We start from the raw sequence: 57,671 nt of genomic DNA, 5'->3' as shown, positions 1-57,671 counted from the left end.
AGCCGAAGCGGAGCAGGCTGCGGCAAAAGCCGAAATTGCCGAGCAGCAGCCTAAAACGGATACAGGCGTATTTAAGCCGGAGTAAAAAATTTCAGACGGCCTTTTTAATAAAATGGAGAGTCGCATGTCTTCCAACTCTTTTTCTTTACAAGAAAACGATATTATTAAACGTTCAGAATTACATGACCAATACGGTGGCAATAGACAAAGTGGCATTGCTGCTTCGGCAAAAACGCCCAATATCTTCCTCTTTACTCACCCAGAAAAAGGCGAAGACCACGGCTATTATGATCGCTGGGATGAGAAGGGAACCACCCTGTTTTATTGTGGCGAAGGACAACGTGGTGATCAGCGTATGATCAATGGGAATAAAGCTCTCTTGGAACATAAACAGACAGGAAAAGCCATCCGTGTTTTTGCTAATGACACACTAAATGCTCATGTCCGATACATCGGTGAATTTACATTAGATGAGCATCAGCCTTATATAGTTAAAAAAGCACATGCAACTAATAATGGCCCAGAACGAAACGTATTTGAATTTTGCTTGCACAAAAAATCCAAATAATTTACCCCAGTTTATACAAATTTTGAAAATTCCATGACCACCATCTACAACACCCTTACCCGTCAAAAAGAACCCTTTGCCCCCATCGACCCTAAAAACGTGCGTATGTACGTTTGCGGCATGACCGTTTACGACTATTGCCACTTAGGCCATGCCCGTGTGATGGTTGTGTTCGACATGATTGCCCGCTGGCTGCGCAAGTGCGGTTATCCGCTCACTTATGTGCGCAATATTACCGACATCGACGACAAAATCATTGCCCGTGCGGCTGAAAACGGCGAAACCATCGGCGAGCTGACCGCGCGTTTCATTCAGGCCATGCATGAAGATGCAGATGCTTTGGGTGTGTTGCGTCCCGACATCGAGCCAAAGGCAACGGAAAATATCCCGCAAATGATTGCCATGATTGAAACCTTGATTCAAAACGGCAAGGCATATCCTGCCGCAAATGGCGACGTTTATTACGCCGTGCGAGAGTTTTCCGCTTACGGCCAATTATCGGGCAAATCGCTGGATGACCTGCGCGCAGGCGAACGTGTGGAAGTGGACGGTTTCAAACGCGATCCGCTTGATTTTGTATTGTGGAAAGCGGCCAAAGCAGGCGAACCTGCATGGGAAAGCCCTTGGGGTAACGGCCGTCCGGGTTGGCATATTGAATGCTCTGCCATGAGTGAAAACCTGTTCGGCGATACTTTCGATATCCACGGCGGCGGTGCGGACTTGCAGTTCCCGCACCACGAAAACGAAATCGCCCAAAGTGTCGGCGCGACAGGACATACCTGCGGCCACGACCACGCGCAAACCCACCACGGTCGAAGCATCTCCAGCCACGTCAAATACTGGCTGCACAACGGCTTTATCCGCGTGGACGGCGAAAAAATGTCCAAATCGCTGGGCAACTTCTTCACCATCCGCGAAGTGTTGAAACAATACGATCCCGAAGTCGTGCGTTTCTTCATCCTGCGCGCCCACTACCGCAGCCCGTTGAACTACTCCGACGCGCATTTAGACGACGCAAAAGGCGCGCTGACCCGTCTGTACACCACGTTGAAAAACACACCAGCGGCTGAGTTTGATTTATCTGAAAACGCCAATGACTACACCCGCCGCTTCTACGCCGCCATGAACGACGATTTCGGTACGGTCGAAGCGGTTGCCGTGTTGTTTGAGCTGGCAGGCGAAGTGAACAAAACCAATGATGCGCACCTCGCCGGCTGCCTGAAAGCTTTGGGTGGCATCATCGGCCTGCTGCAACGTGATCCGACCGAGTTTCTGCAAGGCGGCGCGGTTTCAGACGGCCTGTCCAACGAGGAAATCGACGATTTGATCGCCCGCCGCAAACAGGCACGTGCGGATAAAAACTGGGCGGAATCCGACCGTATCCGCGACCTTCTGAACGAACACAAAATCATTCTGGAAGACAACGCCGGCGGTACGACTTGGCGCCGCGGTTGATTTTATGGCATAGATAAAAGGCCGTCTGAAACTGTTTTCAGACGGCCTTTTTAATTTTGTTATTTCAAAAAGGGCGCAAACATCGCGCCCTTTGTTTAACACATCATTTCACTTATGCGCCAAATACTTTCAGACGGCCTTCGATTGGTTGGAAGGCTTTTTCACCGGCTGAAGCCGCGATACCGCCAATCACCATTTGCGCACGCAACAACCAGCTTTCCGGCAAGTTCCATTCTTTGGCAATGGCCGCATCAGGCAGTGGATTGTAGTGTTGTAGATTGGCGCCGATACCGGCAGCCGCCAATGTTGTCCACACAGCATATTGAACCATGGCATTTGCCTGATCCGCCCAGATCGGGAAGTTGGCCGCATAAGATGGGAACTGCTCTTGCAAGCCTTTGACAACATCTTGATCTTCAAAGAACAAAACTGTCGCCGCGCCTGCTTTAAACAAGTTCAGTTTTTGCGCAGTGGCTTCAAACTGCTCGGCAGGAACAATTGCACGCAAAGCTTCTTCAACAAAATGCCACACTTTGGCATGTTCTTCGCCAAACAATACGACCACTCGGGCAGATTGCGAATTGAAAGAAGACGGCGTATGCAAAACGGCGTGTTCGATGATTTTGGTTACTTCCTCATTGGACAGAGGCAGGGTGTTGCTCAATGCATAGATAGAACGACGGGTTTCAGCAGCTTGTTGCAAAACAGAATAAGTCATGATCTTTTCCTTAAATTAATCTTTATCTTTACCAAAAGCGTTATCCAAAGCCCACGCTCCGCCACCGACTACTGCCAGATACAGGAACACGAAGCAGAACAAAACGGCAGATTCGCCATGGTTGGCCAATGGGAACAAAACATTACCAGAAGACGCGTGGGCCATAAAGTAGGCGGCTGCCATCTGACCGGACAAAACAAACGCGGCCGGACGCGTAAACAGGCCCAATATCAATAAGATACCACCGACAATTTCCAAAACACCGGCCACCAGCATCAAGCCTTCGGGCGCACCGCCCATAGACATCGGAAAACTGAAAAACTTGGCCGTACCATGCAGCAAAAACAGATACGCCGCAACAATACGCAAGACAGACAATACAACAGGTTGGAATGATTTGAGGGCTGACATCTTAATAATCCTTATTTTAATGGCTACCTGAAGAGGTATGGAGCAATTTCAATAAGTGCAGTATAGATAATTCCCAGTAAGAGATATATACTCGAATTATTGATACAACGTTTCCTAATAAGAAATAATGGATACCCTATTTAGCCTAAAAGTTTTCCGCCAAGTTGTTCAAAGCGGCAGCTTTACCCGTGCCGCCGATCAGCTCGATATCTCCACCGCCATGGCCAGCAAACACGTCAGCCATCTGGAAAACACCATTCAAGCCAAGCTCTTACACCGCAACAGCCGCAACCTTCATCTGACCGAAGCAGGCGAAGAATACTACCGCCAGTGCAGCTACGCGCTGGATACCTTGGACACCGCTGCCCAAAAAGCGGCAGGCGGTACCGACACGCCGCAAGGTATGTTGCGCGTTACCATGCCCCTATGGTTTGCAGGTGGCAATATGAGCGCATGGCTAGCAGAATACCGCCAGCGTTATCCCAAAGTCACGCTTGACCTCGTCCTCGACAACCGCCATATCGACCTCATTGCCGAAGGTTTCGACCTCGCCTTACGCGTTTCCAAAACCCCCTCCCCTTCGCTGATCGTCAAACCGCTGGCCAAAATCGAGTTCGTCCTGCTTGCCGCTCCCGACTATCTGGCCCGACACGGCACACCCGATACGCCCGAAGCCGTCATGCAGCATCAAGCCATCCTGCCTTCCTATACCAGTCAACAAAACTGGGAGATTACCCACCGCATTACCGGAGAAAAAGCCATTCTCCATCTCTCCCCGGTTATCCGCAGCGACAACACACTGATGATACGCGAGCTGATTAAAGCAGGCGCAGGCATAGGCTATCAGCCCCTTTGGGCAGTTCAGCAGGAATTGAAGGATGGTACATTGATCCAACTTCTGCCCGATTACACCATCTGGACAGACCAACTGAACGCCACCTATGTCGACAGGGCATTTCTCAGTGCGAAAGTACGCAGCTTTATCGACTTTCTCAATGAAAAAATATCGGAAAGATAAACATCAAGGCCGTCTGAAACACTTTTCAGACGGCCTTTAATCAAAGCAACAATCCAATCAATAATTGGTCGAGCAGAACTGTTCGCGTTTGTCCGCATCGGCGGCATAGCATGTCAAACCCATGCCTGACGCATTACTGTTGTTCGCTTTCGCACCCGGTTTCTTGTTCACCAAAACCTTACCGTTTTTTCCGATTTCCACGGTTACGCCTTTGCCGTTTTTCAGCTTCCATTTCAACACTTGCGCATCGGCACTTTGGCACTTACTGACCGTACAGCCGCCTTCTGTCGCAACATTGCCGTTTTTATAAATCACGCACTGCTGCTGGCTGTCGGTACAGGCTGCATACGCAGCAACGGAGAAACAGGAAATCAGCACGGCAAACAAAACAGGTTTCATGGTTTGAACTCCTAAGGTTGTGATGATGGGTTTGTGATATTTGGAACTATACGCTTGTTTGCATGTGCCTACTACAAAATGTATCGTTAACATTCAATGGGCGCATCAGTATATCCATTCCACTAATTATCTAATTCGCCTCATACGATAAAGGCCGTCTGAACATCACTTTTCAGACGGCCTTCAATTGGTTTTCTACCTTACCGCTTCAACTTCGCAAACGCATCCGCCATTGCCGAATTGGTTGGGGCGCGGTCGTTGCGTTGGGGTTTGCGGTCGCGGCGTTCTTGATGTCGGGTTTCAGACGGCCTGTTGCCTTTGACTGTGCCGCCCGGTTCGTCATCCAAACGCATGGTGAGTGCAATGCGTTTACGCGCAGCATCGACTTCCAGCACTTTCACTTTCACCACATCTCCGGCTTTCACGACTTCGCGCGGGTCTTGAACAAATTTATTGGACAGGGCGGAGATGTGCACCAAACCGTCTTGATGGACGCCGATATCCACGAACGCGCCGAAGTTGGCGACGTTGGAGACCACGCCTTCAAGTATCATGCCGACTTGCAAGTCGCTGATTTCGTGGATGCCTTCGGCGAATGAGGCCGTCTGAAACTCGCCGCGCGGGTCGCGACCGGGTTTTTCAAGCTCGGACAGGATGTCCAGAATGGTCGGCAGGCCGAAGCGTTCGTCGGTGAAGTCGGAGGCTTTGATTTGCTTCACGCGCTCGCGGTTGCCGATGAGTTCGGCGGCGGTAATGCCTTGTTGCGCCAGCATTTTGGCGACAACAGGATAGGCTTCGGGGTGGACGGCGCTCGCGTCCAACGGCTCTTTGCCACCGTTAATCCGCAAAAAGCCTGCCGCCTGCTCGAAGGTTTTTTCGCCCAAACGCGGTACTTTCAGCAATTTTTTGCGGCTGTCGAACGCGCCGTTTTCATCGCGGTAGGCGACGATGTTTTGGGCAAGGGTTTGATTTAAGCCGGAAATTCGCGCCAAGAGCGGGGCGGAGGCGGTGTTCACGTCCACGCCGACGGCGTTCACGCAGTCTTCGACCACCGCGTCCAGCGATTTGGCGAGCTGGCTTTGGTTCACGTCGTGCTGATACTGCCCCACGCCGATGGATTTGGGGTCGATTTTGACCAACTCGGCGAGCGGGTCTTGCAGCCTGCGGGCGATGGACACCGCGCCGCGCAGGGAAACGTCCAAGTCGGGGAACTCGCGCGCCGCCAGTTCGGACGCGGAATAAATCGACGCGCCGGCTTCGGAAACGACGATTTTGTGCAGCCCCATTTCCGGCATTCCGCCCACCAGTTCGCCCGCGATTTTGTCGGTTTCGCGGCTGGCGGTGCCGTTGCCGATGGCGATAAGTTTCACGCCGTGTTGTTTAATCAGGCGCGACAACGTTGCCAACATATTGTTTTCTTGATGCAAATAGACGATGACGGTATCCAACAGCTTGCCCGTGTCGTCCACTACGGCGCATTTCACGCCGTTGCGGTAGCCGGGGTCGAGACCCAGCGTGGTCAGCCGTCCGGCGGGCGCGGCGAGCAGCAAGTCTTTGAGATTGCGGGCGAACACGGTAATCGCGTCGGTGTCGGCGGCTTCTTTCAGACGGCCTAGGGCTTCAAGTTCCAACGACAAAAAGATTTTTGCGCGCCAAGTCAGGCGCACGGTATCACGCAGCCATTTGTGGCCGTCTGAAACCTTGAAACGGCGGGCGATGATTTGCTCGTATTCGCTTCGCTGCGTAATCGGCGTGTCGTCGGGCTGGTATTTGAGCGCGATGTTCAAAATGCCTTCGTTGCGGCCGCGCAAAACCGCCAGCGCGCGGTGGCTGGGCATGGTGCGGACGGGTTCGCGGTGGTTGAAATAATCACTGAATTTTTCGCCTTCGGTTTCTTTGCCTTCAACGACTTGCGCGTGGATTTCGGCTTCGTTCCACAACTTATCGCGCAGCGTGCCGATGAGTTCTGCGTCTTCGGCAAACTGCTCCATCAGAATCGCGCGCGCGCCGTCCAACGCGGCTTTTACGTCAGGGACGTTTTCGTTCAGGTAGTCCTGTGCGGCGGCTTCAACATCCTGCGGCTGCTCAGCAAGCAACACGTCCGCCAGCGGCTGCAAACCGTGTTCGCGTGCGATTTGCGCTTTGGTGCGGCGTTTGGGTTTGTAGGGCAGATACAGGTCTTCCAGCGCGGTTTTGTTGTCGACGGCTTCAATTTGCGCCCTGAGGTCGTCTGAAAGCTTGCCTTGCTCTTCAATGCTTTTTAAAACAACGGTTTTGCGCTCTTCCAATTCGCGCAGATATTGCAACCGCTCGGCAAGCTGGCGCAGCTGCGTATCATCTAGCCCGCCTGTAGCTTCTTTACGGTAACGCGCGATAAAAGGTACGGTTGCGCCATCATCTAAAAGCTCAATCGCAGCATTGATTTGCGCGGCAGTGGCGGAGAGTTCTTGGGAGAGGATTTGAGTAATGTTCATCAATAGAATTCCAACGGACAGGCCGTCTGAAATTTCAGACGGCCTGATTTAAAAAACAATCGCTTTAAGGCAGCGAATTATAATATTCGTAGGCTTTGTCCATATCTTCAAACTGGTGCATATGCCCTTTTTCCAGCACCATCGCATTATCGCAATATTGCTTCATGGCGCTGTGGCTGTGCGACACCAAAATGATGGAACGGTCTTTGCGCTTTTCAAACAACTCGTACTTACATTTATCGGCAAAGCGCGAGTCGCCAACCGCAATCACTTCGTCAATCAGATAGCAATCAAACTCTACCGCCAACGACAAAGCAAATGCCAAACGCGCCTTCATACCTGAAGAATAACGCTTAACCGGCTCGTAAAGATATTGCCCTAGCTCGGAAAACTCTTCGGTAAAGTTCTTCACATAATCGATATCGACATTGTAAATCCGGCAGATGAAACGCAAATTGTCCATACCGGTCAGGCTGCCTTGAAACGCACCGGAGAATGCCAAAGGCCAAGAAATACTCATCGTCCGCTTGATTTCACCCGTGGTCGGCGGCTCAACGCCACTGATCAAACGGATGAGCGTCGATTTACCTGCACCGTTGCGGCCGAGAATACCGATTTTCTCGCCCTTCTCCATTTTGAAGTTGATATCGTGCAAGACTGTCCGCCAACCTTGGCGGGTCAGATAGCGTTTGGAAACGTGTTCAACTGAAATCATTGCGGCTCAACCCCTTTGCTGAATCTCGCCACCATCGCCAAACCAAGCAGCAGCAAAACTAAATTACACAACAAAATATACCAAGGATTTTCGTAAGTCGTAACGCTGTTACCAAAATATCCGGCACGGAACATTTCTGTACCATGCACCATCGGAAGCATCAGCACATAGTGTTGCAACTGCTGAGGCAGGTTGTGTACGAAGAAAAACACGCCGGACAAAGGCATCATCACAAAACTGATGGTACTCCAAACTTTGCCAAACGGCTCAAAGTGAAACGCCACCGAACAGATGACCAGCCCCAATCCAACGGCAAACATTGCCATCAAAAGCCAAGCCAACAACATATAGAAAATATCTGCCGGTACATCAATCCAGCCGATGACGACCAATGCAGCCATAATCACAACCTGCGCAATGGTGGCACCGGCAATCTCCAACAACATACGCGCAAAAATGGTATCTAAAACACGTACATTTCGGTGATACAGCAGGCTTGTGTTGGCCGCAATCGAACCGATGGCGCGATTAGAGGCATTACGCCACATCATCATCATCGGATAGCCTGTCAGCGTGAAAGCCACGATATTCAAAGCCGACACGTTGTGCATGCGGAAAAACTTCCACATCAACACCATAACCAAAGTCAGCAGCAAAGGTTCGACAAATAACCACAAAAAACCAATGTTATTACGACCGTAGCGAGTAATAATTTCACGCATTAAGAGCGCGCCGATTACCCTTTTTTGGATAAGCAGCGACTCCAAAAACGATGTTTTATGTAGCTCTTTCATCAGTTTTTATGCTCACGGATACTTGCAGACAGCAACACGGCAATGCCATAGACAATCAAACCGATGACAAACGTTGCCACAATGTTGTACAGACGGTTTGGTTCATGCGCCAAGTCAGGTTTGTTCGGCTGGGAAATCACTTCCAAATACAATTGCTGACGATCTGCTTCCGCTTTCGCACTTTCCAAAGAAGTCATCGCTGCAGCCAATTGTTTCTCAGCCAATTCGTTTTCCAAATACACGCGCTGATATTCCGCCGCCTGATTGGACAACGAACCCTCGCCACCGCCGGAAATCGCTTTCATTTGTTGCGAGATTTCTTTACGCAAGCTCTTTTCACGCGCAATCAAACCTGGAATTTGCGGGTTTTCAGGCGTAACGGCTTTTACCTGGTCAAGCTGAGTTTGAATGACAATCAACTCGTCCTGCAATTTGGATACCAAACCCATTTGCACATCGGATTGCGCCTTCAAGTCAAAAATACCGTTGGACACACGGAATTTTGTCAATTGAGCCGAAGCTTCTTTAACTTTCTCTTCAGCCGAATTGACCACTTCCTGAGCATAACGAATCGTATCCTGACGCGCACGTTCGTTCAGCTGGTTGATCAATACCTCACCCTGTTTGAGCAAAGCATCATTGATCTTTTGAGATTCACCGGCATTGAAAGATGTAACGCTCAAATTAGAAATGCCTGAGACAGAGTCAAAATGGATGGATACCTTATCGCGGTAGTATTGATAAAACGCTTCATCCTCGCCACGCAGGCCAAAACCATTAAAACGGCTGAAAATGTCGCCTTCTTTTTCATAAAAATCACGAACGGGCATTTTCTTACGCAACGCGTCCAAAGCCGAACGCGACTGCATATATTCCTGCACGGTATAAATATCGTCTTGCGCACGAGAGAAACCAGACCCCTGCAAAATAGCGCCCAAGCCGTTCAAAGACGATTGGCTTTTAGGAGAACGCACCACAAAGCTGGACTGGGATGTGAACTGATCAGAAGCAAATAGTCCGTAATACACACCGGAACACAAAGTCGGCACGATAACCGTTACCCAAAGCAACGGATTAATCTTACGCAACCAAGACTTTTTGGCCTTTTTCTTTTCGGGAGCCGGTTGTTCCGGTTTCACATCCACATTTGCAGAAACTTGCTCAGACATTATTTTCCCCATCAGTTCACTAAATTATTAATACTGTTCGCACCGCTAACCACAGGCGAGAACACAAATGACAAGAACTTGCGTACTTCGGCCATCGGTGCATTCGATACGTACACCACGTCCTTATCCTTCACAGGGAAACGCTGCATCCAAAACATAGAATTCGCATCTGCCAGGTTCAAACGGTAGACCACAGGAATCTCCGCACGATCGCCATAACCCTTTTCAACCCATTTAGATTGTTTCTCAGGAGGCAGCTCGGACAAAGGCGCATAACGGAATACAAATACGCCGCGCGCATCTGCACTATAATCCTGCAGACCGCCCATACGTCCCACAGCCTCAGCCAAAGATAAGCCCTTCACAGAGAAACCAATCTGCTGCGTATGACCGACCGCACCCATAGACGTAAACGTGCTTGGATTAGTAATCATTGTGACTACATCACCGCGGCGCAACAAAATATTTTGACGCGGATGCGCCACCAAGTCTTCCAAAGCAATCGTTCTGACAACATTGCCACGTGTCAGCTGTACGTTCGTATCCTGAACATTCGCAGTCGAACCGCCCACGGCAGCCACCGCATCCAACACACGCTCGCCTGCAGCCGTCAAAGGCATACGCACACTGTTACCCGCGCGGATAACCGATACATTCGCCGCATTGTTTTGCACCATGCGCACCATTACCTGCGGCTGGTTTGCCATTTTTTTCAGACGGCCTTTAATAATGTTTTGCACCTGAACCGGTGTTTTACCAAGGACAGACACATCGCCAATAAACGGCACAGAAATCGTACCTGCAGAGCTGACCATCTGTTCAGGCAGCTTCGTTTGCTGCGCATTACCCGAACCGGTAGACGACAGAGCCCCACCGAACAACACAGCCGGAGGAGCTTCCCAAATCGTAATGTCCAGCACATCGCCTATATTGATAGCCCCTATTGATGATGTACCATCGCCCAACTGAGCAAATGACTGATTAACTTGCGCTTGATATAGTGACTGAGCCACCGCACCATTCACATCAATCAATTCCACCTCCGGCACTTCGGCCGTAGCCGGCTGTTGCCCCAAAGCAACAACATTTCGCGTACTCGGACCAGAATTAGGAAGAGAAGAGCATGCGGCCAACAGGCTGACACACAACAATAACATGCCCCTGCGGGTAAGACATTCTGCTTTCAACATTGATTAAATCTCACTATACTTTTAATTAAGCACGACCATTATAACACCTGATGAAATATTAGGCCGTCTGAAAACCTGACATAAGTATCAAAAACATCACATTACAGTGAATACCGTCATGAGAAAACTTAAAAAACTGATTCGACAACCAGGTGTATTCTTCCGCGACTATCTCAACAAAAGATACCCTGTCCGCAACGCCGAACAGCGTACAACAGAGTCTGACGAACCGGTCATTATCGACAACACCCTGTATTTAGCCGAACTTGAAAATAGTATCAACCTTCCCCCTATTAAAGTTGATGTCGTTTTCACATGGGTAAATAACCAAGATTCCGAATGGCAGCAACGTCGGCGCCAATATAGCCCTACTGCCGAACAAAACGCACTCCACAATAATGACGAAGCCCGTTTCAGCAACCACAACGAACTTTACTATTCACTTCACAGCGTGCGCACCTTCCTGCCGTGGGTAAACCATATCTACATCATTACCGACAACCAACGCCCCGACTGGCTCAATCCTGCCGACTATCCCAACGTCAGCATAATAGATCACAGTCAAATCATTGACTCGCAATACCTGCCCACCTTCAATTCGCATGTAATCGAAGCACACCTGCACAACATTCCCAATCTAAATGAACACTTCATCTATTTTAACGATGATGTATTTGTTGCCCGACCATTACCGAAGGAACATTTTTTTCACGCCAACGGCATTGCCTCTCTTTTTATTGCAGACAAAAGCCTAAAACAAATGTCCGAAAGAGGAACTGACACACCCACTCTTTCCGCCTCAAAAAACTGCATCGCACTATTACAACAGCACTACGACTGCCACATCGACCGTCCGTTAGTACACACCTATATCCCACTAAATAAAAGCAGCTTTCAATTTGCTTGGCAGCACTACCGAACTGAGATTGAAGCCTTTTTATCCAACCGTTTCCGTTCTAACCACGATCTCAATCTTGCCACCTTCCTCGTACCTTGGCTGATGTTTTTAAACAGGAAATCTACAGTAGGTAATGAAATATGTTATTATTTTAATATCCGCTCCAACAAAGCGCCTGCCCAATATATCAAGCTCTTGGAAAATAAAAAAAATGGGCGGCAGCCACACTCTTTTTGTGCCAACGATTTTCACAGCCAGCAACAGATTGAAAACTACCAGGACAAACTGATTCAAATGCTGGAAAATTACTTCAAAACCAAATAAAAATAAAAGGTCAAAAAAATGAACAATAAAAAATTTCGGAAGCTCTTACGAGACCCTAAACTCTTTTTCCGCGACATGTACGCCAAACGCGTAATGAAACTCAAAAAATACCTTCCCTTAAAATACGAAGGTAATAATCAATTTACAATCGTTTCAGCTGTTTATAACGTCGAAAAATACCTTGATGAATACTTTGACAGTATTGTCAAACAAAGCTTGAATTTCAAAAAACACATTCAAATCATTCTAGTAGATGATGGGTCGACCGACCATTCGGCAGAAATCATCAAACGATGGCAAGCCAAGTTTCCCCAAAATATCCATTATTTTTACAAAGAAAATGGCGGCCAGGCCTCGGCACGCAATCTGGGTTTACAACATACACAAACTGAATGGGTAGTATTTACGGACCCTGACGATTATCTTCACCCTGACTACTTCAAATCAGTAGATACTCAAATTAGCCAACATCCGTCGGCAGTAACCGTAGCTACTAACATGAAGTTTTTCTTTGAAAATCAAAATATCATTAAAGACAGTCATCCTCTAAGATTCCGTTTTAACAAAACCCACGTTATTGATGTTGCTAAGCTCGATAAATTTATCAATATGTCTGCTGCCTCAACCTTTTTCAGAGTCAGCCATATTAAAAAACAGAATTTGGTGTTTAACCACAATGTTAAGCCAAACTTTGAAGATGGCAAATTTATTGCAGACTATTTATTAGATTTGCAGGACGCAAAAGCTGTGTTTGACAGAGATGCCGTCTATTTCTATCGCAAACGTGAAAGTGGCACATCCACTTTAGATACTTCTTGGCAAAAAGTAGAAAAGTTTTCTAATGTTTTTGAGTATGGCTTCTTGCCTATGCTTCAAAACTATAAAAACCGCTTAGGGCATGTACCCTCCTCAATACAAAAAACCGCATTATATGATATGGCTTGGTATATCCAACAATTGCTTAATAGACCTGAACGTCTAGATTTGTTGGATACCAAACAAAAATCACATTTTTATGATCTAATGCAGCAGGTTTTTAATTATATTGATCAAAAAAATATTATGGAATTTGGCTTAGCGGGAGTATGGCTATTCCATAAAGTTGGTATGCTTGGAATGTTCAAACAGAGCGAGCCTCCATTCCAAATCGCCTATATTGAAAACATCGATCGTGAACGCAAACAGTTCCTTATCAGCTATTTTACCTATTTTGACCAGCCATATTCTGTGCAAGCCGATGGGCGTGATCTTATTCCTGTCTATGCAAAAAGCGTGGTCAATAAGCTAAATGAACAATTATTTGTTTACGAAAAACGTTTATGGGTTCCCTATGGTGATGTTGTAGACAACGCCAAAATTAATATTCTACTTAACAAAAAAGCAATGCGAATTTCAATTAAAGGTAAAACCTTTATGCACGGCATCGCATTAAATGAACTTATCGGTTTATTTACGCCGTCTGAAAAATACCTTTCAGACGGCAGCTGGCTTTTAATGGATAGGGAAACTAAAGCTGACGACAACGCTGAGCATTTTTATCGTTATATGATGCAGAACCACCCTGAACAAACTTGCTATTTCGTACTCAACAAAACTGCCCCAGACTGGAGCCGTCTCGAACAAGAAGGCTTCAAACTTGTAGAATTCGGCGGTAGTGAATATGAACGACATTTGCGTAAAGCTGAAAAAATCATTTCCAGTCATTTGGAAAAACACATCAACAATTATTTTGGGGATTTATACGAACACAGCAAAAAATTTGTCTTTCTTCAGCACGGAGTAACCAAAGACAATCTTTCTGCATGGACAAATAGCAAACAAAACCTACACTGTTTCATTACCACTACTGAGCCAGAAAGTCGCTCGATTAAGGCTGACTTCAATACCTACAAGCTGACCGAAAAAGAAGTAGCACTAACTGGATTTCCACGCTACGACTCCTTACTATCAAAAAATAAGCCCGACAGTCGCAAGATCCTGATTATGCCAACTTGGCGCAATAACATTGTCGGTCAAAATATCGGTACAGGTAGCAATACTCGTACGCTCAACAGTGCTTTTATGGAAACTGACTATGCCCGTTACTGGCAGGCTCTGCTTCACGACCAGCGCCTGAAGGAAATGGTAGAAACCTACGGCTACGAAGTAATTTTTGCACCACACCCAAATATCGAGCCCTATTTGGAAGTAATGAATGTCCCTACCTATATAAAAATCTGGAGTGGACTGCGTGAAACTGAAAGTATTCAAAATCTTTTCGGACGTTGCGCCGTATTGATTACCGACTACTCATCAGTAGCATTTGACATGGCCTATCTGAATAAGGCAATTATTTACTATCAATTTGATAAAGAAGCCTTTTTCTCTGGTACACACACCTATCAAAAAGGCTATTTCTCTTACGAAACTGACGGATTTGGCCCTATTACCATCAATCAGCATGAAACGCTGACTGAATTAGAAAACATTTTAAAATCAGGACATGCCAAACCCGAATATCTTGCTCGCATCCGCGATACTTTCCCCTTCCAGGAAGGTGGCAACTGCGAACGTGTGTATCAAGCTATTACTGCTCTTGACCATGCCGAAACCGCTGACAATCTGCCGATTTTAATCAATATGATTGAGCAAGCAGACAATCATCAGGTATGGGACTTAGCTGCAAGCCGTATCCAAACTCTACTTGATACAGGCCGTCTGAATGCGGAAGAAACAGCTGATTATCGCCATCGTTATCTGAACGCTTTATTTGAGAGCAAACAGTTTGATACTTTGCAAAACCTGTTACCTAATTATCCCGATACCGCAGGTTACTGGCATGCAAAAATGGACTTATATATCGGTAATGCCGTTAAAGGGGCGGAATTTTTTGCTGAAAACGAGCATATAGGAACGCAAAATGATTTACTTATCGCATTACTTGCAGCCTCGTTTCATCAAGCAAAAAGGCCGTCTGAAAAACTGTTTGCCCGGATAGGTACAGACTTACCCGACTCATATCAACCTTTGTTAGCCGTAGCACAAAAACTATCGGAGCAGAATTATTTTGTAGCATTGGCTTTACTGAAAACGTATATTGATAGCTTGGACGATCGTGAAAAAGGCTATCTCAAACCCGAGCTATTGGCTTCTTACCTCTGCATGAAACTTGGTAACTTACAAGGCGCGCATCAGTTTTTGGTTGCTTTTGAAAACCATACTCAGAATGATCCAAGTTGCCGTATCGCGATTGCAAGACTGGCAAAATTACGCGGTGATTCTGAAAAACTATTTACCCAGCTTAACCGTGCCTTTGAAGAAAATCTGCTCTTAATTCCTGAAGATTTAACAGTCGATTATCTGAAAAAAATGTACGCTACCGGCAACACTGACGGCGAAGGATATCTATTGGCTCAACTGCGCCAAAAATATCCTGAGAATCCGTCTTTGGCCTTGTATGAAGCTGAAAAACTTGCCCAAAACCAAGATTGGGAGTCTGTCACCAAAATATTGGCTGATTTTGCACAAACCTCACCGGAAACGATGTATCTTTATACAACTGCTTTATGCCGTCTGAAAAACCATCAAGCAGCACAACGTTATTTTGACAGTCTCTCTCTACAAGACACAGCAGCATATTGGAAACTGGCAGCTGAAATAGCCGAAGCTAAAGGTGACAAGGTATTACAGGCTGAGTGTCTGAAAAAACAATTGGCTTGTTTAGAGTAATCTCTGTCTTATCTTAAAAAAGGCCGTCTGAAAACTTTTATGTTTTCAGACGGCCTTTACTAGTTAGATGTACTAATCAAGTTCTACTGTTGAATTGATATAGGTGACATGATTCATTTCTGCCAAATCCTTACCTTCATCTATATCTGTATATAAAACATTATTGCGTTCCCAAAATACATCTTTGCGTATGACTTTAGCCGGCACGCCTGCAATAACGCAGTTATTAGGAAAATGTTTTTTCACTACCGAAAATGCACCAACAATACTACCGCTACCAATCTTTGTACCACCCCAAATTGTTGCGCCATAGGCTACCCACACTCTGTCTCCAATGGTAACGTCTTTAGAAACATTTAAACGTTTGCCAGTATGAACATCATAAATCGGGTGTGCATCATCAGTACGGATTTGATTATTAGTGGCAAACATACAATCTTCACCAATGGACAAGGTTGTATGTTCGGCAACAGTAATATAAACCGGATTGGTACTGGTAGTTTTACTGCCGATGTTAATCGTACAGCCTACTCCCAAACACCATTGGCCTTGCATAGAAACATTTTCTCCAATATAGACTTTGCTGTCCTTGCCCAAAAATTCCAAAAATACATTACGCAAGTTTGCATTAGGGTGGATAACAACTTCATTCCCACCTCCTCCTAGAAATTGGAAATGACAGTTTCGCAGATTATCAGGTGCAGTAATTTTATTTCCGGAGGTGTCGATATAATTACCTGACATCACCTCTTTTTTGCGGCTGTTAACTACTGGCCGTTCAGAAAAATATTGTTCCGCACGCTCGGCCAATTTGATAAAGACCGCACAGGTTTGGGCAAAATCCAAAGTACTGACATCATAAATGTATACATTATCCCCATCCTGCTTAGATAAGCTGAAGTTTGGAAACATTTCTCCGATATTATCTATCTCACTTTTATTACGATAAAACAGGAAAATCTTCTGCCAATCTAAATTTAAGCTGACAGAAAATGGTGTTTCACGGTCAGATTTGAAATTGCAGTACACATTCTGCTGATAATAAATATCAACAGACGTATTTTTTAATTTGATATTTTTAAGAATTTCTTGCTGAAATTCTTCAGCCGTTTTATCTACCATTACATTCCCCAAACATGATAAATATGGTTCAAATATTAAAAAAATAGACAGTAAATTTTAAACTTACTGTCTATTTACTTCGCATTTAGTTCAGATTAATGTCCGAATCAGTAATATGGATGTCCAACAGCAAATTATTGATAATGGTATTGGACAAGAATACTGTGTTGCCTGAAAAATCTATGTGCTTTTGAATTTTTTCAAAGTCAAACTCACATAATACAACTGTAGGCAATGCTTCTTTCAGCTCTTTAATATCCGGATAAAACTCTGATACTTTAGCCGATGAAATGACCACTTGATTTTCAAGGTTATGATCAATTACATCTGGTAGCTTTTTGAAAGTCTCCAAAATCGGCGTACGGATAGAATGCAGATACAATGGATCTTTGCCACCATAGTATTTATGATTGCCCAAAAATGGGTCGATTGCAAAGGTTTTGTACCCACCAATTAAGCCGTGATATACCGCTCCTGTACCGCCTGATGATGCACCGCAAATGACTACGTTTTTCTTATCTACGCCATAAATATTCATCAGGCTCTTAATGAAACGCTGGATATTGTCTTCGATATTTTCATCAAACTTTGTATTCAACCCGTGACTGCCAAACGCGTCTGATACATCAGCCATACGGATGATGTAAGTATTTGGCATAATGCTGTTGCTGATAAATGGAAATGGGTGGCTATAATAACGGTCAACCATATTCTCATTACTCTTATTGGTATAAGAGAACAACACCAATAGGTTTTTCTTGTTGGCACTCAATACTTTCGGTGCTTCAACAGTATAAATGACATTTTCCAACTCATGGAAAGAGTCTGGGAAATAAGCCAAAAGATCTTTATAACTGTGCTTGTTCACGCGACGGAACACACTTACACCCATTTTGTGTTCAACAGCTAAAAAGCCTCTATTATTTAGCTCATAAACATAATCACTTAGACCATGATTCCGAGCATAGCTTAGGAAAAACTCATTACTGTCGCCTTTAACACCAATGTATTCAACTTCCGGCTTATCCAAGTACTCGGCTAAATTAATGCCCTTATTTTTTTCAACATTCAGGATGTAGCATAATTCGCTGCCAAGATAAATGGAAGTGACTTCTAAAATCTCACTAAATTTATCCTCGATTTTTGCCCAATCGGTTTCAGCAAATTTAAAAGACAATACTGTCTTTTCTTGATTAACCGATTGTGGGTAACTTCCATAAATTTCTGAAATATATTTCAGAAATTTATGGAAGCCGGAAATCTTAGAAATTTTGCTCTTATTACGCTCAATAAAGTTAAAGGTTTGTCCTACTGCCGTATAACTGACGCTGACAAAATAGTCGTTCAACAGAAAATCAAACACTATACTTTGATTGTTATAAATCCAAGCGTTAACCTTTTGAGGATCAATCTTGGCTTTTCGTAAGATGTTTTGCTGAATTTGATATAAATCCATTTTATAAACCCTGCTGATATTTTTCCAACAATGCTTTTTTGTCGGTTTTGTGGTTGGTGCTGACTGGAATTTCATCAATGTGAATAAATTCAGACGGCATCATGTAAGACGGTAAATTTTGTACTAATGCGTCTTTGATCGCCTGAGTATCTGCACTTTGCTTGGCTGTATAGAAACACACCAAACGCAATACTGCGCCTGTGTTGCGTTTCAAAGCCACTACTGCCACATTATCAAAGGCAAATTCCTTAAGGTTAAGGATTTTTTCTTCAATTTCTGAAAGTTCGATACGGTAGCCATTGAGCTTAATCTGCTCGTCTTTACGGCCTTGTACATAGAACAATCCATTTTTTTCAAAACCGTAGTCACCTGTTTTATAAGTACGGTTATCTGCACTGTGTACTACCAAGCGTTTAGCATTTTCAGTTTCGTTGTTCAGATAGCCACGCATCACATGGTTACCGCTAATCCAAATCTCTTCGTCAACAATCTCTAATTTGGAATTAAGCACGGCAACGCCTACAGGCAACTCTTCTTCTGCCGCCAGCATATCAGGTGTAATATCAACGTAAGTTGTTGCTACAGTAGCTTCAGTCGGACCATAGGTATTGATAACACGGACACCGGGAAATTTTTGAAAAATCATATTTACTACTGGTTTGCCAAGTTTTTCGCCGCAGAACAAAAATTCTTTCAAACTCGGTAAAGTAGCTTGACTACATTTAGGGTTAAGCAGCTGCTGCATGGCAAAAGAAGGCGTGGAAACCCAGGTAGTAATTTGTTGTTTGGCCAAAAAATCAATCCAGGTGGCAGGATTAGAAATAGCATCACGACTGTTCATGACAATGCAACCGCCGTAAGCCAAGTTGCCAAAGATTTCGTACATTGACAAATCAAACGCAAACGGAGCCTGATTCATGAATACATTAGGTGCGGCTAAATTAAGCTGCTCTTTCATCCATTTCATCAGGTTAAACACGGCTTCACGACCGATTTGCACACCCTTAGGTGCGCCGGTTGTTCCTGAAGTAAACATGATGTAAGCCAAATCTTTTTCAGCCAGCTCTACTTCTTCGTCAGTCTGCTTTTCAAAAGTTTGCGTTGCCGAACGGTATACAAAGCGTGCTTTCGACAGTTGGCAGATATTGTTCAGACGGCTTTCAGGATAAATACTATCCACCGGAATAAAAGGGATTTTGTTTAATAAGCAGGCATAAATTGCCACTGCAAAATCAATTTCTTTATGGCCGTGCAACACCAGAGGAATGTTTTTGGTAATATCTGCTATGCTTTTGTAAGCCTCGATAAATGCGGCTATTTTTACGCGCAACTCTTCCCAAGAACATTCTTGAGTATCATTAACTAACGCTTTTCCCGAAGTTTGGCTGAAACGGTATTCCAAAAAATCATCAAGATTTTGGAATTCATTTAATTGTTTCATGATTTAGCCTTTGTAATTATTTTCAACATATTGAATGATATTGGCTGAGTTTGCCAAAATATCAACCAGTTGCTCAAACGGCAAATCAACATCAAATTTTTGTTTGATGGCCATAACCAAATCCATTGCGCTCACAGAATCAATAAGTCCTGTAGACAACAATTCTTCATTTGCTGACACTTGTTTTTGTGCAACTTGTGAAATCAACGCCAAAACTTCGTTAGATACTGACATGGTAAGATCCTTTTATTAAAATTGAAATGATAACGCTTTGCACTCTGTGCATAACACTGTGATTATCCCATATTTTTTTACTTTTCAGGTAACTAAATATACAATATCCAAATAAAGCAATCCCTCTTTGACAACACTTACACCAGGCCATCTGAAAGCGTGTTTGTATTTTCAGCCAACCGATTTCACGACTTCCAAACACAATTTTAATTAAGGAAAACCAATGACTATTCTTATCACCGGCGGTACCGGTTTTATCGGTTCTCATACCGTTGTTTCCCTGTTGAAATCAGGCTTTAATGCCGTGATTTTGGACAATTTGTGCAATTCGTCTGCCAACATCCTCCCGCGCTTGGAAAAGATTACCGGCAAGTCTGTGCCTTTTTACCAAGGGGATATCCGTAATCGTGAAGTGTTGCGTCAAATCTTTGCGGAACACGATATTGATGCTGTCATCCATTTTGCCGGCTTGAAGGCAGTCGGTGAAAGCGTGGCCAAACCAATGAAATACTATGACAACAATGTGTCGGGCAGTTTGGTTTTGGCTGAAGAAATGGCGCGTGCCGGCGTATTTAAGATTGCGTTCAGCTCATCTGCTACGGTTTACGGCGATCCGGGTAAAGTACCTTATACGGAAGATATGCAACCGGGGGATACGACCAGCCCTTACGGCACGTCTAAGTCTATGGTGGAGCGCATTTTGACGGATATCCAAAAGGCCGATCCGCGTTGGAGCGTGATTTTGTTGCGCTATTTCAACCCTATCGGTGCGCATGAAAGCGGTTTGATCGGCGAGCAGCCAAACGGTATCCCAAACAATCTGCTGCCTTATATCTGCCAAGTGGCTTCAGGCAAGCTGCCGCAATTGTCGGTTTTCGGCGATGACTATCCTACCCCAGACGGTACGGGTATGCGCGACTATATCCATGTGATGGATTTGGCGGAAGGCCATGTGGCGGCAATGCAGGCGAAAAGCGATGTTTCGGGTGTACACCTGTTTAATTTGGGTTCGGGACGTGCTTATTCGGTATTGGAAATCATCCGTGCCTTTGAGGCAGCCTCCGGTTTGACCATTCCGTTCCAAATCAAACCGCGTCGTGATGGCGATTTGGCCTGTTTCTACGCCGATCCCGCCTACACCAAAGCGCAGACCGGTTGGGAAACCAAACGCGATTTGGCGCAGATGATGGAAGACTCATGGCGTTGGGTCAGCAACAATCCAAATGGCTACGACGATTAAGTTGACCTGATACAGGCCGTCTGAAAGAGATGTTTTCAGACGGCCTCTTTATCTGAAAAACACACTTTCTGTCTGCTATAATCCGTTTATATTATTTTGACTATCCTCTGAAACTTATGAAAAAAATCCTTGTTACCGGCGGCGCGGGCTTTATCGGTTCTGCCGTTGTCCGTCATATTATCCAAAACACCCAAGACTCTGTCGTCAATGTCGATAAGCTGACTTATGCCGGCAATTTGGAATCTTTGACTGAGGTAGCCAATAATCCTCGCTATGCTTTTGAACAAGTGGATATTTGCGACCGCGCCGAACTCGACCGCGTATTCGCACAACACCAGCCTGATGCCGTGATGCACTTGGCTGCGGAAAGCCATGTCGACCGCTCTATCGATTCGGCAGGCGAATTTATCCAAACCAATATCGTCGGTACATTCAATCTGCTTGAAGCAGCCCGCGCCTACTGGCAACAAATGCCGTCTGAAAAGCGCGAAGCCTTCCGTTTTCACCATATTTCTACCGATGAAGTCTATGGCGATTTGCACGGCACAGACGATTTGTTTACCGAGACCACGCCATACGCGCCGTCCAGCCCCTACTCTGCTTCTAAAGCGTCCAGCGACCACCTCGTCCGTGCATGGCTGCGTACTTACGGTTTGCCGACCATCGTAACCAACTGTTCCAACAACTACGGCCCTTACCATTTTCCGGAAAAACTCATTCCTTTGATGATTCTGAACGCGCTTGACGGCAAACCGCTGCCCGTTTACGGCGACGGTATGCAAATCCGCGACTGGCTGTTTGTCGAAGACCACGCGCGCGCGCTGTATCAGGTTGTTACCGAAGGTGTTGTCGGCGAGACCTACAATATCGGCGGCCACAATGAAAAAGCCAATATTGAAGTCGTCAAAACCATCTGTACCCTGCTGGAAGAGCTTGTTCCTGAAAAACCGGCCGGCGTGGCACGTTATGAAGATTTGATTACTTTCGTACAAGACCGTCCCGGCCATGACGTACGCTATGCCATCGACGCTGCCAAAATCGGCAGGGAGCTGGGCTGGAAACCTCAAGAAACATTCGAATCCGGCATCCGCAAAACAGTGCAATGGTATTTGGACAACAAAACCTGGTGGCAAAACGTATTGAACGGCAGCTACCGTTTAGAGCGTTTAGGCACCGGAAAATAAGTTTTCAGACGGCCTATTCCCATATTAGGCCGTCTGAAAATCATGCAAACACACACTACTCAGGAGAAAACCCATGAAAGGCATCATCCTCGCCGGAGGCAGCGGCACACGCCTCTATCCCATCACACGCGGCGTATCCAAACAACTGCTGCCCGTGTACGACAAGCCCATGATTTACTATCCCCTGTCCGTATTGATGCTGGCAGGAATCCGCGATATTTTGGTAATCACCACGCCCGAAGACAACGCCTCTTTCAAACGCCTGCTCGGCGACGGCAGCGATTTCGGCATTTCCATCAGCTATGCCGTGCAACCCAGTCCGGACGGCTTGGCACAGGCATTTATCATCGGCGAAGAATTTATCGGCAACGACAATGTTTGCTTGGTTTTGGGCGACAATATTTTCTACGGCCAATCGTTTACGCAAACATTGAAACAGGCCGCCGCCAAGACCCACGGCGCAACCGTATTCGGCTATCAAGTCAAAGACCCCGAGCGTTTCGGCGTGGTTGAATTTGACGAAAACTTCAACGCCCTGTCTATCGAAGAGAAACCGCAACAGCCCAAATCCGATTGGGCGGTAACCGGCTTGTACTTCTACGACCAACGCGTCGTCGAGTTCGCCAAACAAATCAAACCGTCCACCCGCGGCGAATTGGAAATTTCCGACCTCAACCAAATGTATTTGGAAGACGGTTCATTGTCGGTACAACTTTTGGGACGCGGTTTCGCATGGTTGGACACCGGCACCCACGAGAGCCTGCACGAAGCCGCTTCTTTCGTCCAAACCGTGCAAAACATCCAAGACCTGCAAATCGCCTGCCTGGAAGAAATTGCTTGGCGCAACGGTTGGCTTTCCGATGAAAAACTGGAAGAGCTGGCGCGCCCGATGGCGAAAAACCAATACGGCCAATATTTGCTGCGCCTGTTGAAAAAATAATGTTTGAGGCCGTCTGAAACTTTTCAGACGGCCTTTAGATGAAAGATAAAACGATGAACATCATTGATACCGCCATTCCTGACGTAAAACTGCTTGAGCCGCAAGTCTTCGGCGACGCGCGCGGCTTTTTTATGGAAACCTTCCGCGACGAGTGGTTCAAGACCCAAGTCTGCGACCGCACCTTCGTGCAGGAAAACCATTCCAAATCCAGCAAAGGCGTATTGCGCGGCCTGCACTATCAAACTGAAAACACACAAGGCAAACTCGTACGCGTGGTTGTCGGCGAAGTATTCGACGTAGCCGTCGATATGCGTAAAGGCTCCCCCACTTTCGGCAAATGGGTAGGCGAGATCCTGTCCGCAGAAAACAAACGCCAACTGTGGGTACCCGAAGGTTTCGCACACGGTTTCTATGTACTGAGCGACGAAGCCGAGTTCGTCTATAAATGCACGGATTATTACAATCCCAAAGCCGAACACTCGCTGATTTGGAATGATCCGACCGTCGGCATTGACTGGCCGTTGCAAGGCGAGCCGAACCTGTCGCCTAAAGACTTGGCAGGCAAAGTATTGGCCGAAGCCGTCACGTTTTAAAAAATAATTCGGGCCGTCTGAAAGAATGTTCCTCTTTTCAGACGGCCTACAATCCATTAATAACAATAATCGACGAAAACGCATTGTGAAAAACGCCTACATCCCCTCTCGCGGCATCCGCAAAATCCCCCATCTTTCCATCCTATTGCCTGAATTTCATATCTGCAAAGACGGAAAAGGAGCAGAGGCTGTTGTCGGCTGGGGTTTGCGCCCGACGACACATAAAGCGCGTGCTTTCGCCGCTGAACACCAGCTTCCCTTTATTGCATTGGAAGACGGTTTTTTACGTTCGCTCGGCCTGGGCGTCGCCGGCTATCCGCCCTACTCCATCGTCTATGACGACATCGGCATCTACTACGACACCACACGTCCTTCGCGTTTGGAACAACTGATTCTCGCTGCTGATACCATGCCGTCTGCAACCTTGGCTCAGGCGCAACAGGCGATGGATTTCATCCTGCAACACCATCTGTCCAAATACAACCACGCGCCCGAACTTTCAGACGATCATCCTTTGCGCTCCCCATCTAAGTCTGAAACCGTCCTCATCATTGATCAAACCTTCGGCGATATGGCCATCCAGTATGGCGGCGCAGACGCCTCTACGTTTGAACTGATGTTTCAGACGGCCTTAAATGAAAACCCACAAGCCGATATCTGGGTCAAAACCCATCCCGATGTTTTGTGCGGCAAAAAACAAGGCTATCTGACCCAACTGGCGCAGCAACACCGCGTCCATCTTTTGGCAGAAGACATCAATCCGATTTCTTTGTTGCAAAACATCGATAAAGTTTATTGCGTTACCTCGCAAATGGGTTTTGAGGCGCTTTTATGCGGCAAACCGCTGACCACTTTCGGCCTGCCGTGGTATGCCGGATGGGGTGTAAGCGACGACCGCCACCCACAAATCGACAGCCTTGTTCAAACCCAACGCCGCGCCCCCCGCAACTTGCTGCAGCTCTTTGCCGCAGCCTATCTGCAATACAGCCGCTACCTCAATCCCAATACCGGCGAAGCAGGCAGCCTCTTTGATGTTATCGACTATCTGGCGACGGTCAAACGCAAAAACGACAAATTGCGTGGTGAGTTATATTGCGTCGGCATGTCTTTGTGGAAACGCGCGGTTGCCAAACCTTTCTTTAACGTACCCTCATGCCGTCTGAAATTTATCGCCTCCACACAAAAACTGGCAGGGGTCAAACTATCCAACGATGCACGCATCCTTGCTTGGGGCAACGGCAAAGAGGCCATCGTCCGTTTTGCCGAACAACACAACATCCCCCTGCTGCGCATGGAAGACGGCTTTATCCGCTCGGTCGGGCTTGGTTCTAATTTAGTCCCACCACTGTCGCTCGTTACCGACGATATGGGCATTTATTTCAACGCCGAAACCCCGTCCCGTCTTGAACACATCCTGCAAAACCAAAACTTCGACGATCAAGACTTTCAGACAGCCTTGAAACTGCAAAAAATGCTGACCGAAAACCACATCAGCAAATACAACGTCGGCAACTCAGACTTTACCGCCCCATCAACCGACAAAACCGTGATCCTCGTTCCCGGCCAGGTTGAAGATGACGCGTCTATCCGCTATGGTTCACCCCAAATCTATCGCAATCTGGATCTGCTCCGTACCGTACGCGAACGCAATCCCGATGCCTATATCATCTACAAACCGCATCCCGATGTAGTCAGCTGTAACCGCATCGGCCATATTTCCCCTGAAGATGCTGCACAATATGCCGACCAAACCGCCGAACAAGCCGATATCCTGACCTGTCTCCAATACGCAGACGAAGTTCATACCATGACTTCGCTGACCGGTTTTGAAGCCTTGTTGCGCGGCAAAAAAGTCAGCTGCTACGGCCTTCCTTTCTATGCAGGTTGGGGGCTTACCCAAGATCTGCTCCCCATTCCGCGCCGCAACCGCAGGCTTGAGCTTTGGCAGCTGATTGCCGGCACGCTCATCCACTACCCCGACTACATCCACCCCGAAACCCATCAGGCCATCAATGCGGAAACTGCAGCCCAAATCCTGATACGACAAAAAAATATGCAAAAAAACAACAACGGATTACATCGCGGGTACTTTGCTAAAAAATTAGGTAAAATCAAACAACTATATCGATCTTTCAAATAAATACTATCTAAATTAACGATATATCATAAACTTACCTCTATTGAGGCATCATTGCTTTTGCATCGTTAATTCTCTTGGCGTATGCTTAAAAGTTCAACCTAAAACTATTACATAAAAAACAAAACCACATTGCGACATGAAACAGACCGTCCTCAAAAACAACCTGCAAAGCCTGCTTGAAAGCGCAGAAAACATCCTGCTGCTTCAAGGTCCTGTCGGCGATTTTTTTCTGCGCCTTGCCAATTGGCTGACTGAAAACGGCAAAACCGTACATAAATTCAACTTTAATGCAGGCGACGACTATTTTTATCCGCCTACTCAAGCGCATACCGTTGCTTTTAACGACAGCTACGATGCCTTTCCTGAATTTTTGCAAGAATACATCGTTCAACATCACATCCAGGCCGTTGTCTGCTTTGGCGACACACGTCCCTACCATCTCCTGGCCAAACGCATTGCAAACGAAAACCAAGCCAGTTTCTGGGCATTTGAAGAAGGCTATTTCCGTCCCTACTACATCACCTTAGAAAAAGACGGCGTCAACGCATTCTCCCCGTTGCCGCGCTGTGCCGACTTTTTTTTGGAACAATTTCCCAAGCTGGCCCAGCAAGAATACAAAGCGCCGACACCGGTACGCGGCGGGTTTACGCCCATGGCCAAAAACGCCGTCCGTTACTATATCGAATTGTTCCGCAATCCGAACAAGTACCCGAACTACATCCACCACCGCGCATCCAATGCCGGCCATTACCTCAAACTGTGGTCGATCTCCATCCTCAAGCGTTTGAACTACTATATTGAAGACATCCAAATCGCCAAACGCGTGGAGGCGGGCAAATACGGCAAGTTTTTTATTGTTCCCTTGCAGGTATTCAACGACAGCCAAGTCCGCATCCATTGCGACTTTTCCAGCGTCCGCAGCTTCCTGCTCCATGTTTTGGCCTCCTTTGCCGCACACGCGCCTGCCGATACCAACCTCATCATCAAGCATCATCCGATGGACCGCGGCTTTATCGACTACTGGCGCGACATTAAACGCTTTATCAAAAAACACCCCAAACTCAAAGGCCGTATCACTTACGTCCATGATGTCCCCCTGCCCGTTTTCCTGCGTCACGGCCTTGGTATGGTTACCATCAACAGCACCAGCGGCCTGTCCGGATTGATCCACAACATGCCTGTCAAAGTCCTCGGCCGCGCCCATTACGACATTCCCGGCATAACTGACCAAAATACCTTGGCAGAATTTTGGAATCATCCGACACCGCCTGACAAAGAGCTGTTCCATGCCTACCGTATGTACCACCTCAACGTGACCCAAATTAACGGTAATTTCTACAGTCAGGTGTTTTTCCCCAACAAAAACACCTCCGACTCTTCTACACCAGCAACCTGACTTAGTGAAGGAAAAGTTCAGGCCGTCTGAAAAATATTTCAGACGGCCTGAAACAATCAATACCTTTGCTACTGCCATGTAAATAAAACACAAAAACCTGCATTTATCATTAACAATAAATTACAAAAACAGTATAATGGCCGAGCTGTCATGAGCGCATACCGACTCAACCTGAGCCCTTTGTAACGCACAAAATATGGATGTCCCTAGGCAAAACAATATAACAAGCCAAGCATCCTAAAGATACGCCAGCAAGGCAATACACTCTGCAAAACTGCGCCGAGCAATATTTTTACAAAGCCCTCAACCGGTATCGCCGCCCATATGCCGCAGCATCCGTCTTCCACTTTATATCCGCCCGCAAACCATGACCGCCGCTCCTGATATCCTCTACCGGCAAGCCGCCGCCCTTTTGGAACAATCCAATACCGCCCAAGCCCTGCCCCTGCTGCAACAGGCGGCAGAGCAGGGTTATGCGGAAGCTGCTTTCGCATTGGGCAACCATCTGCTGCAAAACGGCCAACCGGAGCAGGCACTTTCATGGTTGGAAGCCGCCGCGGCCCAACGCCATCCCAAGGCACTCTTTACCCTGCTGCAACAACGCGAACACAACGGCACCCCGACCGGACAGCTTCTTAACGAATACGCCTGGCTGGGTGAGCAAGGTCACCCCGAAGCCCAATTAATCCTCATGCGTTACCACGCACAGCGCAATGATCCACAATCCCTCTACTGGGCGGAGCTTGCCGCTGCCCGATATGCTGCGCCTGCGTATTACCATCTGGCACGCCATCATCAACGCCAAGGCGACGTTGAAACAGCCATCGAACAATACGAAAAAGCGGCCGCACTCGGCGTAACTGCCGCCTGCTGGCAACTCGGTCAAATCTACTTTTACGGCACAGGCATCAGCCCTGACCACGCACAAGCCAAACAATATCTCGAACAAGCCGCTCAAGCCGGCCACATCGCCGCACAAACCCTGCTGGCCGACCTTCTTGCCGCCAAAGGCCGACCCGAAGCCTTGGAATGGTATCGTCGTGCCGCCGATAAGGAACACGCGGAAGCACAGGCCAAGCTGGCCCAATATGCCCTAACCGGCGAACTTTCCGAACGCGATCCGTTTCAAGCGGCGCGCTATGCCAAAGCCGCCGCCGAGAAAGACCATCCCGAAGCCCTAAAAATCATGGGCGACCTCTACCGCTACGGCCTCGGCATAAAAGCCGACAACCATATCGCTCATGATTACTACCACCGGGCTGCCGCGCTGGGTTCTGCCGCTGCCGCACAAAAACTCATCAGCGACGCCGCGCTGTACCATCCGCAACAATACGAACAAATCAAAACAGCCGCCCTGCAACAGCAACAAACCGAGACTATCTACCGTTTGGCAGAAGCACAAGCCCACGCCATTGGCCGTCCTGTCGACTATAATGCCGCGCGCAAAAATTACATGGAAGCGGCCGAGTTCCATCATAAAAATGCGGCGGCAGCCTTAGGCCGCATCTACCATTACGGCCTCGGTACGGCACAAGACCCTCGGGCGGCCGCCCACTGGTACGCCATCGCTGCCGAACAAAACCACCCTTCCGCCCAATACCACCTCGCCTGTTTTTACTATCACGGACAAGGTGTAAGCTGCCATGTTCCGACCGCCTGCTACTGGCTGCAGGCCGCCATCAGCAACGGCCACACTTCGGCCGAATCATTAACATCCCTATTAGAACAATGGCGCCACGAAGTGCACCATACCATCGGACAAAAGGCCGTCTGAAAATATTTACACTCGCATTTTTTGACAATCTTTAACTATTCCCCTAATATTTGCCAGTTATTTTTCACGGACACGTCATTGTTTTCATTTCTTTCTGAAAACGCCTTGTCCGCGCATCAATACCATGACACTCGGCGGATAACGCCAAGCGTTGAAACACACTACATCCGGAACAAAAACGGATGCTCGGAAAAACATTTCTAGGAGGTGAAACAACATGGAATGGGAATTCAACAGTTATTACACACTGATTGCCGCCACGCTCGTGTTGCTGGTTGGTAAATTTCTGGTTCAAAAAATCAAATTCTTACGAGACTTCAATATTCCCGAGCCGGTCGCCGGCGGTTTGGTTGCCGCTATCGTCCTGTTCGCCCTGCACGAAGCCTACGGCGTCAGCTTCAAATTTGAAAAACCGCTGCAAGATGCGTTCATGCTCATCTTCTTTACATCCATCGGTTTGAGCGCCGACTTCTCCCGTTTGAAAGCGGGCGGTTTGCCTTTGGTTATCTTTACCGCCGTGGTGGGCGCATTTATCATCGTCCAAAACTTTGTCGGTGTCGGCTTGGCGAGCGCATTGGGCTTGGATCCGCTGATTGGCCTGATTACCGGTTCGATTACCCTGACCGGTGGTCACGGTACCGCCGGTGCATGGGGTCCTGACTTTGAAAGCAAATTCGGCCTGACCGGCGCAACCGGCTTAGGTATGGCTTCTGCAACATTCGGCCTGGTATTCGGCGGTTTGATCGGTGGTCCTGTTGCACGCCGTCTGATCAACAAAATGGGCCGTAAACCTATCGTCAAAACTGCCAAATCCGACGACAACGATGCTACTGATGACATCTTCGAACAAGCACAGCGCACTCGCCTGATTACGGCTGACTCCGCTGTCGAAACGCTCGCGATGTTTGCCGCATGTTTGGCTTTTGCCGAAATCGTGGACAGCTACGACAAAGCCTTCTTCGACTTGCCTAAATTCGTATGGTGTCTGTTTGCAGGCGTGGTCATCCGCAACGTCCTGACTGCCGCCTTCAAAGTCAATATGTTTGACCGTGCCATCGACGTATTCGGTAACGCCTCCCTGTCACTCTTCCTGTCTATGGCTCTTCTGAACCTGAAACTGTGGGAATTGACCGGTCTGGCAGGCCCTGTGACCATCATCTTGGCCGTACAAACCGTCGTGATGATTCTGTACGCCACTTTCGTTACCTACGTCTTCATGGGTCGCGATTACGACGCTGCCGTATTGGCGGCCGGTCACTGCGGCTTCGGTTTGGGTGCCACCCCGACTGCCGTTGCCAACATGCAGTCCATTACCCAAACTTTCGGCCCGTCTCACAAAGCCTTCTTGATTGTACCTATGGTCGGTGCGTTCTTCGTTGACTTGCTCAACGCCGCCATCCTCTCCGGCTTTGTCAGCGTCATCAAAGGCTGATACATCTGACATAGAAAAGCACTTGCCGCATTTACTTGCTGCAAGTGCTTTTGTTATGATAGGCACGTCAGGCCGTCTGAAAGGCCGTCATCTTCAGGAGTACCCATGTACAAAAAAACTGCTTCCGTATTGATTTTAAGCACGATTCTTCTTGCCGCATGCAGCAAAGAAGAGCCGAAAGCCGCGCTTGATTGCGCCCAACCGGCCACACTGCAAAACATCCGTACCACCATCGAAGACACCCTCAAACAACAAGCGCGCTCCTTCGCCCGCAATGACAACCGCCAATTCATCGATGCCGACAAAATTATCGCCGCCGGCCTCGAATTAGAAACCCTGCTTGAAGACCCCAAAGAAACCGAAGACAACGGCAAAGCCATCTGCCGCGCCAACCTCAAAATCCGCATTCCCGACACCATCCTCAAAACGGCCATAGACAACAGCCCACTGATTTACGGCAATACCCCGTTGTCCGACATGCTCGAACAAAAACTGATGGGCAGCAACCTGACTTTTGAAAACAACACGTTCAGCACCACTCTGCTCTACACCCCTGACAAAGACGGCAAACTGGTTCTCGAAGACAACACCCTGAGCACCACAGCCCAAACCCTTTCCGCCACCCTGCTGCCCTACGGCGTGAAAAGCATCGTCATGATAGACGGCAAACCAGTATCCAAAGAGCAGGCCATCAAGCTGCTGCAAAACCAAAACACAGAAGAGCCGCCGACTGTCAATCCGCAAGACATCCTCGAAAACAACGCCGCCAGCCAAGCCGTCGGCTTGACCGATGATGACGATAATTCAGACTACGAAGTCCTGCGCCCTGACCGTGAAACTCCGCGCAACGAACCGCCCGGTCTCAGCCAAAGCGAACTCGACAACGCGCGTGCGCAAAACCGTCAGGCAGACGGCGAGATCAATGACCTATGGGGCGGCATGGACAGCGATGTCAAACAACAAATCCTCGGCGAACAACGCGCCTGGATTCAAAGTAAAAAACTCAACTGCCAACAAGCCGCCGCGTCCGCAGACAGCGCTGCGCAAGCAGAATACCTGCGCCTGCAGTGTGAAACCCGTATGACCCGCGAACGTACGCAATACCTGCGCGGCTATTCCATCAACTAAAACCGATAAGGCCGTCTGAACATTCAGACGGCCTACAAGAAAGCACATCACATCATGCAATACCGAATCCACCGTGAAGGCGACGCCCAAAACACACCATCTTCAGCCTCCACCCCTGTCGACAACTGGGAACGCAACACCCTGCGCGAAGTCCTCCTCGCCGCCTACCAAGAACAGCGCCGCGCCCGCATTTGGCGCAATATCTGGCGCGGCGTCGCCGTCCTCATCTTTCTCAGCCTGATCTTCGGCCTCGCAGAAGAAGAAGGAAAAACCACGAGCATCCAAGCCCGCAGCGAACACACCGCCGTTATCGACCTGACCGGCGAAATCGGCAACGACATCGACGACCAAGTCCAAATCCTGCGCGACAGCATGGAAGCCGCCTACGAAAACGGCAACGCCAAAGCCATCATCATCCGCGCCAACAGTCCTGGCGGTTCGCCTGTTGTGTCCAACACGGCCTTTAATGAAGTTCGCCGCCTCAAAGCCGAACACAAAGACATCCCTGTTTACCTCGTTGCCGAAGACATGTGCGCTTCCGGCTGCTACTACATTGCCGCCGCAGCCGACAAAATTTACGCCGACCCTTCCAGCATTGTCGGCAGCATCGGCGTGATCGGCGGCGGTTTCGACTTTACCGGCCTGATGGACAAAGCCGGTGTCAAACGCCGTCTGAAAACCGCCGGCAGCAACAAAGGCATGGGCGACCCTTTCACGCCTGAAACACCGGCACAAACCCAAATTTGGGAAACCATGTTGGGCGATATCCACCAAGAATTCATCAAAGCCGTCAAACTCGGCCGCGGCGCAAGGTTGAAAGACAAACAGTATCCCGACGTTTTCAGCGGACGCATCTACACCGGCAAAGAAGCCAAACAGGTCGGCCTGATTGACGACTTCGGCAGCATTTACAGCGTCGCCCGCGATGTTGTCAAAGCCCCCGAGCTGGTCAACTACACGCCGCAAGACGATTTCAGCAAAATGCTCAGCCGCCGCTTCGGAGCGGAAGTGAAGGCCAAAGTCAAAGAAACTTTGTCTGAAATTTGGTAAACCAAAAAACCAAAAGGCCGTCTGAAACCCAAATCATGGGGCTTCAGACGGCCTTTTTTATATCGTTTTTCAAATAAAACGCTGATTATTGTCCGAACATTTATCGGCTTCATAAACCAACAGGCAAATATCCCTGATGATGCTTTTATGGGAACACATTACGCCTGCAAACGATTAAACCTCCATATTTCAGACGGCCTGTTTCTGCATATTGTGCGCCATGTCCAGCGCGGCTTGAACGGCGGTAATCAGGCTGCCGGAATCGGCTTTGCCCGTGCCTGCCAAGTTCAAGGCCGTGCCGTGATCGACAGAAGTGCGGATAAAGGGCAGGCCGAGAGTGATATTCACGCCTTCGCCGAAACCGGCATATTTGAGCACCGGCAGCCCTTGGTCGTGATACATAGCGAGGACGGCATCGACATCTTTGAGCAGGAAGGGTTGGAACACGGTATCGGCCGGATAAGGGCCGCGCGCGTCTATGCCTTCGGCCTGCAGGGCATGAAGCGCCGGAATAATGGTGTCGATTTCTTCGTGTCCCAAATGGCCGCCTTCGCCCGCGTGGGGGTTGAGGCCGGTAACGAGGATGACCGGTTTGGCTATGCCGAACTTATGGCGCAGGTCGTGTTCAAGAATGCGGACAACCGACTCGATTAAAGGCTTCGTGATGGCGGCGGAAATATCTTTCAGCGGCAGATGAGTGGTCACCAATGCCACACGCAGGCCGCCGCCGGTCAACATCATGACGACTTGTTCGGTATGGCTTTTTTCGGCGAGGTATTCGGTATGGCCGCTGAAAAAGCCGTTGCCTGCGTGGGCATCGTTGATGATGCCTTTATGCAGCGGCGCGGTCACCATACCGGCAAACAGGCCGTCTGAAATGCCTTGATACGCCGTATCCAGCAGTCGGAGCACATACGCGGCATTGGCAGGATTGAGTTCGCCCGCCCGACACTCGGCATCTAAAGGAATATGCAGGACTTCGAGTTCGCCTTTGGGCAACAGATCAGCCGCTTGGGCTTGAAAGTCGCGCAAGATGACGGATTTGCCGAGCTGTTCGGCCCTTTGCGCCAACAGGTTTTTGTCGCACAAAACAACGGGGCGGCAAGGAAGGTCGGCGAAAGCCAAATCGAGGCAGATGTCGGGGCCGATGCCGGCCGGTTCGCCGGACGTGATAGCGAGAATGGGAGCAGTCATGGTGTTTCTCAGTACGGTTTACAGTATTTGGACAACAGCCAGGCAAAATGCCTGCCCTACTTTTGCAGATTAACACAAATACAAAAAGGCCGTCTGAAAACAGTTTTTGCTTGGTCAAACTGTTTTCAGACGGCCTTGGCTGTTTACCGTTTTACACTTAAGAACGGCGGCCAATCATGCGGTACAAAACATCGTGGCCTTGAATGCGATGGACGACAACCATGGCAATGTGGCCGGCGACCAGCGCGAAGAGCAGCCAGCCAAGTTTGCCGTGCGCCATATTGCCGAGGTTGGACATCCATTCGATTTTCTCAGGCGAACCCTGCATCACTTCGACACCAAATACTTTCAACGGGCCGCGGCCGCCGCCGTATTGGCGGATCATGCCGATAACGGGAACGGCAAGCATGAGGACGTAAAGGGCAAGGTGGCCTGCTTTGGCGGCAAAGCTGTCGGCGGCAGGACGTTTGGACGCATTGAGCAAAGCCCAAACAATGCGCACGGCAATCACCAGCAGCGTGATGAAACCGATGGATTTATGCACGCCGAAGAGCGATTTGACCCATTCTTCGCCATCGTAGATGGTCCAAACGGTAATGGTGGAGAGAATGCCGATGAAACCGAGTACGGTCAGCCAGTGCAACGCGCGCGCGACGGCATCGTAGGTTTGTGGGCGTGTTGTAGTGGTCATAATGTTTCCTTGTTTTTGATTTGTTTGGTTTTTTGAATCGGCGGCATTGCAACAAAAATGCCCAACCAATTATGTTGCCTTTTTGAAGAGATTTCGTAAATGTTTGGAAAATTTGAAGAAACGGCGGTTTTATCCGTCAGGCTGCCCGGGCCGTCTGAAAACAAGGGCAGGAATACCACCTTCTATGCCGAACTCGGGCTAAAATAGGCGTTTTTATTCTCGGGTACGCATCGATGCAGGTTTGGATTCGGCGGTTTGCGCTGTTGCTTCTGTCTTTGGGTTTCTTAGCGGTCATGGTGGCCGCGCCTTTGCTGTCGCTGGCGTTTTACGACGGCGAAGGCGCTTGGGCGGAAGTGGTGGCTGATGACTATATGCGCCTGCGCTTGGGCTGGACAGTGGCGCAGGCGGTTTTGACCTGCGTCTTAGTCACGGCTTTGGGCGTGCCTGCGGCGTGGGTGCTGGCGCGGATGGACTTTGCCGGACGACGCACGGTTTTGCGCCTACTGATGCTGCCTTTTGTGATGCCGACTTTGGTGGCGGGCATGGGCGTGCTGGCCTTGTTTGGCGCACACGGTATGCTGGCGGCAGGTTGGCAGGATACGCCGTGGCTGCTGATTTACGGCAATGTGTTTTTCAACCTGCCGGTTTTGGTGCGCTCGGCGTATCAGGGATTTGTGCGTGTGCCGCAGGCGCGGTTACTGTCGGCACAATCTTTGGGCGCGGACGCGTGGCGGCGGTTTGTCTGGGTCGAATGGCCGGTGGTGCGCGCGTGGGTTGCCGGTGGCGTGTGCCTGGTATTTTTATATTGTTTTTCAGGCTTCGGACTGGCCTTACTGCTCGGCGGCGAACGTTTTGCAACGGTGGAAGTGGAAATCTACCGGCTGGTGGCGTACGAGTTGGACATGGCGCGTGCGTCGGTGCTGGTGTGGCTGGTGCTGGCGGTTACGGCGGCGGCAGGAGGTTTGTATGCGTATTGGAGCAAGCGCGTGGCGGTGGATAAGTCGGTCTCGCCTTTGCCTCCGCGTGCGCCGATATGGGCTTGGGAAAAATGGCTGACAGCAACGGTATTGGCCATGTTGGCAGTATGCTGCCTGCTGCCTTTGGCGGCTGTGTGGCTCAAGGCGGTATCGGCAGGCTCTTCGTGGGCAGTCTTGCTGGAAGCGCAAACGTGGGCGGCAGTGTGGAACACCGTCCGTTTCTCGGCAGCAGCGGTGGCGGCGGCAACGATATTGGGCGTGCTGTATGCGGCGGCGGCACGGCAAATGGCGTGGTTGCGCGCGCTGATGTTTTTGCCGTTTATGGTGTCGCCCGTGTGCATCGCGTTCGGCGTATTGTTGCTCTATCCGCAGTGGACGGCTTCGCTGTGGCTGCTGACGGCGACTTACGCGCTGTTGGCGTATCCGTTTGTGGCCAAAGATGTATTGGCTGCGTGGGACAGTTTGCCCAAAGATTACGCGGCGGCGGCTCGTACTATGGGCGCAAACGGTTTTCAGACGGCCTGTTATGTCACCGCGCCTTTATTGAAACCGGCTTTGCGACGCGGTCTGACTTTGGCTTCGGCAACGTGTATCGGCGAATTTGCGGCCACATTGTTCCTATCGCGCCCCGAATGGCAGACGCTGACCACTTTGATTTACGATTATCTCGGACGCGCCGGTGCGGACAATTACGGACGGGCGATGGTGTTGACGGCGGTATTGACCGCTTTGGCTTTGACGGCATTTTTGCTGGTGGACGAAGCGGAAGGGCAAAAGGCCGTCTGAACGTGGTCGGCTCAAATTCCCTTCACTTTCACTACACTATTGCCGCGCCTTATATCGAAAATTGATTGAATCCGCTATATAATTTGTTTTTAACCGCACTCAACACGACCTATCATGACCGACTTAGAAACCAAACGCCTTGAAACCCAAGCCATGCTGGACAATGCCGACTTGCTGTTTGACCAAGAACAATGCCGCGCGGCCTTGCAAAAAGTTGCCGACGACATCACCCGCGACTTGGCTAACAAATACCCCATGCTGCTGCCTGTCATGGGTGGCGCAGTGGTGTTTACAGGACAGCTGCTGCCGCTGTTGCGCTTCCCTCTGGACTTTGACTACGTCCACGTTTCCCGCTACGGCGACAAACTCGCAGGCGGCGCGTTCAACTGGAAACGCATGCCCGACCCCGAGCAAATCAAAGGCCGTCATGTAGTCGTTTTGGACGACATTCTGGACGAAGGCCACACCATGGCCGCCATTCAGGAAAAACTGTTGGAAATGGGCGCAGCAAGCTGCCGTGCGGCCGTGTTTGCCAACAAACTGATCGACAAAGAAAAACCGACCAAAGCCGATTATGTCGGCTTGGACGTACCCAACCGCTACGTCTTCGGCTACGGCATGGATGCCGCCGGCTGCTGGCGCAACCTCGGCGAAATCTACGCCTTAAACAATAAATAAAACAAAGGCCGTCTGAAAAATCTTCAGACGGCCTCAACCCCAATAATAGGAACACATCATGATAGGTTTGTTAATCATTACACATGAAACCATAGGTGAAGCCTATCGCGGTTTGGCCGACCATTTCTTTCCCAACGGCTTCCCCGAAAATCTCCACATCCTCGGCGTACAGCCCGATGAGGATCAAAATGACATCATCAACAACGCCATCGCCGCGTTGCAGGAATTTCCCAACAACCGCGGCGTGCTGATCATGACCGACATCTTCGGCGCAACCCCATGCAACGCCGCACGTCGGCTGGTGCGCGAAAACAAATCCGCCATCCTGACCGGCCTCAACGCCCCGATGATGATTAAAGCCATCCAATACTCATCACAAGCCGAAAACCTCTCCGACTTCACCGAAACCGTCAAAGAAGCCGCCATCCGGGGCATTTTCGCCATTACATCCGCACCTGAAGACCTGATGTGCAAAGAACACGGCTAAGGCCGTCTGAAAACATTCACTTTACGAACATTACATTTAGGGGACATCCATGCTCAAACAAGAAATTGAAATCATCAACAAACTCGGCCTGCACGCGCGCGCTTCCAGCAAATTCACCCAAACCGCCTCCCAATTCCAAAGCGAAGTCTGGGTCACCAAAAACGGTAACCGCGTCAACGGCAAAAGTATCATGGGCCTGATGATGCTGGCCGCCGCCAAAGGCACCGTGATTGAGCTGGAAGCAGAAGGCGCAGACGAAGCCGCCGCCATGCAGGCGTTGACCGACCTCATCAACGACTACTTCGGCGAGGGCGAATAATGAGCATCGTCCTACACGGTGTAGCCGCGGGCAAAGGCATTGCCATCGGCCACGCCCACCTCATCACGCGCGGCACGGCGGAAGTCCCTCAATACGACATTGATCCCGACAAACTCGATGCCGAAGTTGCCCGTTTCGACAACGCCATCAAAGCCACGCGCAAAGAATTGGAACAGCTGCGCGGCGCAATTCCCGAAAACGCCCCGACCGAATTGGGCGCATTCATCTCCCTGCACCTGATGCTGCTGACCGACGTTACCCTCTCGCGCGAACCCATCGACATTTTGCGCGAGCAGAAAATCAACTCCGAATGGGCATTGAAACTGCAAAGCGACAAGCTCGCCGCCCAGTTCGACAGCATCGACGACGACTACCTGCGCGAACGCAAACAGGACATGCTTCAAGTCGTCCACCGCATCCACAACAACCTTGTCGGCCAAAGCAACGAAATCAACCTCGCCGGTAACCTGCTTGACGACACCGTCCTCATTGCGCACGACCTCTCGCCTGCCGATACCGTACTATTCAAAGAGCAGCACATTACCGCCTTCGTAACCGATGCCGGCGGTCCGACCAGCCACACCGCCATCTTGGGCCGCAGCCTCGACATCCCGTCCGTCATCGGCCTGCACAACGCCCGCAAACTCATTACCGAAAACGAAATCGTCATCGTCGACGGCATCAACGGCGTCCTCATCATCGATCCCGACGAAGTCGTCCTCAACGAATACCGCCGCCTCGCCCGCGAATACCGCAGCCACAAGCGCGAACTCAACAAAATCAAAAAAACCGCCGCCACCACGGCCGACGGCATCAACATTGAGTTGCTCGCCAACATCGAATCCGCAGAAGACATCAAAGCCCTGCACAACTTCGGCGCAGACGGCGTCGGCCTGTTCCGCAGCGAATTTCTTTATCTCAACCGCGACAGCATGCCGACCGAAGACGAACAATACGAAGTCTATGCCGGCATCGTCAAAAAACTCAAAGGCAAAAACATCACCATCCGCACCGTTGACTTGGGTGTAGATAAAAATCCGCGCTGGTTCGGCCAAAACAGCACGCCCAACGGCAGCCTCAACCCCGCGCTCGGCCTGACCGGCATCCGTTTGTGCCTCGCCGAGCCGGTCATGTTTCGCACCCAAATGCGCGCCATCCTCCGCGCCGCCGCCCACGGCCCCGTGCGCATGATGTGGCCGATGATTACGTCCATTTCCGAAGTGCGCCAATGCCTTATCCATCTGGACACGGCCCAACGCCAGCTGACCGAACGCGGTGAAACCTTCGGCCCGGTCAGCATCGGCTGCATGATCGAAATCCCGTCCGCCGCCATGACCGTCGGCAGCATCCTCAAGCTCGTCGACTTCGTTTCCATCGGCACCAACGACCTGATTCAATACCTCCTGTCGGTCGACCGCGGCGACGACAGCGTCAGCCACCTCTACCAACCCGGCCACCCTGCCGTCCTCAAAACGCTGCAACACATCATCCGCACCGCAAACCGCATGGAAAAAGGCGTGTCCATCTGCGGCGAAATGGCCGGCGATACCGTCTTCACCCGACTGTTGCTCGGCATGGGCCTGCGCCGCTTCTCCATGAACCCCAACAACCTGCTTTCGGTTAAAAACATCATCCTGCACAGCAACACCGGCCATCTCGAAAACGATGCCGCCAAAATCCTGCGCTGCGAAGACCCGGAAAAAACCGAGAAGCTGATTAAAATCCTCAACCAAAGCGAACAGGCGGAATCACAGGCCGTCTGAACCTCCGGCAAGGGCGTGTTTCGATACACGCCCTTTTTATTCGTCCCCATTTTGGGTTTACGCTCGATTCTCCCTCAAGCCCCTTCTTCCCTATTTCGCTATTTCAAAAACCAACCTTTTTCACTTTTCCCCAATACTGCTTACAGGCCGTCTGAAAAATAGATGGCGCAAGTAAAATAAAACTTTTATGGCCACACCAAAGGCCGTCTGAACCCCAATTACAAGGTTTCAGACGGCCTGCTGTATTCAACCGTATATCTTTTATTTTCTTTGCAATAAATGACCCTTTGCCTATTTCTTCCAACTACTGCCCACTATGGCTTTAGGCACCCATATCATTCCTTTTCACTAGGTCTTCAGTATACCCAAACATTATCCCTTTATTTTAATGATGCAACTTTTTACTCTAAAATATGTCTATTCTCATGTTTCACTTGAAAAAAGATTCAATACCTTGTAAATTTATAAAAGATAATAGTTATCATTATATTTTAAAGGAATAGTTCATGAGATTTACGCAACTTTCTGCTTTAATTGCCGCTGCAGCTTTATCAGTCGGCTCCGTATCCGCTTTTGCCAAACCGGTTCAGCTGACCGATACCATCGGCCGTAAGGTAACTGTCGACCTGCCTGCCAAGCGTGTGGTTTTGGGCTTCTACTACCAAGACTACATGGCCATCGGCGGTAAAACCGCGCTGGACAACGTTGTCGGTTTCTCCAAAGCAGTTTGGGCCGACTGGGCGCCGCCAAGCTGGGCGGCATTCAGCAAAGCCGTGCCTAAACTGAATCAGCTGACCGACGTGGGCGAAGTGGAAGTCGGCACTTTCTCGATTGAGAAAGTATTGGCGCTGAAACCCGATTTACTAGTTTTGGCCGAATGGCAATACAAGGCTTTGGGTTCCGATCTCGACCGCATCAACAAAGCCGGCATCCCCATCGTTGTGTTGGACTACAACGCGCAAACGGTCGCTAAACACGTTCAATCAACCAAGCTCATCGGCACGCTGACCGGTCAGCAGCAAAAAGCTGACAAACTGGCGGCAGACTACAAACGCGTCGCCGACACCATCCAAGCGCGCGTACAAAAAGCCAACCTGCCTAAGCCTAAAGTGTATGTCGAGTTCGGCAACAAAGGCCCTGCCGAACACAGCGTTACCTTCGGCAAGAGCATGTGGGGTTCGATGGCGACGCTGGTCGGCGGCAACAATATCGCCGCTTCTTCGGTCGAGTTCTACGGCCCAATCAATCCTGAAAAAGTCCTCGCCGCCAAACCCGACGTGATCGTGATTACCGGCCGCGAAACCGAATTGAAGAAAAACCCTGCCGCCATGGTGATGGGCTGGGGCATTCCAAAAGCCGAAGCGGAAAAACGCTTGGCAGGCTTTGCCAAACGCGCCGGCTGGGCAAACCTGCCTGCGATTAAAAACAACCGCCTCTACGCCGCCTACCACGCCAACTCGCGCACGCTGTCCGACAGCGCATCGATTCAGTTTATGGCCAAAGCGATTTATCCGCAGTTGTTTAAGGATTTCAACCCGGAGAAGACCTATCTGGACTTCTACCGCCAAAACCTGCCCGTCGTACCAAACGGCACGTTCTACCTCTATCCGAAAGGACAATAAGGTAGTTTAGATTTTCAGACGGCCTTTTAAATCGTAAGGCCGTCTGAAATTTTTGCGGAAGAAAAAGGCAAACCTGTTCTCCCCTTTCACAACACTCTTTTTTAAAGGTTTGAAACATGAATGATTCGGTTGTCGCCGAGATTGTGAAAAACCAGCGCAAGTTGGAAGGCAAGCGTTGGTTGATTGTGTTGATGTTTTTAGTCATCGCCGCGGTCAGTTTCCTATTCGACATCGCTACCGGCCCTGCGATGACGGACACGCTGCCCGTCGGCGAAGTGGTCAATGTTTTGCTGGGCAAACCCGATGTCGATGAAATGAACCGCCTGATTGTGATGGATCTGCGCCTGCCGATTGCGGTAATGGCCTTGGTGGTCGGAGCGGCTTTGGGTGTCGGCGGTGCGGAAATTCAAACGCTGTTGAACAACCCAATGGCCAGCCCTTATACGCTGGGCTTGGCGGCGGCGGCAGGTTTGGGCGCGTCGATGGTGATTGCGTTCGGCGGTTTCGGGCTGCCGGAAACGGTCGCCGTTCCCATCGGGGCGTTTGTGATGACCATGCTGGCTTCGGGCATCTTGTTTCTGTTTGCCTCGGCGCGCCGTTTCAATTCGGCGATGCTGGTGCTGGTGGGGATTGCACTGTTGTTTCTGTTTCAGTCGATTTTGTCGCTGATTCAGTTTATCGCCGCGCCTGAGATTTCGCAGCAGATTCTGTTTTGGCTGTTCGGCAGCCTGACCAAGGCGACTTGGGAGACGGTCATCGTTACGGCGGCGGTTACGGCGGTGTGCGTGCTGCTGCTTTCGCGCGATGTGTGGAAGCTGACCGCGCTACGCTTGGGCGAAGAACGCGCCGTCGGGCTGGGCATCAATCTGCAACTTTTGCGCCTGAAAACGCTGGTGCTGGTGGCGGTGATGACGGCGACGGCAATCAGTTTCGTCGGCGTCATCGGCTTTATCGGACTGGTCGCGCCGCATGTGGCGCGGATTCTTTTGGGCGAAGACCAACGTTTCTTCCTGCCCGGCGCGATGCTGGCGGGAGCGGCGTTTTTGTCGGTGGCGAGCGTGTTGTCCAAGGTAATTATCCCCGGCGCGCTGTTTCCGGTGGGGATTGTTACGTCGTTTGTCGGCGTGCCGTTCTTCTTCTGGATTGTATTAACGAAACGATAGGCCGTCTGAAATGTTGAAACTTGAAAACGTACACATCCGGCGCGGCGATTATGTGGTCGCCGACAGTATCGATTTGACGCTGGAACAAGGCAAAGTCTATTCCGTGCTCGGCCCCAACGGTACGGGCAAATCCTCGCTGATGAAAACGATTTTCGGCGAAGTGGCGCACAAAGGCACCATCCGCTACGGCGACGAAGCGTTGAGCAAAATCCACCTGCAAAGCTGGCGCAAACGCATAGGCTATATGCCGCAGGACACCGCCGCCGAAGCCTCGCTGACCGCGCTGGAAGTCGTGTTGCTCGGCCGCATGGACGCGCTGCACATGCACGTCGGCGACGAACTGCTGCACGAAGCTGCAAGTATCATGGCGGAGTTGGGCATCGGCCATCTGGCGCACCGCGACGTCATGCGGCTTTCCGGCGGACAGCGACAGCTTGTGATGTTTGCCCAAGTCATGCTGCGCCGTCCCGAAATCCTGATGCTGGACGAACCGGTCAGCGCGCTGGATATGCACCACCAACTCAATCTTTTAGAACGCGTGGTGCAATACACGCATGAACACAATCTGGTTACGCTGATGGTCTTGCACGATTTGAGCCTCGCCGCACAGTTTTCAGACGGCGTGATTCTGCTCGGCGAAGGCAAAGTACAGGCGCAGGGTGCACCGCAGGACGTATTGCAGGCGGACATGATCGGCAGGCTGTACAAAGTGGACATCGAACTTTTATACGACAGCAAAGGCCTGCCCGTTATCCGCCCGATGCGGCAATCCTAGCTGGGAAATCTGCCATCAAGAAACCAGCCCCAGCAATCATTTTATACTCTTCACAAAAAGGACTTTCCCATGAAAAAATCACTCTTCCTCCTGATGCTGACCGCCTCCCTCGGCGCCTACGCCGCCAATCATGAAATCAAAATGCTCGACAACGGCAAAGACGGTAGCATGGTGTTCGAGCCAGGCTACGTCAACGCCAAAGTCGGCGACACTGTTACCTTCAAAGCTACTAACAGCGGACACTGGGTGCAAAGCAAAGCCCTGCCCGACGGCGTTGCCGACTTCCTCTCCGAAGACGGTAAAGACTTCACGCTCAAGCTCGACAAAGAAGGCGTGTATGTCTATACCTGCCCGCCGCACCGCATGATGAACATGAGCGGCGTGATTCAGGTCGGCAAACCGGTGAACAAAGCCAAAGCGCAAGCCGTTGTCGATGAAATGGAAAACCGCGCCATGCAAAGCAAAGGCCGTCTGAAAAAATATATGGCCCAAGTGAAGTAAACGCGTTTATGCCTGTATTAAAGGCCGGCTGAAACCTTTCAGACGGCCTGTTTCCTTTGCGTAAAACACGCATCAAAGCTATATCTTCCGTTTCAGTTTCCGATAAAATAGGCCTATTCCGACACAAGACCCGTAAGCATGATACGCCGCCTTTACGCCACGCTGTGGCACCTCGCCCCCTTCCTGATCCGCCGCCACCTGCGCCGCCGCGCCCTCAAATCCCCAGCCTATCTCGAGCATTGGGACGAGCGTTTCGGGCAGGCGTATCCTAATCCCGTACAACGCCCGATTTGGATACACGCCGTATCCGTCGGCGAAACGCGTGCGGCCGAACCTTTGGTGCAGGCATTGCGCCGCCATTTTCCCGACTCGCCGTTTCTGATTACCCAAATGACGCCGACCGGCCGCGCCACCGCGCAATCCCTGTTCCCCGATGCGCAATGCCGTTACCTGCCCTACGACAAATCCGAATGGGTCGCCCGATTTTTAGCCGAACACCGCCCCATCTGCGGCATTTTGATGGAAACCGAAATCTGGCCCAACCTGATGCACGGCTGCAAAGAAGCAGGCATTCCCCTCTTTTTGGCCAACGCGCGCCTCTCCGAAAAATCCCAACGCGGCTACCTCAAAATCCGCAAGCTGGTCGAGCCTGCCATGCAGAGCCTCTCCGGCTGCTTTGCCCAAACCGCCGCCGATGCCGAACGCCTTCACCTTATCGGCGCGTCCAACGTCCACGTCTGCGGCAACACCAAATACGACATCGCGCCCCCCGACGACTTGCGTCCGCTTGCCGTCGCCTTTAAAGAACGCATCGGCGCACGCCCCGTCGTCGTCTGCGCCAGCACGCGCGTGTACAAAGGCACGGATGAAGCCGAGCTGCTCCTCAAAGCATGGCAGGGCTACCGCGGCAATGCCTTGCTGGTCATCGTACCGCGCCACCCTGAAAACTTTCAGACGGCCTATGATACCGCCAAATCGCTTGGTTATACCGTCCAAAAACGCAGCGACGGACAACCCGTTTCCCCAGATACACAAGTTTGGATAGGCGACAGCATGGGCGAACTGGCCGCCTACTACCTCAGCGCAGATATTGCCTTCGTCGGCGGCAGCCTCGTTGATGCCGGCTGCCAAAACATCATCGAACCCATCTCCTGCCGCGTCCCCACCCTCTTCGGCTACTCCAACTACAACTTCGCCCAAGCCTGCAAAGGCGCAGTCGAAGCCAAAGCCGCCGTCCGTGTCGAAACCGCCGAAGCCTGGTACAGAACCACGCGCCAATACCTCGACGATGAAACCCTGCGCCAACAACTGATCAGCCACACCGAGCAATTCATTTCGCAACACCAAGGCGCCAGTGCCAAAATTGCCAAAGCGATTGCAGATTGTTTGAATCAGCGTTAAACAATAAAAAACCGCCCGTTCATGACAAACAGGCGGAAACTGAAAAACAGTTTTTTGTTTTCAGCCGTTTAATTGACTAAGAGCAGGAACAGGGTTAAGATAATCCTAACGACTGTCCGCAGTCTCAGCCATGAACGACCCGTGCGAGTGGTATGTTTCATGATTGAAACCATCCTTTCTAGGGCGGTTTCAGCACAAAGCCCCACTGCAATGGGGCTTTTTTGCTACCAGCCCCGCGATAATTATACCCAAACTTCCTAAAATCATTCCAAACAAATTTCCACTAAAAAGGCCGTCTGAAACCCCAATTTTTTGGGTTTCAGACGGCCTTTTCTCAACCTACAAACTTAACGTCCTGCTTTCAACACGCGACGTGCAAACACGAACATACCGAAGACAAAAAACGCCAAGCCCAGCCATTTGGCGGCCGTATCCCAGTTTTCCAGGTTCAGGGCCAAAGGCGCATCCGAACCGCCGTTGGTTACGGAGAAGGCAATGATAAACGCCATAATCACACCGATCAGGCTCTCGCCGACAATCAAACCGGCAGAGAACAGCGTACCGATACGTTCCGCATTTTTCAGACGGCCTTCACGGTTTTCTTGACGACGGGCGATGACGGATTTCAACACAGCCGCCAATACCGCGCCGATCACAATCGGCATATTCACAGACGGCGGCAGGTAAATGCCCATGCCCACGGCCAATACCGGCAAGGCGCGCTTGCCGCCGGAGGATTTGCGCAATGTGAAATCGACCGCAATCAACGCCACGCCGATGGCCACGCCGGTGAAAATATAATCCCATTGCAGATTGTGCGAGAAAATACCTTGGGCGATGGTAGTCATCAAAGTTGCCTGAGGCGCGGCAAGGGCTTGGGCCGCATCCATGCCTTCACGCGGCATCGCGCCGGTAAAGCCGTAGGCTTCATACAAAAGCTCCAACACAGGCGAAATCACCAATGCACCGACAACGCAGCCGATAATCAGCGCAACCTGCTGTTTCCAAGGGGTTGCTTTTACCAGATAACCTGTTTTCAAATCCTGCAGGTTGTCATTGGAGATCGAAGCCACACAAATCACAGATGCGCCGCAAAACAACGTCAACGCCAGCAGGAATTTGCGGTTTGCCTCATCCGCCATCAAGCCGCCGGATTCGCCGACCAACAGCAACACCAGCGAAATGATAACGATAGAAACGATACCCACACCCGAAATCGGGCTGGAAGACGAACCGACCAAACCGGCCATATAACCGCAAGCCGCAGCCACCAAAAAGCCGATAATCGAAGCCAGCAACGTACATACGACCACCAACAGCCAAGCCAAACCACCGGAAATATGCGAGTCGCCAATAAAGTGGAAGAAGGACACGCCCAACACCAGCATCATCGCCAACACCCAGGCAATCATCGCCTTAGGCGACAAATCCTGTTCCGTGCGCTCGGTCATTTGCGCGCCGCCGAAATTGCGGAAAGACAGGCGCATACCCTCGACTATTGGTTTCATCAAAGTCAACAGCGTCCAAATAGCCGCAATACCGATCGTACCCGCGCCGATAAAACGGACTTTTTCCTTCCACAAAGACATCGCAAAAGGAATCATCTCCATATCGGCAGGTTGCGGAATATGCGCCGACAGATAAGGCACGGCCACGCCCCAGGCAATCGAAATACCCAGCAAAATCGCGATACCGCCGGTCAGGCCGACCAAATAGCCCGCGCCCAGCAAAGCCAAAGAAAAGCCCATCGGCACTTGGAACACCGACGCGCCGCCTTTAAACCAAAAGCTCGCGCTGTCGGCCACCACGCGCAAACCGCTTGCGCAAAAGCTCATCAAACCGGCCAATGCGCCGCCCGACACCAATTCCTTGATACCGCTGCCGCCTTCCTGTTGGTCTGCATCATAGTCGCCGACCTTCAAAATCTCAGCCGCCGCCACACCTTCCGGATAAGGCAAATCGCTCTTCACCACCATCGCATAACGCAAAGGCACAGTGAAAATCACGCCCAAAATACCGCCGGACATACACAGCAGCGTAGTCTGCCAAAACGGAAAGCCCGCCCAATAACCGGCCATCAGCAAACCCGGCAAGATAAAAATAATACTGGAGAGCGTACCCGCGGCCGAAGCCTGAGTCTGCACCATATTATTTTCCAGAATATTGCTGCCTTTAAAAAACTTCAAAACCGCCATCGAAATTACCGCAGCCGGAATCGAAGACGCAAAAGTCAGGCCCACCTTCAAGCCCAAATACACATTGGATGCCGTAAAAATCACCGTAATCAACGCGCCGAGTATCATTCCCCGCAGCGTCAGTTCACGGAAACTCGCATAAGGATCAACCGCCTGTTTCATAAAAATCTTCCTGTATCAGGTAAACAATCAAATCAAAACTTTTCAGACGGCCTTTTGATACATCCATCAGGCCGTCTGAAAAGCCTCTCTTTTACCATTTTAATGAACTATCCGACTACACGCAAAAGCCCTATTTATTTTCATTTGACGCCAAACAATAAAATCATATCGATACAGACGTTTGGGGCAGTTTGACGGTTTCAGGTAAAATAACGCCAAATTCATCAACCGTTCAGAAAGCCGCCGCCATGTATTCACTCGTCCGCCCCATACTGTTCCGTTTCGATGCAGAAAAGGCCCATCATTTCACGCTCAACAGTTTGCGTTCCATCGAAAAACTCGGCCTGCTGCCCAAGGTGGACAGCCACACCCGACCAACCGAGCTGATGGGTTTGCAGCTGCCCAATCCGGTCGGCTTGGCGGCAGGTTTGGACAAAAACGGTGAGTGTATTGATGCGTTTGCCGCTTTGGGTTTTGGCTTTGTCGAAATCGGCACAGTAACGCCCAAGCCGCAGCCGGGCAATCCTCAGCCGCGTCTTTTCCGCGTTCCCGAACACCAAGGCATCATCAACCGCATGGGTTTCAACAACCACGGCATCGACGCGATGATCCGCAACATTGAAAACAGCCGCTTTAAAGGCATTTTGGGCATCAACATCGGTAAAAATGCCGTTACGCCGATTGAAAACGCGGCCGACGATTATCTGATTTGCTTGGAAAAAGCCTACGCCCACGCGAGCTATATCACGGTCAATATTTCCTCCCCCAATACGAAAAACCTGCGCGCTTTGCAAGGCGGCGACGAATTGAGCGCATTGTTGGAAGCCTTGAAAAACAAACAGGCGCAACTGGCGGCCGCGCATGGCAAATATGTGCCGCTGGCGGTTAAAATCGCGCCGGATTTGGACGAAGCGCAAATCGACGACATCGCCCATGTGGTCAAATCCGTGGAAATGGACGGCATCATCGCCACCAACACAACCATCGACAAATCAAGCTTGGGCAGCCATCCGCTCGCAGGCGAACAAGGCGGCTTGAGCGGCTTGCCCGTACGCGAGAAAAGCAATCAAGTGTTGAAACTTTTGGCGGAACGCATTGACGGCAAGCTGCCGATTATCGGCGTCGGCGGCATCATGAACGGCACGGACGCGGCAGAAAAAATCCGCTTGGGCGCCAGTGCGGTTCAAGTGTACAGCGGTTTGATTTATCGCGGCCCTGAGTTGATTAAAGAGTGTTTGGCTGCGTTGAAATAATACTTTTCCAAAAATAAGGCCGTCTGAAATCTTTCAGACGGCCTTTTGATATGCTTTCATTCTTCAAACAGATTGCCTTGTGCCAATAAGGTTTTGACCGGTGCGAAATTGCGGCGGTGTTCCGGCAAGACGCCGTATTGTTTCAACGCGGCCAAATGTTGCGCCGTACCGTAGCCTTTGTGGCGGTCAAACCCGTATTGCGGATAGCGTTTCGCCAATTCATACATTTCCGCATCACGCGCGGTTTTGGCCAAAACCGAAGCGGCGGAGATTTCAATAATTTTGCTGTCGCCTTTGACCACGGCTTCGGCAGGAACATTCAAATCTTTCGGCACGCGGTTGCCGTCTATCCACACTTTGTCGGGAGTGACCGACAGCCCCTCGACTGCGCGCTTCATCGCGGCCATGGTTGCGTGCAGGATGTTCAGTTGCAGGATTTCGTCAGGATCGGCAAAGGCAATGCTCCACGCAACCGCCTGTTCCTTAATCATCTGCGCCAACATATCGCGCTTTTTTTCGCTCAGTTTTTTTGAGTCGGTCAAACCCGGCAAGTCAAAATGTTCCGGCAAAATCACTGCCGCCGCAAATACGCTGCCGACCAAAGGGCCGCGTCCCGCTTCGTCCACGCCTGCGCTTAAAACCGTCGCCATTTCTTCACCACCTGTCTGATTCAAAGCCGCCATTATATCCGCTTGCGGCAGATAAAATCCGCAATAGGACAAGCCGTTGGGGAGCAGTTAAAATTTCATCTGCTTTACCAATCAGTTATAATTTACATCCCCACATACTGATACGTCTTACAACATGCCTGCCCAATCCGAACGCCTCCATTTTTCCGAACGCTGGCTCAACGCCTACGAACGCTACCGCTATCGCCGCCATATCCACGCCTTCCGCCTCGGCTTGGCAATCGTGTTCTCCACCCTGTTGGCGAAAGTCTTCCACCTGCAACACGGCGAGTGGATCGGCATGACCGTCTTTGTCGTCCTCGGCATGCTGCAATTCCAAGGCGCGATTTACTCCAAAGCGGTCGAACGCATGCTCGGCACGGCCATCGGTTTGGGTGTTGGGTTGACCGTTTTATGGTTGAACCAACATTATTTGCAAGACGACGTTTTCTTCTATCTGATTATCGGTGCCGCCAGCGCAGTGGCCGGTTGGTCTGCGGTCGGCAAAAACGGCTATGTCGCCATGCTTGCCGGTTTGACCATGTGCATGCTCATCGGCGACAGCAGCCACCACTGGCTCGACAGCGGCCTGATGCGCGCCATGAACGTTTTGATTGGTGCCGCCATCGCCATTGCCGCCGCCAAACTCCTGCCCCTGCGCTCCACCCTGATGTGGCGCTTCATGCTTGCCGACAACCTCACCGACTGCGCCAAAATGATTGCCGAAATCAGCAACGGCAAGCGCATGACGCGCGAGCGCTTGGAGCAAAACATGATTAAAATGCGCAAAATCAACGCCCGCATGGTCAAAAGCCGCAGCCATCTGGCCGCAACATCCGGCGAAAGCCACATCAGCAACAATATGATGGAAGCCATGCAACATGCCCACCGCAAAATCGTCACCACCACCGAGCTGCTCCTGACCACCGCCGCCAAACTGCGCGCGCCCACGCTCAACGAAAGCGAAATCCGCCTGCTCGACCGCCATTTCAACCAACTCCAACGCGAACTGCGCCTGACCGTACGTCTCATCAAAGGCCACTACGCCCGCCGCATCCGCATCGATACTTCGCTCAATACCGAACTAAGCAAACCGGCCGCCCGCCTGCATTACGACTGGCAAGGCTTCCTCTGGCTCAGTACCAATATGCGTAACGAAATCGCCGCATTGGTGATCCTGTTGCAACGTTCGCGCAATAAATGGTTGGACAAAAAAGAATTGCAACGCCTGAAAGAATACCTGCGTAACGATACCGATCCGGAGTAACAATAGGCCGTCTGAAAAACGCAAACCCAAAATAAAAGACAAAAACGAATTAGCCGCCGATAACATCGGCCAATAAAAAAGGCCGTCTGAAACCCAATGGTTCAGACGGCCTTTCAATCAATCCAAGCAACAATAAATACCGCATAAAGCAAAATCCCCTGCGATTGCAGGGGATTTTTATATTTGGTTGCGGGAGCAGGATTCACAAAACTATATAACCGAATGTATTTAAAGTATATTTTCAGTCAAACTCTTAAAGATACCAACAAATGTACCACCAAAACTTGTAGAGCTACATCAAATCAATTCTGTCTACTATTTCCAACATTGGCTTCAACTATACCAATAATATCATATGGCCTCAACCATTTAGTTAATAAACACGAGATTTTTCAAAGTTACCAACGTATACCATAAAAAGTCGAATTACTAGTTTCCCACATATAAATTTGCCCCTCCAAGCATAACTATGATCGGTCGGTAGGATCCTAATAATTGAAATTACCCCCTGTTTGAGTAGAAAGTACCGACATATTAAATTCTTGGTTTATGCTCAACAAGAGATTGAATAAAAAATGAACGCAGTTGGACACTATTGGATAGTAAATAATTACGACCTTCAAGCAGATTTGAGCATCTATTTGTATATGATTGAAAAACTCCAGACGTTAAGTATTGCTAAAACGGCGATATTCGCCGTTTTAGCCATTAGAGACCTTTGCAAAATCCCCCCAAAAATCCCCTAAATTCCTACTAAGACATTCAGGGGATTTTCCATGACCACCTTCTTCCAGCAAACTGCCCAAGCCATGATCGCCAAATACATCGACCGTTTCCCACTATTGAAGTTGGATCAGGTGATTGATTGGCAACCGATCGAACAGTACCTGAATCGTCAAAGAGCCCGTTACCTTCGAGACCACCGCGGTCGTCCCGCCTATCCACTGCTATCCATGTTCAAAGCCGTCCTGCTCGGACAATGGCACAGCCTCTCCGATCCCGAAATCGCCATTGAGTTTGACAGCGACCCCAAACAGGCACGCGCCAGCCGCCAAGACGCGCTCAAAGATGCCGCCACACGTAAAATCTGGATAGCTGGCGCACATATGCCCTTCCCCGGCATCAGACACATCCGTGCCGAAAGCAACGGCGCTACACTTGGCTGCCGGTGGAATATACCCCGATCGAAATCGACGGCAAAGTGCAATAATTTAACAAAAACCGACCGCACTTTTCTTAGAGGAAGCCGTCAAATGACGGCTTTTTTGTGTTACGGCGATTTTTCTTTATAATACGAAAAATTTTTATGAATTAACAAAGGCAGGAATTATGGCGGTAGAAGCGGCTGACGGCGATTTATTGCACGTGGTGGTGTTATTGGGGGCGGCGGTAGTTGCCGTGCCGTTATTTAAACGTTTAGGTCTAGGCTCGATTCTGGGTTATTTGGCTGCGGGGCTGGTTATCGGACCCTTCGGATTAAAGCTCGTTACCGATTCCCACGCTATTTTGCATATTGCGGAATTCGGCGTGGTGATGTTTCTGTTTTTGATCGGGCTGGAAATGAAGCCGTCGCATTTATGGAAATTGCGTAATCAGATTTTCGGCTTGGGTACCCTGCAGGTGACGTTTTCCAGTCTGTTCCTTACCCTAATCGGGCTGGCTTACGGTTTTTCTTTAGTGATGTCGTTTATTTCGGCGGTAGGTTTTACACTCACCTCCACCGCAATGGTCATGCAGATTATGGACGAACGTCATGAAATCAGCACACCGCAAGGTCAGCGCATTGTCTCCATTTTGCTGTTTGAAGATTTGCTGATTGTGCCCATGCTGGCGATTGTAGCATTTCTAGCACCCGATAATCCCAATGCCGTTGCCGATGCCGTACCGCTATGGCAGAAAATCGGTGTTGCCGCGCTTTCTTTGGCAGCGTTGATTGCGACAGGTATTTGGCTGCTCAATCCGCTGTTTAAAATTCTGGCAAAATCCAAAGCACGCGAGGTGATGACTGCCGCCGCGCTGCTGGTGGTACTCGGTGCGGCTTATTTAATGGAGCTGGGCGGTCTGTCTATGGCGATGGGTGCGTTTCTGGCGGGAGTGCTGCTGTCGGAATCCGACTTCCGTCATCAGCTTGAAGCGGATATCGAACCGTTCCGAGGCCTTTTGCTCGGGCTGTTTTTCTTAGCTGTCGGGATGTCGCTGGATGTGGCAACGGTGCTCAATAACTGGAAGGTAATTCTTTCCGCCACTGTACTGATGATTATCTTGAAATGCCTTGCCATTTATGGAGTGGCGCGTTTTACCAAAGCAAGCCATCACACCGCGATACACCGCGCCGTACTGATGTCGCAGGGCGGTGAATTCGCCTTCGTATTACTCGCCTCCGCTGCCGTACAACGGGCGATTAATGCGGAAGTGCTAGCGAATATGACGGCAATCGTGGTGCTCTCCATGATTATGACACCCTTCAGCGTTATGCTGTTCGACCGCTATTTCAAAGAACCCCGCGCAGCTGCGGCAGTGGACGATGTGGAAGAACATGCGGGCGAACTCAACGGCAACGTGCTGATTATCGGATTCGGGCGCATGGGGCAGGTGGTCAGCCAAATGCCGCTAGCCTACGGTGCCACCATTTCCATTCTGGACAACGATCCCGACATCATCAACGTCGCACGCGAATACGGTTTCAAAGTCTATTACGGCGACGCCACCCGCGCCGACGTGCTGCATGCCAGCGGCGTGGAACACACCGACATCGTAGCGGTATGCGTGGACGACAGAGAAAGTGCGGTCAGAATTGTGGAAAATATTCATCATATCAACCCGAACGCCAAGGTGTTCGTGCGCGCCTGGGACAGACGCAATGCGCTGGCCCTAGTGAAAGCGGAAGCGGATTTCGTAGTGCGCGAAACCTTCTATTCTTCCATGAAAATGGGCGATGAAATCGTCAAGGCATTGGGTGCTAGCGTGCAGGAATTACGTGCCGTACACGACAAAGTACGCGACGCCGACAAAGAACGCTTCGCTTTGGAAATTGCCGGCAAGGAATTTGAAGGGCGCAGATTACTGTTGGGGAATATAAAGAAAAATTCGTAAAATAGAGCGCACTTTTGTAGCTGCAAGCGATGGAATTTAAGCGAAAAATTGCAAAACACCGCACTTTTTACGCCCGTTCGGAACGCAGGCGGTGTTGGCGGATGTTTTTCAGCAGGCGGAACAGTTCCGCCCACGCGGAGCGTTTCGGCTGCGGGGTGTTGCCTGTGCCGATGAGCTTCATTTGATAAGCATACCAGCCCAGTTCGAGAAAGCCGCCGAGCTTGCGATCGATGAATCCCAAGCCTGTGCGGACGCCGGGCAATTCCGCTTTTGCCAATCCGCCCGATAACATCCGTTGCAGCAAATCGGGAATAAGTGCAAATAGTATTTCAGACGGCCTTTTAAGGTTTCTACATCTATATTTTAGTCGGCGAACTGTTTTTTCATTCGTTCGCGTCGCTCTTGCGCTTCTACGGACAATGGCACAGCCTCTCCGATCCCGAACTCGAACACAGCCTCATCACCCGCATCGATTTCAACCTGTTTTGCCGTTTTGACGAACTGTGCATCCCCGATTACAGCACCTTATGCCGCTACCGCAACTGGTTAGCGCAAGACAACACCCTGTCTGAATTATTGGAACTGATTAATCGCCAACTGACCGAAAAAGGCTTAAAAGTAGAGAAAGCATCCGCCGCCGTCATTGATGCCACCATTATTCAAACCGCCGGCAGCAAACAGCGTCAGGCCATAGAAGTCGATGAAGAAGGACAAGTCAGCGGCCAAACCACACCGAGTAAAGACAGCGATGCCCGTTGGACAAAGAAAAACGGCCTCTACAGACTCGGTTACAAACAACATACCCGCACCGATGAGGAAGGCTATATCGAGAAACTGCACATCACTCCCCCAATACTCATGAGTGCAACCACCTGTCGCCTTTGCTGGAAGGGATAGCCGAAGGTACAACCGTCTATGCTGACAAAGGCTACGACAGTGAGAAAAACCGACAACATCTGAAAGAGCATCGGTTGCTGGACGGCATTATGCGCAAAGCCCACCGTAACCGTCCGCTGACGGAAGTGCAAACCAAACGCAACGGATATTTGTCGAAAACCCGTTATGTGGTCGAACAAAGCTTCGGTACGCTGCATCGTAAACTCCGCTATGCGCGGGCAGACTACTTCGGACTGAGCAAAGTGAGTGCACCAAGCCATCTGAAGGCGATGTGTTTGAACCTGTTGAAAGCGGCTCGGATGCCTGATTATCAGGTATCCAAGGGGGATTAAGGGGGTATTTGAGTAGAAGCAGTGGATATTTGAAACAAAAACAGCCGAAAACCTGTGTTTGGATTTCGACTGTTGGAGGAAGGCTTTTTTGTAAAGGTCTCCATTAGTATGTTAATTGTAAATCAACAAGGGGGATAATACCCAGGTGGGCAGAAGTATCCATTTTCTAGAAACCATTTGTGAGTAAACCAATAAATGAGTGGTTTTCCATTTGGGTGATAATATAAATAACCATGTCTCACAAGCTCATCAATTGCGATTTGTGCCAAAACAGCTTTACGAATTAACCGTGGACCATTTCTACAGATAGTCTGCTTCTCTATACCTGGATAAGGATTTTGTGGATTATAGGTTCTGGCAAGGTATTGAAATAAGGATTGAGCATACTCAAAACGCACCTGCTCTTCTGACTTCTCGCCAAATAATCGGAGCGACTCTTCCAAATAGTATCCCATAAGCATAATAGAAGAATGTAGTATCGATTCTGGAATTTTGCTTGTTGCTTCTTCGTTTTCATCACCATAAAGATAAAAATAAATCAGAGCTGCAATCCTCGAAGCATTATTCATGAATTTGCTTACTACATCTTTGACGCTTTGGTACCTACCTATTTCCGAAATGTTTGCTTCAAGATCATTAGCTGTATTAATCCACAGCCTTTTGGCTGATTCATCAAATTCTAAACAGATGATTTTCTGATCCTGTGCACAGTTAATTGAAAATTGACACAGCTGTTTCATCCTTGTATTGAAGTCTTCCAAATCAAAATTGGTAAATGGCTCACTTATACTCCGGAAACCTTGTGTGCTTTGTGGATAACACACCAACATACGGGCTAGCAGCCCGCTACCTCGAATCATGTTTTCTTTTTTACCTAATGCTTCTGTGAACAAGTCCGGTTGCACAGAAAAAGAGCAACTTAAAATATTATCAACGTCATAAGAACCAGATTGACGGTCAACATGAATTTTCTCACCATCCCAAAGTGTATTAAGCAATGAAGTATGTTTGGTAGTCATGTTTTTTAGAACACTCCCAGCTTCAGTCGTTACATACAAGCCTCCCACTTTCGATTGGCCTAATTGAAAAGTCAGAGCCTCAATTGTGGCATCATCAAACACAATTCTACTTATTTGTTCTTCAGTTGGTTTTTCCGATTCAAGTTCCCTAAGTTTGGCACTATAAACATCGATGTTACCCGCGTCATTTTGATTAATTGCTTTCTTCAGCTTTTTCATGAGCTCAGAATAGCGCAAATCCCAAACAATTTGCTTACTCTTATTACTGGAAATAATCTGTTGATTCATAACACTTAATTCGTTTTCAAACTGTCTGATACCCTTCATAAACAGATTTAAGGTACTGGTTTTACGCTCTCCTGAATCAGCAATAGTGCAAACATACAGGTTGCTTGGGATAGTCATTCCTATAGGCAACCTCACTTTGACAAAGGACTGCATAGCAGTTGACAACGCTGTCAGCATAGAAGAAACAACTATCGGCATAGGCGATTGAATTTGGTTTTGTACACTTCTAGCGAGATTGCTTAATTTGTAGTGTAAACAAAGGTGTAACTCAGATTCGTTGAAGTTAGCATTCATTTTTCGCTCCCTTCATACGTGAATTAAAGCGTTGTGCTTTTAATGCTTCAAGCCATTCTTCTACTTCCTCTCTTACCCAACGATTGGTTCTCTCACCAAGTTTAATGGGCCGCGGGAAAGTCGAATCATAATACCTACTTTTAGGATTAAGACGATCATAAATGCCAGTCCTTGAAAGTGGTACAAGTTTAAGTAAATCTGATAATTTAATCAGATTTAGATTTTGTTGTGCTTCTTTAAAACTATCAAGCATAATAAGCTCCAAAAGTTGATTTAAAATATTCCAGACGTTTTCTGGATAACCTTGGCGCTATTTTGCAAATTTAAGAGAAAAAAGCATAGGTCAAAATTGTTTAAAATTAGCCCAAAACCAGGGTTAAAATATTGACTTAACGCCCCTTTTTTGATAAATTATTCAATAAATACATAATCTTATGCATTATTTAAATTCCGCCCAAACAAGAACCAAGAATGTGATTGCAATTTCTCTATCATATAGAATTCGTCTTTACATGCTTTGAAGTTGTACCTTTCCATTGCCTTTATTAAATCTGCGTGACTTTTAATAATTACTATGGGATTTTGCTGATTTGCCCAGATAAATGTATCACAGAGCAATTTAAGAAACTTACTCATTCCAACATTATTAGATTTTTTATTAAAGTGTAAGTTTCTTTTCTTCTTTACTAGAGAAGTTAAAAATGCCAAACGTTTATCATGATTATCAGATAATAAACTTGGAAATTTTGATTGCATATAATTATCGACAACTTTCTTTTCAACTATTGGTTTCTTTTCAAGTATCTTTATAATATCAAGAATAGTCCTTAAATTTTCAGGTAAAACTTCAATTTGACTTTGACTATAACCTAAAT

Annotated in this window: 49 protein-coding genes and 2 pseudogenes (1 of these 51 running past the window's edge); 31 read left to right on the top strand and 20 right to left on the bottom strand. The window is 49.3% G+C overall.

Going from position 1 to position 57,671, the window contains the following annotated elements:
* The 3 genes in view from obgE to cysS are tightly spaced (at most 39 nt apart) and all read left to right on the top strand, a layout consistent with a single transcriptional unit that may run on beyond the window.
* On the top strand, positions 1 to 85 hold the end of the coding sequence (gene obgE, locus ACTHSA_RS05405) for a GTPase ObgE (RefSeq protein WP_108699895.1). The gene continues 1,070 nt to the left of window position 1, outside the view; the window shows 85 of its 1,155 coding nt (coding positions 1,071–1,155); its start codon lies off the left edge, out of view; it ends in the stop codon at positions 83 to 85.
* A 39-nt stretch (positions 86 to 124) separates the two neighbouring features.
* Positions 125 to 568 (top strand): YDG/SRA domain-containing protein, encoded by a 444-nt coding sequence (locus ACTHSA_RS05400; protein ID WP_070624954.1) that lies wholly within the window; start codon positions 125 to 127, stop codon positions 566 to 568.
* 33 nt (positions 569 to 601) lie between these two features.
* The gene (cysS, locus tag ACTHSA_RS05395; RefSeq protein WP_070624952.1) at positions 602 to 2,023 is read left to right on the top strand and encodes a cysteine--tRNA ligase; all 1,422 of its coding nucleotides are present in this window, start codon (positions 602 to 604) and stop codon (positions 2,021 to 2,023) included.
* A 112-nt stretch (positions 2,024 to 2,135) separates the two neighbouring features.
* Here cysS and ACTHSA_RS05390 read toward each other — a convergent pair whose 3' ends face one another.
* A complete protein-coding gene (locus tag ACTHSA_RS05390; protein ID WP_049335801.1) occupies positions 2,136 to 2,741 on the bottom strand; it encodes a nitroreductase family protein in 606 nt (201 codons plus the stop codon).
* Positions 2,742 to 2,756: 15 nt separating this feature from the next.
* The gene (locus ACTHSA_RS05385; protein ID WP_049335799.1) at positions 2,757 to 3,152 is read right to left on the bottom strand and encodes a DoxX family protein; all 396 of its coding nucleotides are present in this window, start codon (positions 3,150 to 3,152) and stop codon (positions 2,757 to 2,759) included.
* Between the two features lie 127 nt (positions 3,153 to 3,279).
* Here ACTHSA_RS05385 and ACTHSA_RS05380 point away from each other — a divergent pair, with 127 nt between their 5' ends.
* Positions 3,280 to 4,170, top strand: a complete 891-nt coding sequence (locus ACTHSA_RS05380) for a LysR family transcriptional regulator (protein WP_049335797.1) — start codon at positions 3,280 to 3,282, stop codon at positions 4,168 to 4,170.
* 57 nt (positions 4,171 to 4,227) lie between these two features.
* Here ACTHSA_RS05380 and ACTHSA_RS05375 read toward each other — a convergent pair whose 3' ends face one another.
* The 6 genes from ACTHSA_RS05375 to ACTHSA_RS05350 all read right to left on the bottom strand — a co-directional run bounded on the left by ACTHSA_RS05375 (position 4,228) and on the right by ACTHSA_RS05350 (position 10,911).
* Positions 4,228 to 4,569 (bottom strand): hypothetical protein, encoded by a 342-nt coding sequence (locus ACTHSA_RS05375; RefSeq protein WP_049335795.1) that lies wholly within the window; start codon positions 4,567 to 4,569, stop codon positions 4,228 to 4,230.
* A 200-nt stretch (positions 4,570 to 4,769) separates the two neighbouring features.
* Positions 4,770 to 7,043 carry a Tex family protein gene (locus tag ACTHSA_RS05370; protein ID WP_049335794.1) on the bottom strand — a complete coding sequence of 758 codons (2,274 nt, stop codon included), beginning with the start codon at positions 7,041 to 7,043 and terminating at the stop codon, positions 4,770 to 4,772.
* Between the two features lie 64 nt (positions 7,044 to 7,107).
* On the bottom strand, positions 7,108 to 7,758 hold the full coding sequence (locus ACTHSA_RS05365; protein WP_036492188.1) for an ABC transporter ATP-binding protein: 651 nt from the start codon (positions 7,756 to 7,758) through the stop codon (positions 7,108 to 7,110).
* Positions 7,755 to 8,552 (bottom strand): ABC transporter permease, encoded by a 798-nt coding sequence (locus tag ACTHSA_RS05360; protein ID WP_004519071.1) that lies wholly within the window; start codon positions 8,550 to 8,552, stop codon positions 7,755 to 7,757. Before ACTHSA_RS05360 ends, ACTHSA_RS05365 begins: the two co-directional genes overlap by 4 nt.
* On the bottom strand, positions 8,552 to 9,721 hold the full coding sequence (locus ACTHSA_RS05355; RefSeq protein ID WP_036492193.1) for a capsule biosynthesis protein: 1,170 nt from the start codon (positions 9,719 to 9,721) through the stop codon (positions 8,552 to 8,554). Before ACTHSA_RS05355 ends, ACTHSA_RS05360 begins: the two co-directional genes overlap by 1 nt.
* Positions 9,722 to 9,732: 11 nt before the next feature.
* Positions 9,733 to 10,911 (bottom strand): polysaccharide biosynthesis/export family protein, encoded by a 1,179-nt coding sequence (locus tag ACTHSA_RS05350; RefSeq protein WP_070624950.1) that lies wholly within the window; start codon positions 10,909 to 10,911, stop codon positions 9,733 to 9,735.
* Positions 10,912 to 11,029: 118 nt separating this feature from the next.
* Between ACTHSA_RS05350 and ACTHSA_RS05345 the strand changes: the two genes are divergently transcribed.
* Both ACTHSA_RS05345 and ACTHSA_RS05340 read left to right on the top strand, forming a co-directional pair.
* Positions 11,030 to 12,133, top strand: a complete 1,104-nt coding sequence (locus ACTHSA_RS05345; protein ID WP_070624948.1) for a Stealth CR1 domain-containing protein — start codon at positions 11,030 to 11,032, stop codon at positions 12,131 to 12,133.
* 18 nt (positions 12,134 to 12,151) lie between these two features.
* Positions 12,152 to 15,841 carry a CDP-glycerol glycerophosphotransferase family protein gene (locus tag ACTHSA_RS05340; protein ID WP_070624946.1) on the top strand — a complete coding sequence of 1,230 codons (3,690 nt, stop codon included), beginning with the start codon at positions 12,152 to 12,154 and terminating at the stop codon, positions 15,839 to 15,841.
* A 72-nt stretch (positions 15,842 to 15,913) separates the two neighbouring features.
* Here ACTHSA_RS05340 and ACTHSA_RS05335 read toward each other — a convergent pair whose 3' ends face one another.
* The 4 genes from ACTHSA_RS05335 to ACTHSA_RS05320 all read right to left on the bottom strand — a co-directional run bounded on the left by ACTHSA_RS05335 (position 15,914) and on the right by ACTHSA_RS05320 (position 20,094).
* On the bottom strand, positions 15,914 to 16,963 hold the full coding sequence (locus tag ACTHSA_RS05335; protein ID WP_004519076.1) for an acyltransferase: 1,050 nt from the start codon (positions 16,961 to 16,963) through the stop codon (positions 15,914 to 15,916).
* Positions 16,964 to 17,048: 85 nt separating this feature from the next.
* Positions 17,049 to 18,419 (bottom strand): XcbB/CpsF family capsular polysaccharide biosynthesis protein, encoded by a 1,371-nt coding sequence (locus ACTHSA_RS05330; protein WP_004519077.1) that lies wholly within the window; start codon positions 18,417 to 18,419, stop codon positions 17,049 to 17,051.
* A 1-nt stretch (position 18,420) separates the two neighbouring features.
* Positions 18,421 to 19,860 (bottom strand): AMP-binding protein, encoded by a 1,440-nt coding sequence (locus ACTHSA_RS05325; RefSeq protein WP_004519078.1) that lies wholly within the window; start codon positions 19,858 to 19,860, stop codon positions 18,421 to 18,423.
* A gap of 3 nt (positions 19,861 to 19,863) precedes the next feature.
* Positions 19,864 to 20,094, bottom strand: coding sequence for an acyl carrier protein (locus tag ACTHSA_RS05320; RefSeq protein ID WP_003747973.1), 231 nt, complete (start codon positions 20,092 to 20,094; stop codon positions 19,864 to 19,866).
* 223 nt (positions 20,095 to 20,317) lie between these two features.
* Here ACTHSA_RS05320 and galE point away from each other — a divergent pair, with 223 nt between their 5' ends.
* The 10 genes from galE (at position 20,318) to ACTHSA_RS05270 (ending at position 32,971) form a co-directional block, all read left to right on the top strand.
* Entirely contained in the window at positions 20,318 to 21,334 is a 1,017-nt protein-coding gene (gene galE, locus ACTHSA_RS05315; protein ID WP_004519079.1) for a UDP-glucose 4-epimerase GalE, read from the top strand.
* Positions 21,335 to 21,450: 116 nt separating this feature from the next.
* Positions 21,451 to 22,518 carry a dTDP-glucose 4,6-dehydratase gene (gene rffG / locus ACTHSA_RS05310; RefSeq protein ID WP_049335785.1) on the top strand — a complete coding sequence of 356 codons (1,068 nt, stop codon included), beginning with the start codon at positions 21,451 to 21,453 and terminating at the stop codon, positions 22,516 to 22,518.
* A 73-nt stretch (positions 22,519 to 22,591) separates the two neighbouring features.
* The gene (gene rfbA / locus ACTHSA_RS05305; RefSeq protein ID WP_070606309.1) at positions 22,592 to 23,458 is read left to right on the top strand and encodes a glucose-1-phosphate thymidylyltransferase RfbA; all 867 of its coding nucleotides are present in this window, start codon (positions 22,592 to 22,594) and stop codon (positions 23,456 to 23,458) included.
* A 53-nt stretch (positions 23,459 to 23,511) separates the two neighbouring features.
* On the top strand, positions 23,512 to 24,051 hold the full coding sequence (rfbC, locus tag ACTHSA_RS05300) for a dTDP-4-dehydrorhamnose 3,5-epimerase (protein WP_440367175.1): 540 nt from the start codon (positions 23,512 to 23,514) through the stop codon (positions 24,049 to 24,051).
* 25 nt (positions 24,052 to 24,076) lie between these two features.
* The gene (locus tag ACTHSA_RS05295; RefSeq protein ID WP_440378829.1) at positions 24,077 to 26,191 is read left to right on the top strand and encodes a capsular polysaccharide biosynthesis protein; all 2,115 of its coding nucleotides are present in this window, start codon (positions 24,077 to 24,079) and stop codon (positions 26,189 to 26,191) included.
* 136 nt (positions 26,192 to 26,327) lie between these two features.
* On the top strand, positions 26,328 to 27,587 hold the full coding sequence (locus tag ACTHSA_RS05290; protein ID WP_440368039.1) for a capsule biosynthesis protein: 1,260 nt from the start codon (positions 26,328 to 26,330) through the stop codon (positions 27,585 to 27,587).
* Between the two features lie 367 nt (positions 27,588 to 27,954).
* Positions 27,955 to 29,361: an SEL1-like repeat protein gene (locus tag ACTHSA_RS05285; RefSeq protein ID WP_440378828.1), complete on the top strand. Its 1,407-nt coding sequence runs from the start codon at positions 27,955 to 27,957 to the stop codon at positions 29,359 to 29,361.
* Between the two features lie 217 nt (positions 29,362 to 29,578).
* Positions 29,579 to 30,793: a sodium/glutamate symporter gene (gltS, locus tag ACTHSA_RS05280; protein ID WP_440378827.1), complete on the top strand. Its 1,215-nt coding sequence runs from the start codon at positions 29,579 to 29,581 to the stop codon at positions 30,791 to 30,793.
* A gap of 105 nt (positions 30,794 to 30,898) precedes the next feature.
* On the top strand, positions 30,899 to 31,921 hold the full coding sequence (locus ACTHSA_RS05275) for a lysozyme inhibitor LprI family protein (RefSeq protein WP_440367791.1): 1,023 nt from the start codon (positions 30,899 to 30,901) through the stop codon (positions 31,919 to 31,921).
* Between the two features lie 54 nt (positions 31,922 to 31,975).
* Positions 31,976 to 32,971 (top strand): S49 family peptidase, encoded by a 996-nt coding sequence (locus ACTHSA_RS05270; RefSeq protein WP_049332939.1) that lies wholly within the window; start codon positions 31,976 to 31,978, stop codon positions 32,969 to 32,971.
* Positions 32,972 to 33,160: 189 nt separating this feature from the next.
* Here the strand turns inward: ACTHSA_RS05270 and pdxA are convergent, their stop codons facing one another.
* Together pdxA and ACTHSA_RS05260 are read right to left on the bottom strand one after the other, a co-directional pair.
* Positions 33,161 to 34,165 carry a 4-hydroxythreonine-4-phosphate dehydrogenase PdxA gene (gene pdxA, locus ACTHSA_RS05265; RefSeq protein WP_440367789.1) on the bottom strand — a complete coding sequence of 335 codons (1,005 nt, stop codon included), beginning with the start codon at positions 34,163 to 34,165 and terminating at the stop codon, positions 33,161 to 33,163.
* Positions 34,166 to 34,322: 157 nt separating this feature from the next.
* On the bottom strand, positions 34,323 to 34,856 hold the full coding sequence (locus ACTHSA_RS05260) for a cytochrome b (RefSeq protein ID WP_004519093.1): 534 nt from the start codon (positions 34,854 to 34,856) through the stop codon (positions 34,323 to 34,325).
* A 233-nt stretch (positions 34,857 to 35,089) separates the two neighbouring features.
* Here ACTHSA_RS05260 and ACTHSA_RS05255 point away from each other — a divergent pair, with 233 nt between their 5' ends.
* The 10 genes from ACTHSA_RS05255 to waaA all read left to right on the top strand — a co-directional run bounded on the left by ACTHSA_RS05255 (position 35,090) and on the right by waaA (position 45,328).
* Complete coding sequence (locus tag ACTHSA_RS05255; protein ID WP_004519095.1) at positions 35,090 to 36,619, top strand: ABC transporter permease; 1,530 nt, start codon at positions 35,090 to 35,092, stop codon at positions 36,617 to 36,619.
* Between the two features lie 114 nt (positions 36,620 to 36,733).
* Positions 36,734 to 37,297 (top strand): hypoxanthine-guanine phosphoribosyltransferase, encoded by a 564-nt coding sequence (locus ACTHSA_RS05250; protein ID WP_440378826.1) that lies wholly within the window; start codon positions 36,734 to 36,736, stop codon positions 37,295 to 37,297.
* A gap of 58 nt (positions 37,298 to 37,355) precedes the next feature.
* Positions 37,356 to 37,784, top strand: a complete 429-nt coding sequence (locus tag ACTHSA_RS05245; protein ID WP_004519097.1) for a PTS sugar transporter subunit IIA — start codon at positions 37,356 to 37,358, stop codon at positions 37,782 to 37,784.
* Positions 37,785 to 37,833: 49 nt separating this feature from the next.
* Positions 37,834 to 38,103: an HPr family phosphocarrier protein gene (locus ACTHSA_RS05240; protein ID WP_004519098.1), complete on the top strand. Its 270-nt coding sequence runs from the start codon at positions 37,834 to 37,836 to the stop codon at positions 38,101 to 38,103.
* Entirely contained in the window at positions 38,103 to 39,866 is a 1,764-nt protein-coding gene (gene ptsP / locus ACTHSA_RS05235; protein ID WP_440367490.1) for a phosphoenolpyruvate--protein phosphotransferase, read from the top strand. Before ACTHSA_RS05240 ends, ptsP begins: the two co-directional genes overlap by 1 nt.
* Positions 39,867 to 40,372: 506 nt before the next feature.
* The gene (locus tag ACTHSA_RS05230; RefSeq protein WP_250581252.1) at positions 40,373 to 41,488 is read left to right on the top strand and encodes an ABC transporter substrate-binding protein; all 1,116 of its coding nucleotides are present in this window, start codon (positions 40,373 to 40,375) and stop codon (positions 41,486 to 41,488) included.
* 116 nt (positions 41,489 to 41,604) lie between these two features.
* Positions 41,605 to 42,651, top strand: a complete 1,047-nt coding sequence (locus ACTHSA_RS05225; protein WP_440367488.1) for a FecCD family ABC transporter permease — start codon at positions 41,605 to 41,607, stop codon at positions 42,649 to 42,651.
* 10 nt (positions 42,652 to 42,661) lie between these two features.
* Positions 42,662 to 43,426, top strand: a complete 765-nt coding sequence (locus ACTHSA_RS05220; RefSeq protein ID WP_315116836.1) for an ABC transporter ATP-binding protein — start codon at positions 42,662 to 42,664, stop codon at positions 43,424 to 43,426.
* 69 nt (positions 43,427 to 43,495) lie between these two features.
* Positions 43,496 to 43,927 (top strand): plastocyanin/azurin family copper-binding protein, encoded by a 432-nt coding sequence (locus ACTHSA_RS05215; protein ID WP_049349290.1) that lies wholly within the window; start codon positions 43,496 to 43,498, stop codon positions 43,925 to 43,927.
* Positions 43,928 to 44,065: 138 nt separating this feature from the next.
* Positions 44,066 to 45,328, top strand: a complete 1,263-nt coding sequence (gene waaA / locus ACTHSA_RS05210) for a lipid IV(A) 3-deoxy-D-manno-octulosonic acid transferase (protein WP_440367483.1) — start codon at positions 44,066 to 44,068, stop codon at positions 45,326 to 45,328.
* 347 nt (positions 45,329 to 45,675) lie between these two features.
* On the opposite strand, the gene ACTHSA_RS05205 is transcribed toward waaA, so the two are convergent.
* On the bottom strand, positions 45,676 to 47,685 hold the full coding sequence (locus ACTHSA_RS05205; protein ID WP_440367481.1) for an OPT family oligopeptide transporter: 2,010 nt from the start codon (positions 47,683 to 47,685) through the stop codon (positions 45,676 to 45,678).
* Between the two features lie 248 nt (positions 47,686 to 47,933).
* Between ACTHSA_RS05205 and ACTHSA_RS05200 the strand changes: the two genes are divergently transcribed.
* A complete protein-coding gene (locus ACTHSA_RS05200; protein ID WP_070504155.1) occupies positions 47,934 to 48,938 on the top strand; it encodes a quinone-dependent dihydroorotate dehydrogenase in 1,005 nt (334 codons plus the stop codon).
* Between the two features lie 56 nt (positions 48,939 to 48,994).
* Here the strand turns inward: ACTHSA_RS05200 and rnhB are convergent, their stop codons facing one another.
* Positions 48,995 to 49,588: a ribonuclease HII gene (rnhB, locus tag ACTHSA_RS05195; protein WP_039861927.1), complete on the bottom strand. Its 594-nt coding sequence runs from the start codon at positions 49,586 to 49,588 to the stop codon at positions 48,995 to 48,997.
* A gap of 154 nt (positions 49,589 to 49,742) precedes the next feature.
* Between rnhB and ACTHSA_RS05190 the strand changes: the two genes are divergently transcribed.
* The 3 genes and pseudogenes from ACTHSA_RS05190 (at position 49,743) to ACTHSA_RS05180 (ending at position 53,966) form a co-directional block, all read left to right on the top strand.
* Positions 49,743 to 50,873 (top strand): FUSC family protein, encoded by a 1,131-nt coding sequence (locus tag ACTHSA_RS05190; RefSeq protein ID WP_039861887.1) that lies wholly within the window; start codon positions 49,743 to 49,745, stop codon positions 50,871 to 50,873.
* A 776-nt stretch (positions 50,874 to 51,649) separates the two neighbouring features.
* Positions 51,650 to 51,880 (top strand): annotated as a pseudogene (locus ACTHSA_RS05185) (transposase); the annotation flags it as partial.
* Positions 51,881 to 52,202: 322 nt separating this feature from the next.
* Positions 52,203 to 53,966 (top strand): monovalent cation:proton antiporter-2 (CPA2) family protein, encoded by a 1,764-nt coding sequence (locus tag ACTHSA_RS05180; RefSeq protein WP_107848944.1) that lies wholly within the window; start codon positions 52,203 to 52,205, stop codon positions 53,964 to 53,966.
* A gap of 67 nt (positions 53,967 to 54,033) precedes the next feature.
* Here the strand turns inward: ACTHSA_RS05180 and ACTHSA_RS05175 are convergent, their stop codons facing one another.
* Positions 54,034 to 54,258: a hypothetical protein gene (locus ACTHSA_RS05175; RefSeq protein WP_440367004.1), complete on the bottom strand. Its 225-nt coding sequence runs from the start codon at positions 54,256 to 54,258 to the stop codon at positions 54,034 to 54,036.
* Between the two features lie 122 nt (positions 54,259 to 54,380).
* Here ACTHSA_RS05175 and ACTHSA_RS05170 point away from each other — a divergent pair.
* Positions 54,381 to 55,195: pseudogene (locus tag ACTHSA_RS05170) on the top strand (IS5 family transposase); the annotation flags it as partial.
* 122 nt (positions 55,196 to 55,317) lie between these two features.
* Here the strand turns inward: ACTHSA_RS05170 and ACTHSA_RS05165 are convergent.
* From ACTHSA_RS05165 to ACTHSA_RS05155, 3 genes are all read right to left on the bottom strand, one after another.
* Entirely contained in the window at positions 55,318 to 56,796 is a 1,479-nt protein-coding gene (locus tag ACTHSA_RS05165; protein ID WP_440367005.1) for a YfjI family protein, read from the bottom strand.
* Complete coding sequence (locus ACTHSA_RS05160) at positions 56,786 to 57,049, bottom strand: helix-turn-helix transcriptional regulator (RefSeq protein ID WP_440367007.1); 264 nt, start codon at positions 57,047 to 57,049, stop codon at positions 56,786 to 56,788. Before ACTHSA_RS05160 ends, ACTHSA_RS05165 begins: the two co-directional genes overlap by 11 nt.
* Positions 57,050 to 57,228: 179 nt before the next feature.
* Positions 57,229 to 57,671, bottom strand: a 443-nt coding sequence (locus tag ACTHSA_RS05155; protein WP_440378825.1) for a hypothetical protein, incomplete at its 5' end; no start/stop codon positions are given.

Origin of the sequence: Neisseria sp. P0008.S002, assembly GCF_051962805.1 — a bacterium.
GTDB lineage: Bacteria > Pseudomonadota > Gammaproteobacteria > Burkholderiales > Neisseriaceae > Neisseria > Neisseria perflava.
The sequence above is the reverse complement of the archived record's forward strand: the minus strand, read 5'-3'. Positions and strand labels throughout refer to the sequence as shown.

Bases quoted from the DNA above. Each gene is read 5' to 3' on its own strand.
- ACTHSA_RS05180 (WP_107848944.1), top strand. From the start codon at position 52,203: ATGGCGGTAGAAGCGGCTGACGGCGATTTATTGCACGTGGTGGTGTTA.
- rnhB (WP_039861927.1), bottom strand. From the start codon at position 49,588: ATGGCGACGGTTTTAAGCGCAGGCGTGGACGAAGCGGGACGCGGCCCT.
- ACTHSA_RS05240 (WP_004519098.1), top strand. From the start codon at position 37,834: ATGCTCAAACAAGAAATTGAAATCATCAACAAACTCGGCCTGCACGCG.
- ACTHSA_RS05330 (WP_004519077.1), bottom strand. From the start codon at position 18,419: ATGGATTTATATCAAATTCAGCAAAACATCTTACGAAAAGCCAAGATT.
- ACTHSA_RS05250 (WP_440378826.1), top strand. From the start codon at position 36,734: ATGACCGACTTAGAAACCAAACGCCTTGAAACCCAAGCCATGCTGGAC.
- ACTHSA_RS05205 (WP_440367481.1), bottom strand. From the start codon at position 47,685: ATGAAACAGGCGGTTGATCCTTATGCGAGTTTCCGTGAACTGACGCTG.
- ACTHSA_RS05160 (WP_440367007.1), bottom strand. From the start codon at position 57,049: ATGCTTGATAGTTTTAAAGAAGCACAACAAAATCTAAATCTGATTAAA.
- waaA (WP_440367483.1), top strand. From the start codon at position 44,066: ATGATACGCCGCCTTTACGCCACGCTGTGGCACCTCGCCCCCTTCCTG.
- ACTHSA_RS05190 (WP_039861887.1), top strand. From the start codon at position 49,743: ATGCCTGCCCAATCCGAACGCCTCCATTTTTCCGAACGCTGGCTCAAC.
- ACTHSA_RS05175 (WP_440367004.1), bottom strand. From the start codon at position 54,258: ATGTTATCGGGCGGATTGGCAAAAGCGGAATTGCCCGGCGTCCGCACA.
- ACTHSA_RS05400 (WP_070624954.1), top strand. From the start codon at position 125: ATGTCTTCCAACTCTTTTTCTTTACAAGAAAACGATATTATTAAACGT.
- ACTHSA_RS05325 (WP_004519078.1), bottom strand. From the start codon at position 19,860: ATGAAACAATTAAATGAATTCCAAAATCTTGATGATTTTTTGGAATAC.
- ACTHSA_RS05345 (WP_070624948.1), top strand. From the start codon at position 11,030: ATGAGAAAACTTAAAAAACTGATTCGACAACCAGGTGTATTCTTCCGC.
- ACTHSA_RS05220 (WP_315116836.1), top strand. From the start codon at position 42,662: ATGTTGAAACTTGAAAACGTACACATCCGGCGCGGCGATTATGTGGTC.
- ACTHSA_RS05370 (WP_049335794.1), bottom strand. From the start codon at position 7,043: ATGAACATTACTCAAATCCTCTCCCAAGAACTCTCCGCCACTGCCGCG.
- ptsP (WP_440367490.1), top strand. From the start codon at position 38,103: ATGAGCATCGTCCTACACGGTGTAGCCGCGGGCAAAGGCATTGCCATC.
- ACTHSA_RS05335 (WP_004519076.1), bottom strand. From the start codon at position 16,963: ATGGTAGATAAAACGGCTGAAGAATTTCAGCAAGAAATTCTTAAAAAT.
- rfbA (WP_070606309.1), top strand. From the start codon at position 22,592: ATGAAAGGCATCATCCTCGCCGGAGGCAGCGGCACACGCCTCTATCCC.
- ACTHSA_RS05355 (WP_036492193.1), bottom strand. From the start codon at position 9,721: ATGTCTGAGCAAGTTTCTGCAAATGTGGATGTGAAACCGGAACAACCG.
- ACTHSA_RS05285 (WP_440378828.1), top strand. From the start codon at position 27,955: ATGACCGCCGCTCCTGATATCCTCTACCGGCAAGCCGCCGCCCTTTTG.
- ACTHSA_RS05320 (WP_003747973.1), bottom strand. From the start codon at position 20,094: ATGTCAGTATCTAACGAAGTTTTGGCGTTGATTTCACAAGTTGCACAA.
- ACTHSA_RS05340 (WP_070624946.1), top strand. From the start codon at position 12,152: ATGAACAATAAAAAATTTCGGAAGCTCTTACGAGACCCTAAACTCTTT.
- ACTHSA_RS05275 (WP_440367791.1), top strand. From the start codon at position 30,899: ATGTACAAAAAAACTGCTTCCGTATTGATTTTAAGCACGATTCTTCTT.
- ACTHSA_RS05290 (WP_440368039.1), top strand. From the start codon at position 26,328: ATGAAACAGACCGTCCTCAAAAACAACCTGCAAAGCCTGCTTGAAAGC.
- pdxA (WP_440367789.1), bottom strand. From the start codon at position 34,165: ATGACTGCTCCCATTCTCGCTATCACGTCCGGCGAACCGGCCGGCATC.
- gltS (WP_440378827.1), top strand. From the start codon at position 29,579: ATGGAATGGGAATTCAACAGTTATTACACACTGATTGCCGCCACGCTC.
- ACTHSA_RS05365 (WP_036492188.1), bottom strand. From the start codon at position 7,758: ATGATTTCAGTTGAACACGTTTCCAAACGCTATCTGACCCGCCAAGGT.
- ACTHSA_RS05390 (WP_049335801.1), bottom strand. From the start codon at position 2,741: ATGACTTATTCTGTTTTGCAACAAGCTGCTGAAACCCGTCGTTCTATC.
- ACTHSA_RS05260 (WP_004519093.1), bottom strand. From the start codon at position 34,856: ATGACCACTACAACACGCCCACAAACCTACGATGCCGTCGCGCGCGCG.
- ACTHSA_RS05360 (WP_004519071.1), bottom strand. From the start codon at position 8,552: ATGAAAGAGCTACATAAAACATCGTTTTTGGAGTCGCTGCTTATCCAA.
- galE (WP_004519079.1), top strand. From the start codon at position 20,318: ATGACTATTCTTATCACCGGCGGTACCGGTTTTATCGGTTCTCATACC.
- ACTHSA_RS05295 (WP_440378829.1), top strand. From the start codon at position 24,077: ATGTTCCTCTTTTCAGACGGCCTACAATCCATTAATAACAATAATCGA.
- ACTHSA_RS05255 (WP_004519095.1), top strand. From the start codon at position 35,090: ATGCAGGTTTGGATTCGGCGGTTTGCGCTGTTGCTTCTGTCTTTGGGT.
- rfbC (WP_440367175.1), top strand. From the start codon at position 23,512: ATGAACATCATTGATACCGCCATTCCTGACGTAAAACTGCTTGAGCCG.
- ACTHSA_RS05385 (WP_049335799.1), bottom strand. From the start codon at position 3,152: ATGTCAGCCCTCAAATCATTCCAACCTGTTGTATTGTCTGTCTTGCGT.
- ACTHSA_RS05245 (WP_004519097.1), top strand. From the start codon at position 37,356: ATGATAGGTTTGTTAATCATTACACATGAAACCATAGGTGAAGCCTAT.
- ACTHSA_RS05380 (WP_049335797.1), top strand. From the start codon at position 3,280: ATGGATACCCTATTTAGCCTAAAAGTTTTCCGCCAAGTTGTTCAAAGC.
- ACTHSA_RS05215 (WP_049349290.1), top strand. From the start codon at position 43,496: ATGAAAAAATCACTCTTCCTCCTGATGCTGACCGCCTCCCTCGGCGCC.
- rffG (WP_049335785.1), top strand. From the start codon at position 21,451: ATGAAAAAAATCCTTGTTACCGGCGGCGCGGGCTTTATCGGTTCTGCC.
- ACTHSA_RS05200 (WP_070504155.1), top strand. From the start codon at position 47,934: ATGTATTCACTCGTCCGCCCCATACTGTTCCGTTTCGATGCAGAAAAG.
- ACTHSA_RS05225 (WP_440367488.1), top strand. From the start codon at position 41,605: ATGAATGATTCGGTTGTCGCCGAGATTGTGAAAAACCAGCGCAAGTTG.
- ACTHSA_RS05165 (WP_440367005.1), bottom strand. From the start codon at position 56,796: ATGAATGCTAACTTCAACGAATCTGAGTTACACCTTTGTTTACACTAC.
- ACTHSA_RS05375 (WP_049335795.1), bottom strand. From the start codon at position 4,569: ATGAAACCTGTTTTGTTTGCCGTGCTGATTTCCTGTTTCTCCGTTGCT.
- ACTHSA_RS05350 (WP_070624950.1), bottom strand. From the start codon at position 10,911: ATGTTGAAAGCAGAATGTCTTACCCGCAGGGGCATGTTATTGTTGTGT.
- ACTHSA_RS05230 (WP_250581252.1), top strand. From the start codon at position 40,373: ATGAGATTTACGCAACTTTCTGCTTTAATTGCCGCTGCAGCTTTATCA.
- ACTHSA_RS05270 (WP_049332939.1), top strand. From the start codon at position 31,976: ATGCAATACCGAATCCACCGTGAAGGCGACGCCCAAAACACACCATCT.
- cysS (WP_070624952.1), top strand. From the start codon at position 602: ATGACCACCATCTACAACACCCTTACCCGTCAAAAAGAACCCTTTGCC.